At 70.5% G+C, this 56,455-nt stretch carries 53 protein-coding genes, 2 pseudogenes and 1 CRISPR repeat array (2 of these 56 running past the window's edge); of the genes and pseudogenes, 20 read left to right on the forward strand and 35 right to left on the reverse strand.

What is annotated here, in order from left to right:
* The 6 genes from AB0M67_RS08985 to AB0M67_RS09010 form a co-directional block, all read left to right on the forward strand.
* Positions 1-460: the 3' portion of a response regulator transcription factor gene (locus AB0M67_RS08985; RefSeq protein ID WP_030349942.1), read on the forward strand. The gene continues 296 nt to the left of window position 1, outside the view; only the last 460 of its 756 coding nucleotides appear in the window; the start codon falls outside the window, past its left edge; the stop codon is at positions 458-460.
* The gene (locus AB0M67_RS08990) at positions 457-2,349 is read left to right on the forward strand and encodes a HAMP domain-containing sensor histidine kinase (protein ID WP_365744165.1); all 1,893 of its coding nucleotides are present in this window, start codon (positions 457-459) and stop codon (positions 2,347-2,349) included. The genes AB0M67_RS08985 and AB0M67_RS08990 overlap by 4 nt, the downstream gene beginning before the upstream one ends.
* A gap of 25 nt (positions 2,350-2,374) precedes the next feature.
* Positions 2,375-3,748, forward strand: a complete 1,374-nt coding sequence (locus AB0M67_RS08995; RefSeq protein WP_365744167.1) for a bifunctional glycosyltransferase family 2/GtrA family protein — start codon at positions 2,375-2,377, stop codon at positions 3,746-3,748.
* Between the two features lie 32 nt (positions 3,749-3,780).
* The gene (locus AB0M67_RS09000; protein ID WP_365744477.1) at positions 3,781-5,967 is read left to right on the forward strand and encodes a glycosyltransferase family 39 protein; all 2,187 of its coding nucleotides are present in this window, start codon (positions 3,781-3,783) and stop codon (positions 5,965-5,967) included.
* A gap of 139 nt (positions 5,968-6,106) precedes the next feature.
* A complete protein-coding gene (locus tag AB0M67_RS09005) occupies positions 6,107-7,741 on the forward strand; it encodes an MFS transporter (RefSeq protein ID WP_365744169.1) in 1,635 nt (544 codons plus the stop codon).
* A 178-nt stretch (positions 7,742-7,919) separates the two neighbouring features.
* Positions 7,920-8,795 carry a TetR/AcrR family transcriptional regulator C-terminal domain-containing protein gene (locus AB0M67_RS09010; RefSeq protein WP_365744171.1) on the forward strand — a complete coding sequence of 292 codons (876 nt, stop codon included), beginning with the start codon at positions 7,920-7,922 and terminating at the stop codon, positions 8,793-8,795.
* A gap of 90 nt (positions 8,796-8,885) precedes the next feature.
* Here the strand turns inward: AB0M67_RS09010 and AB0M67_RS09015 are convergent, their stop codons facing one another.
* The 4 genes from AB0M67_RS09015 to AB0M67_RS09030 all read right to left on the reverse strand — a co-directional run bounded on the left by AB0M67_RS09015 (position 8,886) and on the right by AB0M67_RS09030 (position 13,594).
* Positions 8,886-9,350, reverse strand: a complete 465-nt coding sequence (locus AB0M67_RS09015) for a PPOX class F420-dependent oxidoreductase (protein WP_249951578.1) — start codon at positions 9,348-9,350, stop codon at positions 8,886-8,888.
* A gap of 108 nt (positions 9,351-9,458) precedes the next feature.
* Positions 9,459-10,367 (reverse strand): YceI family protein, encoded by a 909-nt coding sequence (locus AB0M67_RS09020; RefSeq protein WP_365744173.1) that lies wholly within the window; start codon positions 10,365-10,367, stop codon positions 9,459-9,461.
* Between the two features lie 154 nt (positions 10,368-10,521).
* Positions 10,522-13,095: an MFS transporter gene (locus tag AB0M67_RS09025; RefSeq protein ID WP_365744175.1), complete on the reverse strand. Its 2,574-nt coding sequence runs from the start codon at positions 13,093-13,095 to the stop codon at positions 10,522-10,524.
* Between the two features lie 13 nt (positions 13,096-13,108).
* On the reverse strand, positions 13,109-13,594 hold the full coding sequence (locus AB0M67_RS09030; RefSeq protein ID WP_365744177.1) for a MarR family transcriptional regulator: 486 nt from the start codon (positions 13,592-13,594) through the stop codon (positions 13,109-13,111).
* Between the two features lie 295 nt (positions 13,595-13,889).
* On the opposite strand from AB0M67_RS09030, the gene AB0M67_RS09035 reads away from it, so the two are divergent.
* The gene (locus tag AB0M67_RS09035; RefSeq protein WP_129767389.1) at positions 13,890-14,099 is read left to right on the forward strand and encodes a hypothetical protein; all 210 of its coding nucleotides are present in this window, start codon (positions 13,890-13,892) and stop codon (positions 14,097-14,099) included.
* A 128-nt stretch (positions 14,100-14,227) separates the two neighbouring features.
* Here the strand turns inward: AB0M67_RS09035 and AB0M67_RS09040 are convergent, their stop codons facing one another.
* From AB0M67_RS09040 to AB0M67_RS09065, 6 genes are all read right to left on the reverse strand, one after another.
* Positions 14,228-15,094 (reverse strand): RNA polymerase sigma factor SigF, encoded by an 867-nt coding sequence (locus AB0M67_RS09040; protein ID WP_030349953.1) that lies wholly within the window; start codon positions 15,092-15,094, stop codon positions 14,228-14,230.
* A 234-nt stretch (positions 15,095-15,328) separates the two neighbouring features.
* On the reverse strand, positions 15,329-16,159 hold the full coding sequence (locus AB0M67_RS09045) for an RNA polymerase sigma factor SigF (RefSeq protein ID WP_249951583.1): 831 nt from the start codon (positions 16,157-16,159) through the stop codon (positions 15,329-15,331).
* Between the two features lie 175 nt (positions 16,160-16,334).
* On the reverse strand, positions 16,335-16,628 hold the full coding sequence (locus AB0M67_RS09050) for a Dabb family protein (RefSeq protein WP_365744180.1): 294 nt from the start codon (positions 16,626-16,628) through the stop codon (positions 16,335-16,337).
* Between the two features lie 91 nt (positions 16,629-16,719).
* Positions 16,720-16,884, reverse strand: coding sequence for a hypothetical protein (locus AB0M67_RS09055; protein ID WP_365744182.1), 165 nt, complete (start codon positions 16,882-16,884; stop codon positions 16,720-16,722).
* Between the two features lie 250 nt (positions 16,885-17,134).
* Positions 17,135-17,365 carry a hypothetical protein gene (locus AB0M67_RS09060; protein WP_365744184.1) on the reverse strand — a complete coding sequence of 77 codons (231 nt, stop codon included), beginning with the start codon at positions 17,363-17,365 and terminating at the stop codon, positions 17,135-17,137.
* Positions 17,366-17,472: 107 nt separating this feature from the next.
* The gene (locus AB0M67_RS09065) at positions 17,473-17,781 is read right to left on the reverse strand and encodes a hypothetical protein (protein ID WP_365744186.1); all 309 of its coding nucleotides are present in this window, start codon (positions 17,779-17,781) and stop codon (positions 17,473-17,475) included.
* A 259-nt stretch (positions 17,782-18,040) separates the two neighbouring features.
* On the opposite strand from AB0M67_RS09065, the gene AB0M67_RS09070 reads away from it, so the two are divergent.
* Complete coding sequence (locus AB0M67_RS09070; protein WP_365744188.1) at positions 18,041-18,844, forward strand: ABC transporter permease; 804 nt, start codon at positions 18,041-18,043, stop codon at positions 18,842-18,844.
* A 2-nt stretch (positions 18,845-18,846) separates the two neighbouring features.
* A complete protein-coding gene (locus AB0M67_RS09075) occupies positions 18,847-19,572 on the forward strand; it encodes an ATP-binding cassette domain-containing protein (RefSeq protein WP_249951589.1) in 726 nt (241 codons plus the stop codon).
* 123 nt (positions 19,573-19,695) lie between these two features.
* Here the strand turns inward: AB0M67_RS09075 and AB0M67_RS09080 are convergent, their stop codons facing one another.
* From AB0M67_RS09080 to AB0M67_RS09110, 7 genes are all read right to left on the reverse strand, one after another.
* Complete coding sequence (locus tag AB0M67_RS09080) at positions 19,696-20,301, reverse strand: hypothetical protein (protein WP_365744190.1); 606 nt, start codon at positions 20,299-20,301, stop codon at positions 19,696-19,698.
* A 233-nt stretch (positions 20,302-20,534) separates the two neighbouring features.
* Entirely contained in the window at positions 20,535-20,933 is a 399-nt protein-coding gene (locus tag AB0M67_RS09085; RefSeq protein WP_365744192.1) for a DUF2511 domain-containing protein, read from the reverse strand.
* Positions 20,930-21,847, reverse strand: a complete 918-nt coding sequence (locus tag AB0M67_RS09090) for an ATP-binding cassette domain-containing protein (protein ID WP_365744194.1) — start codon at positions 21,845-21,847, stop codon at positions 20,930-20,932. Before AB0M67_RS09090 ends, AB0M67_RS09085 begins: the two co-directional genes overlap by 4 nt.
* Entirely contained in the window at positions 21,844-22,641 is a 798-nt protein-coding gene (locus tag AB0M67_RS09095) for a hypothetical protein (protein WP_365744196.1), read from the reverse strand. Before AB0M67_RS09095 ends, AB0M67_RS09090 begins: the two co-directional genes overlap by 4 nt.
* Positions 22,638-23,279 carry a hypothetical protein gene (locus AB0M67_RS09100; RefSeq protein ID WP_365744198.1) on the reverse strand — a complete coding sequence of 214 codons (642 nt, stop codon included), beginning with the start codon at positions 23,277-23,279 and terminating at the stop codon, positions 22,638-22,640. Before AB0M67_RS09100 ends, AB0M67_RS09095 begins: the two co-directional genes overlap by 4 nt.
* 256 nt (positions 23,280-23,535) lie before the next feature.
* Positions 23,536-24,483 carry a hypothetical protein gene (locus AB0M67_RS09105; protein WP_365744200.1) on the reverse strand — a complete coding sequence of 316 codons (948 nt, stop codon included), beginning with the start codon at positions 24,481-24,483 and terminating at the stop codon, positions 23,536-23,538.
* On the reverse strand, positions 24,480-25,037 hold the full coding sequence (locus AB0M67_RS09110; RefSeq protein WP_365744202.1) for a sigma-70 family RNA polymerase sigma factor: 558 nt from the start codon (positions 25,035-25,037) through the stop codon (positions 24,480-24,482). The genes AB0M67_RS09105 and AB0M67_RS09110 overlap by 4 nt, the downstream gene beginning before the upstream one ends.
* Positions 25,038-25,304: 267 nt before the next feature.
* On the opposite strand from AB0M67_RS09110, the gene AB0M67_RS09115 reads away from it, so the two are divergent.
* The 6 genes from AB0M67_RS09115 (at position 25,305) to AB0M67_RS09140 (ending at position 33,479) form a co-directional block, all read left to right on the forward strand.
* On the forward strand, positions 25,305-25,478 hold the full coding sequence (locus tag AB0M67_RS09115; RefSeq protein ID WP_365744204.1) for a gallidermin/nisin family lantibiotic: 174 nt from the start codon (positions 25,305-25,307) through the stop codon (positions 25,476-25,478).
* A gap of 124 nt (positions 25,479-25,602) precedes the next feature.
* Positions 25,603-28,815 carry a lantibiotic dehydratase gene (locus tag AB0M67_RS09120; protein WP_365744206.1) on the forward strand — a complete coding sequence of 1,071 codons (3,213 nt, stop codon included), beginning with the start codon at positions 25,603-25,605 and terminating at the stop codon, positions 28,813-28,815.
* On the forward strand, positions 28,812-30,167 hold the full coding sequence (locus AB0M67_RS09125) for a lanthionine synthetase C family protein (RefSeq protein ID WP_365744208.1): 1,356 nt from the start codon (positions 28,812-28,814) through the stop codon (positions 30,165-30,167). Before AB0M67_RS09120 ends, AB0M67_RS09125 begins: the two co-directional genes overlap by 4 nt.
* Positions 30,168-30,208: 41 nt before the next feature.
* Positions 30,209-31,393: an ABC transporter ATP-binding protein gene (locus AB0M67_RS09130; protein WP_365744209.1), complete on the forward strand. Its 1,185-nt coding sequence runs from the start codon at positions 30,209-30,211 to the stop codon at positions 31,391-31,393.
* Complete coding sequence (locus AB0M67_RS09135; RefSeq protein WP_365744211.1) at positions 31,390-32,241, forward strand: ABC transporter permease; 852 nt, start codon at positions 31,390-31,392, stop codon at positions 32,239-32,241. Before AB0M67_RS09130 ends, AB0M67_RS09135 begins: the two co-directional genes overlap by 4 nt.
* The gene (locus tag AB0M67_RS09140) at positions 32,238-33,479 is read left to right on the forward strand and encodes a hypothetical protein (RefSeq protein ID WP_365744213.1); all 1,242 of its coding nucleotides are present in this window, start codon (positions 32,238-32,240) and stop codon (positions 33,477-33,479) included. Before AB0M67_RS09135 ends, AB0M67_RS09140 begins: the two co-directional genes overlap by 4 nt.
* 356 nt (positions 33,480-33,835) lie before the next feature.
* Positions 33,836-35,576: direct repeats of the CRISPR family, unit length 29 nt; unit sequence GGGACCAACCCCGCACGCGCGGGGACCAC.
* Between the two features lie 147 nt (positions 35,577-35,723).
* Here the strand turns inward: AB0M67_RS09140 and cas2e are convergent.
* The 7 genes and pseudogenes from cas2e to AB0M67_RS09175 all read right to left on the reverse strand — a co-directional run bounded on the left by cas2e (position 35,724) and on the right by AB0M67_RS09175 (position 39,502).
* Complete coding sequence (cas2e, locus tag AB0M67_RS09145; protein WP_365744215.1) at positions 35,724-36,086, reverse strand: type I-E CRISPR-associated endoribonuclease Cas2e; 363 nt, start codon at positions 36,084-36,086, stop codon at positions 35,724-35,726.
* Positions 36,083-37,059: pseudogene (gene cas1e, locus AB0M67_RS09150) on the reverse strand (type I-E CRISPR-associated endonuclease Cas1e). Before cas1e ends, cas2e begins: the two are co-directional and overlap by 4 nt.
* 3 nt (positions 37,060-37,062) lie before the next feature.
* Complete coding sequence (cas6e, locus tag AB0M67_RS09155) at positions 37,063-37,707, reverse strand: type I-E CRISPR-associated protein Cas6/Cse3/CasE (RefSeq protein ID WP_365744217.1); 645 nt, start codon at positions 37,705-37,707, stop codon at positions 37,063-37,065.
* Positions 37,692-37,850 carry a hypothetical protein gene (locus AB0M67_RS09160; RefSeq protein ID WP_365744218.1) on the reverse strand — a complete coding sequence of 53 codons (159 nt, stop codon included), beginning with the start codon at positions 37,848-37,850 and terminating at the stop codon, positions 37,692-37,694. Before AB0M67_RS09160 ends, cas6e begins: the two co-directional genes overlap by 16 nt.
* Positions 37,850-38,611 (reverse strand): type I-E CRISPR-associated protein Cas5/CasD, encoded by a 762-nt coding sequence (gene cas5e / locus AB0M67_RS09165; protein WP_365744220.1) that lies wholly within the window; start codon positions 38,609-38,611, stop codon positions 37,850-37,852. Before cas5e ends, AB0M67_RS09160 begins: the two co-directional genes overlap by 1 nt.
* Entirely contained in the window at positions 38,608-38,928 is a 321-nt protein-coding gene (locus tag AB0M67_RS09170) for a type I-E CRISPR-associated protein Cas7/Cse4/CasC (RefSeq protein WP_365744479.1), read from the reverse strand. The genes cas5e and AB0M67_RS09170 overlap by 4 nt, the downstream gene beginning before the upstream one ends.
* 46 nt (positions 38,929-38,974) lie before the next feature.
* On the reverse strand, positions 38,975-39,502 hold the full coding sequence (locus tag AB0M67_RS09175) for a DapH/DapD/GlmU-related protein (RefSeq protein ID WP_365744481.1): 528 nt from the start codon (positions 39,500-39,502) through the stop codon (positions 38,975-38,977).
* A gap of 114 nt (positions 39,503-39,616) precedes the next feature.
* On the opposite strand from AB0M67_RS09175, the gene AB0M67_RS09180 reads away from it, so the two are divergent.
* The 4 genes from AB0M67_RS09180 to AB0M67_RS09195 all read left to right on the forward strand — a co-directional run bounded on the left by AB0M67_RS09180 (position 39,617) and on the right by AB0M67_RS09195 (position 43,354).
* Positions 39,617-40,546, forward strand: coding sequence for a LysR family transcriptional regulator (locus tag AB0M67_RS09180; protein ID WP_365744222.1), 930 nt, complete (start codon positions 39,617-39,619; stop codon positions 40,544-40,546).
* A 565-nt stretch (positions 40,547-41,111) separates the two neighbouring features.
* Positions 41,112-42,323: a helix-turn-helix transcriptional regulator gene (locus tag AB0M67_RS09185; protein WP_365744224.1), complete on the forward strand. Its 1,212-nt coding sequence runs from the start codon at positions 41,112-41,114 to the stop codon at positions 42,321-42,323.
* Between the two features lie 150 nt (positions 42,324-42,473).
* Positions 42,474-42,956: a hypothetical protein gene (locus tag AB0M67_RS09190; protein ID WP_365744225.1), complete on the forward strand. Its 483-nt coding sequence runs from the start codon at positions 42,474-42,476 to the stop codon at positions 42,954-42,956.
* The gene (locus tag AB0M67_RS09195; RefSeq protein ID WP_365744227.1) at positions 42,953-43,354 is read left to right on the forward strand and encodes a DUF6415 family natural product biosynthesis protein; all 402 of its coding nucleotides are present in this window, start codon (positions 42,953-42,955) and stop codon (positions 43,352-43,354) included. The genes AB0M67_RS09190 and AB0M67_RS09195 overlap by 4 nt, the downstream gene beginning before the upstream one ends.
* Positions 43,355-43,811: 457 nt before the next feature.
* On the opposite strand, the gene AB0M67_RS09200 is transcribed toward AB0M67_RS09195, so the two are convergent.
* From AB0M67_RS09200 to AB0M67_RS09220, 5 genes are all read right to left on the reverse strand, one after another.
* A complete protein-coding gene (locus AB0M67_RS09200; protein ID WP_365744229.1) occupies positions 43,812-45,089 on the reverse strand; it encodes a metallophosphoesterase in 1,278 nt (425 codons plus the stop codon).
* Positions 45,086-45,739 carry a response regulator transcription factor gene (locus AB0M67_RS09205; protein ID WP_365744231.1) on the reverse strand — a complete coding sequence of 218 codons (654 nt, stop codon included), beginning with the start codon at positions 45,737-45,739 and terminating at the stop codon, positions 45,086-45,088. Before AB0M67_RS09205 ends, AB0M67_RS09200 begins: the two co-directional genes overlap by 4 nt.
* Positions 45,736-46,218 carry an ATP-binding protein gene (locus AB0M67_RS09210; RefSeq protein ID WP_365744233.1) on the reverse strand — a complete coding sequence of 161 codons (483 nt, stop codon included), beginning with the start codon at positions 46,216-46,218 and terminating at the stop codon, positions 45,736-45,738. Before AB0M67_RS09210 ends, AB0M67_RS09205 begins: the two co-directional genes overlap by 4 nt.
* Positions 46,219-46,442: 224 nt before the next feature.
* A complete protein-coding gene (locus tag AB0M67_RS09215; RefSeq protein ID WP_365744235.1) occupies positions 46,443-48,677 on the reverse strand; it encodes an MMPL family transporter in 2,235 nt (744 codons plus the stop codon).
* Between the two features lie 249 nt (positions 48,678-48,926).
* Complete coding sequence (locus AB0M67_RS09220) at positions 48,927-49,793, reverse strand: SDR family NAD(P)-dependent oxidoreductase (protein ID WP_365744237.1); 867 nt, start codon at positions 49,791-49,793, stop codon at positions 48,927-48,929.
* Between the two features lie 102 nt (positions 49,794-49,895).
* Between AB0M67_RS09220 and AB0M67_RS09225 the strand changes: the two genes are divergently transcribed.
* On the forward strand, positions 49,896-50,315 hold the full coding sequence (locus tag AB0M67_RS09225; RefSeq protein WP_365744239.1) for a MarR family winged helix-turn-helix transcriptional regulator: 420 nt from the start codon (positions 49,896-49,898) through the stop codon (positions 50,313-50,315).
* Between the two features lie 515 nt (positions 50,316-50,830).
* Here the strand turns inward: AB0M67_RS09225 and AB0M67_RS09230 are convergent.
* The 6 genes and pseudogenes from AB0M67_RS09230 to AB0M67_RS09255 all read right to left on the reverse strand — a co-directional run.
* A complete protein-coding gene (locus AB0M67_RS09230; protein WP_365744483.1) occupies positions 50,831-51,145 on the reverse strand; it encodes a Rieske 2Fe-2S domain-containing protein in 315 nt (104 codons plus the stop codon).
* 18 nt (positions 51,146-51,163) lie between these two features.
* Entirely contained in the window at positions 51,164-52,303 is a 1,140-nt protein-coding gene (gene ispG, locus AB0M67_RS09235; protein ID WP_365744241.1) for a flavodoxin-dependent (E)-4-hydroxy-3-methylbut-2-enyl-diphosphate synthase, read from the reverse strand.
* A gap of 656 nt (positions 52,304-52,959) precedes the next feature.
* Positions 52,960-54,447 (reverse strand): AarF/UbiB family protein, encoded by a 1,488-nt coding sequence (locus AB0M67_RS09240; protein ID WP_365744243.1) that lies wholly within the window; start codon positions 54,445-54,447, stop codon positions 52,960-52,962.
* Between the two features lie 125 nt (positions 54,448-54,572).
* On the reverse strand, positions 54,573-54,878 hold the full coding sequence (locus AB0M67_RS09245; RefSeq protein ID WP_365744245.1) for a polyhydroxyalkanoate synthesis regulator DNA-binding domain-containing protein: 306 nt from the start codon (positions 54,876-54,878) through the stop codon (positions 54,573-54,575).
* Positions 54,879-54,965: 87 nt separating this feature from the next.
* A complete protein-coding gene (locus AB0M67_RS09250; RefSeq protein ID WP_365744247.1) occupies positions 54,966-56,042 on the reverse strand; it encodes a polyprenyl synthetase family protein in 1,077 nt (358 codons plus the stop codon).
* A gap of 115 nt (positions 56,043-56,157) precedes the next feature.
* A pseudogene (locus AB0M67_RS09255) lies at positions 56,158-56,455 on the reverse strand (1-deoxy-D-xylulose-5-phosphate synthase N-terminal domain-containing protein); its annotated part runs 182 nt beyond the window's last position; the annotation flags it as partial.

The following is a 56,455-nucleotide window of genomic DNA, read 5'->3' on the forward strand; positions in this document are numbered from 1 at the left end:
GAAGGACTCCGTGGAGGACCGGATCGCCGGACTGACCGCTGGCGGCGACGACTATGTCACCAAGCCGTTCAGCCTGGAGGAGGTCGTGGCGCGGCTGCGCGGGCTGATCCGGCGGTCCGGCGCGGCGGCCGTGCGCAGCGAGTCGTTGCTGGTCGTCGGGGATCTGACGCTCGACGAGGACAGCCATGACGTCACCCGCGACGGGCAGTCCATCCATCTGACCGCGACCGAGTTCGAGCTGCTGCGCTATCTGATGCGTAATCCGCGCCGGGTGCTGAGCAAGGCGCAGATCCTGGACCGGGTGTGGTCGTACGACTTCGGCGGCCAGGCCAATGTCGTCGAGCTGTATATCTCCTATCTGCGGCGGAAGATCGACGCCGGACGTCCGCCGATGATCCACACCCGGCGCGGGGCCGGCTATCTGATCAAGCCCGGTGAGCCGGGCGACGCCCCGCGATGAAGGGTCGTCGGCGCGGCGGGACGAAGCGGCGCTGGTCCTTGCGGACCCGGCTCGTGGTGTCGGCGGTCGCGCTGATCGCGATCGTCGGGGCGGTGATCGGGGCGGTCACGACGATCGCCTACCGCTCGTACCTGTACGACCAGTTGGACACGCAGGTGCAGGCCATCGCCAAGCGGGCCGCGGGGCCGCCGCCGGGAAGGGCGGCGAAAAGCGGCCAGACCGGGCCGACTGAGGGCGCGGGGAGCGGGACGGAGGACGGCGCGGGGAGCGGCACCGGAAACGGCACCGGAAACGGCACCGGAAACGGCACCGGCGACAGTGACCGGCCGCCCGACGCCACCCCTGAGGGCAAGGACAAGGACCCGCTGAAGATCGTTACGGGCGGCGGCGCGCCCGTGGGTACGGTCGGTGTCGAGCTGGCGGCCGACGGCTCCGTCGGCCGGGGGCTGATCAGCGCCCTGCAGAAGAACGAGAGCATGTGGCCACCGATCGCGGAAACGCCGCTCAGCGAGGCGCAGAAGGCGGCGATCGCGGCCGTACCGCGCGACGACGCGGCCCACACCGTCACGCTGCCCGACGGCGCCGACTACCGGATCCAGTACGTCGACGGCGTCAACGGCGCCTACCTCGTCGGTATACCGGCCGCCCAAGTGCAGGACAGTCTCAACACCCTCGTGCTCGTCGAGGTCTGTGTCACCGTCGCCGGGCTGATCGCCGCCGGTATCGCGGGCAGCGCCCTCGTCGGCGTCGCGCTGCGACCGCTCAGGCGCGTGGCCACGACCGCCACCCGGGTCTCCGAACTGCCGCTGCACAGCGGTGAGGTGGCCCCGCTCGTACGGGTCCCCGCCGCCGAGGCCGATCCACGCACCGAGGTCGGACAGGTCGGTGCGGCCCTCAACCGCATGCTGGGGCATGTCGGATCCGCGCTCGCGGCCAGACAGGAGAGCGAGACGCGCGTACGGCAGTTCGTCGCCGACGCCGGCCATGAACTCCGTACGCCCCTCGCCTCGATCCGGGGATACGCCGAGCTGACCCGGCGCGGGCGCGAGGAGACCGGCCCCGACACCCGGCGCGCACTCGGACGTATCGAGGCCGAGGCGGAACGGATGACCGGCCTGGTCGAGGATCTGCTGCTGCTGGCGCGGCTCGACGCCGGACGCCCGCTCTCGTACGAGAGCACTGATCTCTCCCCTCTGGTCGTTGACGCGGTGAGCGACGCCCATGCCGCCGGACAGGACCACCACTGGCGCCTTGAACTGCCCGAGCCGGACGAGCCCTCCGCCACGGTGTACGGCGACGCCTCCCGCCTCCATCAAGTGCTCGTCAATCTCCTCGCCAACGCCCGTACCCACACCCCGCCCGGCACCACCGTCACCGCACGCGTCCGCAGGAGCGACGGCGGGTACTGGGGCGGCGGACCGTGGGATGTGTGGTCGTCGGGCGTCTGGTCCTCCGTCGATGGATTCCCGGTCGAGGGCTTCCCGGACGGCGGAGCGTTGTCGGGCGGTAGTGCGTTGTCGGGCGGTGGAGCGTTGTCGGACGGCGGCCCCTCCGTCGTCCTCGAAGTGCAGGACGACGGCCCCGGCATCCCTCCCGAGCTGCTTCCGCATGTCTTCGAACGCTTCGCGCGCGGTGACGCGTCACGCTCCCGTGCGGCCGGCTCCACGGGCCTCGGCCTGGCGATCGTCCAAGCGGTCGTCACCGCGCACGGCGGGACCGTCACCGTACAGAGCGCCCCCGGCCGGACCGTGTTCGCCGTACGTCTGCCCTGCCCGCCCAGGCAGGGGCAGCCCCATCCCTCACACGGGCAGCAGCATCAGCCCCAGCGGCCCCTGTGGGGGACCGGCCGCGACTCACAGACGGGGCACAGCCTCACCACACAGCCGTGACAGCGCGCCTCGCGAATGTCGAGCCATGCGAACCGACACTTCATGGGGCACGCTCCCGGCGCGGGAGCATCTCCCGGTCGAGGTGACCGATGCCCCCGTACTTGACGTGACGATCCCCGTCTACAACGAGGAGCAGGACCTCGAACCATGTGTGCGGCGTCTGCACGAACACCTCGCCCGCACCTTCCCGTACAGCTTTCGCATCACGATCGCCGACAACGCCAGTACCGACCGGACCCCCCAGGTCGCGGCCCGGCTCGACACGGAGATTCCGGAGGTACGCGCGTACCGCCTGGAGCAGAAGGGCCGCGGCAGGGCGCTCCGTACCGTGTGGTCGCACTCCGACGCACCCGTACTCGCCTATATGGACGTGGACCTGTCCACGGATCTCAACGCACTCCTCCCACTCGTGGCGCCGCTGATCTCGGGCCACTCGGATCTGGCGATCGGGTCGCGGCTGTCCCGTTCGTCACGGGTCGTACGCGGTCCCAAGCGCGAGTTCATCTCGCGCGCCTACAACCTCATCCTCAAGTCCTCTCTTTCCGCACGCTTCAGCGACGCGCAGTGTGGGTTCAAGGCCATACGGCGTGACGTCGCCCAGTGGCTGCTGCCGATGGTCGAGGACACCGGGTGGTTCTTCGACACAGAGATGCTCGTACTCGCCGAACGCGCCGGACTGCGTATCCACGAAGTCCCGGTGGACTGGATCGACGACCCCGACAGCACGGTGCATATCGTCAAGACCGCGGCCGAGGATCTCAAGGGCGTCTGGCGGGTGGGGCGGGCACTGGCGGTGGGCGCGCTGCCTCTGGACCGGCTGGCCAGGCCATTCGGGGATGACCCGAGAGACCGCCGGATCGGTGGGGTGCCCGGCGGACTCGCCCGGCAACTGGTCGGCTTCTGCTTCGTGGGCGCCCTGTCCACGCTCTTCTATCTTCTGCTGTACTCCGGCTTCCGATCAATGGCGAGTCCACAACTCGCCAACGCGGCGGCTCTGCTGGTCTCCGCGATCGCCAACACGGCCGCCAACCGGAGGCTCACCTTCGGGGTACGGGGCCGTGAGCGCGCCGTACGTCACCAGGCCCAGGGGCTGGTCGTCTTCGCCATCGGACTCGCCCTGACCAGCGGTTCACTGGCGGCCCTGGACGCGGCCACGGGCACCCCCTCCCACTCCACGGAGCTGGCCGTGCTGATCGCCGCCAACCTCGCCGCGACGGTGCTGCGCTTCCTGCTCCTGCGGGCCTGGGTCTTCCCCGAGCGCCGTACGGACGACTTCCCCGCCCGCGACACCGCTACGGCCTCTGCCACAGCCACAGCCACGGCCACCGTCCCCGCACCCGAACCCGCTCCTGCTTCCGCCTCCGACACTGCCGACCTCGACCCAAGGACCGCACGATGACCACGACCCTTCAGCCCGACGGCCCTCCGGCGATGGCGAACCACCAACGCCATCGCGCCTCCGGCGGCGCCATCCGCCTCTGGCGGGGCAGGGCCGAGGACGCCGCCTGGGTACGCCCGGCCCTGCTCGCCGTCCTGCTGGTCGCGGGGCTGCTCCAGTTGTGGAATCTGAGCGCTTCCGGCTACGCCAACTCCTTCTACTCCGCCGCCGTCCAGGCGGGCAGCGAGAGCTGGAAGGCCTTCTTCTTCGGTTCCTCCGACGCGGCGAACTCCATCACCGTCGACAAGCCCCCGGCCGCGCTCTGGCCGATGGCCCTGTCCGTAAGGCTCTTCGGGCTCGGGTCATGGCAGATCCTGGTGCCCGAGGTGCTGATGGGGCTCGGCACGGTAGCGGTGCTGTACGCCGCCGTACGCCGCCGCTTCAGCGCCGTCGCCGGGCTGACCGCGGCCGTGGTGCTGGCGCTGACGCCCGTCGCCGTGATGATGTTCCGCTTCAACAACCCGGACGCGCTGCTCGCGCTGCTGATGACCACCAGCGTCTACTGCGTGCTGCGCGCGCTGGAGGCCGGAAGGACCAAGTGGCTGGTGTGGGCGGGTATCGCGATCGGCTTCGCGTTCCTGACCAAGACGCTCCAGGGCTTTCTGATCCTGCCGGCGCTGGCGCTGGTGTACGCGGTGTGCGCGCCCACGTCCGTACGGCGTCGCCTCGGCCAGCTCGCCCTGGCCGGTCTCGCGCTCGTCGTCTCCGGCGGCTGGTGGGTCGCGATCGTGGAGCTGTGGCCCGCTTCCTCGCGCCCGTACGTGGGCGGCTCCCAGACCAACTCCTTCCTTGAACTGACCTTCGGTTACAACGGTCTCGGCCGGATCAACGGCGAGGAGACCGGAAGCGTCGGCGGCGGAGGCGGCGGCCGGGGCGGGCGCGGCGGAGAGACCGGAATCGGCCGGATGTTCAGCGAGTCCATCGGCGGTCAGATCTCCTGGCTGCTCCCCGCCGCTCTGCTGCTGCTCGTCGTCGGACTCGTCGTGACCCGGCGGAGCGCGCGTACGGACACGGCCCGTGCCGCGTTCCTGGTGTGGGGCGGCTCGCTGCTGGTGACCCTCACGGTCTTCAGCTTCATGGCCGGCATCTTCCACGAGTACTACACGGTGGCACTGGCGCCGTACATCGCGGCCGTCATCGGCATGGGCGTGACCGTCCTGTGGGAGGAGCGCGCCGGGATCCTGGCGTCGGCGACGCTGGGGATCGCGGCGGCGGGGACGGCGGTGTGGGCGTACGTACTGCTCGGCCGGACCCCGGACTATGTGCCGTGGCTGCGCTGGGCGGTCTTGATCGGGGGTCTGGTGGCCGCCGTTGGGCTGCTCGTCGTGAGCAGGCTCGGCCGGCCGCTCGCGCTCACGGCGGCGGGGCTCGCGATCGCGGCCTCGCTGGCCGGGCCGCTCGCGTACACGCTGACCACGGTCAACACCGCGTACCGGGGCTCGATCATCACGGCGGGACCGGCCTCGGCGCGGGGTGGCCCCGGCGGATTCGGCGGCGGCGGCGGTGGGGCCAGGGCCGCCGGTGGCGCGGCCGAGGCCGGGATGGTGCTCCCCGGCCAGCGGGCAGCGGGCCAGGCTCAAGGGCAAGGTCAGGGCCAAGGCCAGGGACAGGCACAGCGACAGGGGCAGGGTCAGGGACAGGGACAGGGGCAGGGTCAGGGACAAGCCCCGGCCGCCGGCGGTGGCCGGCCCCAACTGCCGCCGAACGGCGCGCTGCCCGAGGGCGCCGGAGGCGGTATGGGCGGCGGAGGCGGCATGGGCGGGCTCCTCAACGGCCAGACCGTCAGCTCCGAAGCCGAGGCCGCGCTCAAGAAAGACGCCTCCGACTACACCTGGGTCGCGGCGACCATCGGCTCCCAGAACGCGGCCAGCTACCAACTCGCCACCGAGAAGCCCGTCATGGCGATCGGCGGCTTCAACGGCAGCGATCCTTCCCCGACCCTCGACCAGTTCAAGCAGTACGTCGCGGACGGAAAGATCCACTACTTCCTGGCGGGCGGCGACGACGAGCGTGAGGCCGGCGGTGGCGGTGGCGGTGGCGGTGGTGCAGGCGGTGGCGGTGGCGGCCGGGGCGGTGGCCTCGGGGGCTCGAACTCCGGGATCTCCACATGGGTGGAATCCACCTTCAAGAAGGTCACCGTGGGCGGCGCGACCCTCTACGACCTGACTCAGGAGGCCTGAACCACAGGGGCCTGAGACTCACGGCAGGGCCCGACTCACGGCGGGATCCGACTGGCGAGAAACAGGCGCTATACGGCGTAAGGGAGACCCTTGTACGGTGTACGGCGACGGTTCCCGTACACCGTACAAGGAGTTCTCCATGACGGCGACAGCCGCCGAGCACCACACCGCCCCCGCACGTCATCCGCAGCGCTGGCTGATCCTCGGTGTCATCTGTCTCGCCCAGCTCACCGTGCTGCTCGACAACACCGTCCTCAGCGTCGCGATCCCGTCCCTCACCCGCGAACTGGACGCCTCCACCGCCGACATCCAGTGGATGATCAACGCCTACTCCCTGGTCCAGTCGGGCCTGCTGCTCACCGCGGGCAACGCCGCCGACCGGTACGGCCGCAAGAAGCTGCTGATCGTGGGCCTCGTACTGTTCGGGATCGGCTCGCTGGCCGCCGGACTCGCCCAGACCAGCGGTCAGTTGATCGCCGCCCGCGCCGGAATGGGCGTCGGGGGCGCGCTGCTGATCACCACGACCCTCGCTGTCGTGGTCCAGATGTTCGACGACACCGAGCGCGTCAAGGCGATCGGCATCTGGTCGATCGTCAACTCCCTCGGCTTCGCCGCCGGTCCGCTGATCGGCGGGGCCATGCTCAACCACTTCTGGTGGGGCGCGATCTTCTTGATCAACATCCCGGTCGCGGTGCTCGGAGTGATCGCCGTCGCCGCGCTCGTACCGGAGTCGAAGAGCAAGGAGGGCGACCGCCCCGATCTGCTCGGCGCGCTGCTCTCCACCATCGGTATGACGGCCGTCGTGTACGCGATCATCTCCGGGCCCGACCACGGCTGGCTCTCCGGACAGGTGCTGCTCCCGGCCTCCGTCGGCCTGGTCGTTCTCGGCCTGTTCGTCCTCTGGGAGCTGCGCATCCCGTATCCGATGCTCGACATGCACTTCTTCCGTGACCAGCGCTTCATCGGGGCGGTGGCGGGAGCCATCCTGGTCGCCTTCGGGATGACCGGTTCGCTCTTCCTGCTGACCCAGCATCTCCAGTTCGTCCTGGGCTACGGGCCGTTGGACGCCGGTCTGCGTACGGCCCCGCTCGCGGTCAGCGTCATCGTCCTGAATCTCGCGGGCGTCGGCGCGCTGGCCGTACGGAAGCTCGGCACGCCGGGCACCATCGCGCTCGGTATGGTCCTGGTGTCCGCCGGGCTCGCCGCGATCGCGGTACTCGGCGCCCATGGTTACGGCGGGATGCTGCTCGGCCTGATCGTGATGGGCGCGGGTGTCGCCCTCTCCATGCCGGCCATGGCGAACGCCATCATGAGCGCGATCCCGCCGGAGAAGGCGGGGGTCGGCGCGGGTATCAACGGCACGCTCGCCGAGTTCGGCAACGGTCTCGGCGTCGCCGTCCTGGGCGCCGTGCTCAACTCCCGCTTCGCCGCGCTCGTCCCGGCGGTGGTGGGGGCCGCCTCACTGCCCGCCGCGCTCGCTGCCGCGGACGGGGAAGCGGAGCGGCTGAGCATCTCCGAGGCGTTCGCGTCGAGTCTGGAGACCAGCCAGCTGGTCGGGGCCGTGGCCGTACTGGCGGGCGGTCTGCTGGCCGCGCTGCTGCTGCGCAGGGCCGAGCGCGCGGACCCCTCGCAGGGATCTCCAGGATCTCCGGGCTCCCCGGGCTCGCCATCAGCCGCGCCATCAGCCGCGTCACCAGCCTCGTCACGAGCCGCGTCGGCCTCGTCGGCCTCGTCGTCCGGCTCCCCGTCGGACTCTGTGTCAGGGGCGGCATAGCATCGGAAGAGCGGCAGGCGTCCGGGCTCCGGATCATCGGATCACCCGATCGTCGCCTCGGTCGTCGCCCCGGTCCCCGGAGACGGACGGCGGAGGCCTGCGCCGGCCGGGGCCTGAGCCGGGCAGAGAAGTGGAGTCCGGCCGAAGCCCGGCCGGTGGGAACCGAGGAGGCTCAACCATGGTGCCGGAAGCCGATCGTGCCAAGCGGCGAACCCGTACCAGCGTTTGGCTGGAGGGGAAACCCGCGGGCCGCGGTCGCAGAAGCGAGAACTCGGACCATCCCGCCGGCCTGGACCGCGACCGCATCACGGCGGTCTCGGTACGGCTGCTCGACTCGGAGGGCCCGGCGAAGTTCTCCATGCGACGGCTGGCCGCCGAGCTGGGGGTGACCGCCATGTCCCTCTACTGGTACGTCGACACCAAGGACGACCTCCTGGAACTCGCCCTGGACTCCGTCTTCGGCGAGGTCAAGGTCCCCGATATGACGGACGAGGACGCCGACTGGCGCGACCAGCTGCGCGAACTGGCCACCAGCTACCGGACGGTGCTGGTCAGGCACCACTGGGTCTCGCCGCTCGTCGGCCGGTATCTGAACATCGGCCCGCACTCGCTGGCCTTCTCGACGGCCGTCCAGACCGTCATGGACCGTACGGGCCTGGCGCCGCACGGCCGGATGGGCGGGCTGGCGGCGGTCTTCCAGTTCGTGTACGGATTCGGCACGATCGAGGGCCACTTCGTACAGCGCTGCGCCGACGCCGGGGTGAGCCAGGACGAGTACTTCCAGCAGGCGATGGGCGCCATCAACGAACAGCCGCGGTTCCAGGAGTCGTTCGAGGGCGCGGACGAGCTGATTGAGGCGCGTGGCGGCGATACGGTGGCGGAGATGCGCCAACGCGACTTCACGTTCGCGATCGAACTCCTCATCGCGGGCATCGAGACGATGCGGGCGCGCGACTGGTCCCCCGCGGGGCCCCGCGCCGGGACGCAGGACGGGCCCCGCGCCGGTTCGCAGGACGGGCCCCGTGAGCCAAGCGGGGGCGGGCCCCGCGACTGAGCCGTGGACGGGCCGGCCGGCCCGCCCCAGCCGACGGGCCGGCCGACCCGCTCCTACCGATTCACCGGCCGGCCAACCCGCCCCGACCGGTTACGAGACGAGACGGGCCGGGAAGCCGCCGGTGGCAAGCGGACTCCAGCGCTCCGGGGTGATCCGGATAATGGACTTCCCCTGCTTCACCATCGCCTCCCGGTACTCGTCCCAGTCGGGGTGCTCGCCCGCGATGTTCCGGTAGTACTCGACCAGTGGCTCGACCGACTCCGGGGAGTCGATCACTTCGGCCGTACCGTCGACCTGGACCCACGGACCGTTCCAGTCGTCCGACAGGACGATCACGCTCACCCGCTCGTCCCGCTTGGCGTTGCGCGTCTTGGCGCGCTCGGGGTACGTGGAGACGACGATCCGGCCCGAGTCGTCGACCCCGCAGGCGAGCGGCGAACCCTGCGGCCGGCCGTCGGAACGGGTGGTCAGCAGGATCGCGCGGTGCCTGGGGCGTACGAACTCCAGCAGCCCGGCGAGGTCAACGGCCTTGTTCGTTGCGATATTCGGTGCCATGCCGCGCAGCCTACGACCTCGGAGCCCGCCCGCCGGGAACCACACCCCTCGCCGGAGCCACACCGTCCCCAGGAGTCACCTGGGCGTCACATGAGAGCCGCACAGGTATCACGCGCCCGGCAGGCTCTCGCCCTGTACCGCCTGGATGTCCAGCTCCACCCGCAGCGTCGTCCCGATCATCGAGATCCCCGCCTGCACCACCTGGTTGTAGTTCATGGCGAAGTCCTCCCGGTGCAGCTCCGTGGTCGCGCGGAAGGCGGCCCGTACCCCGCCCCACGGATCCGGCCCGGTGCCCAGGTAGCTCAGGTCCAGGTCCACCTCGCGTACGACGCCGTGCAGCGACAGCAGTCCGTTCACCGTCCAGCGGTCGGGGCCCGCCGGGGTCAGCCCCGTACTGCTGTACGTGATCTCAGGGAAGCGCTCCACGTCAAGGAAGTCGGGCGACTTGAGGTGCTTGTCCCGCAGCGCGTTGCCGGTGTCGATGCTCGCCGCGCTGATGACCGCGTCGACGCGCGACGCCTCCACCCTGTACGCGCCTCCCGCGCCCCCGATGGTCCCCGCGCCCCCCGTGGTCCCCGCGCCCTCCGTGGTCCCCGCGCCCTCCGTGGTCCCCGCGCCCTCCGAGATCTCGATCCGGCCTCCGAACTCCGTGAACCTCCCGCGCACGCTGGAGATCCCCAGATGCTGCGCCACCGCGCTCACCGCCGAGTGCGCCGGATCCAGGCTCCAGGTGCCCGGTGGCGGCAGTTCGACCCCGCCATGCCTGGCCAGGACCACCGTGCCGACCTCGGCCCGCCCGCTCGCCGTGACCAGCGCCGTGGAGGCGACGGGCGCGTAGCCGACGGCCGTCACGACCACGGTGTACGGACCCGGTGCCAGCTCCGCGTCGGTCCGTACGGCGCCGTTCTCGTCGGCGCTCTCCCGCAGCACCTGCGTACCGCTCATATTGGTCATGGTCACGACCGCGTGCCGCACGGCCCAGCCGTCCCGCGTCCGTACCTGTCCGCGAAGTCCCATCCCGTTTCTCTCTCCCTCGGTCTCATAAAGAGCCGGGCCCCGGCCGGGGGCGGTCAGGCCGTCCCCTGCCCGCCGCCCCCGCCACCGGAGCCCGTTTCCGCACCCGACCGACGCGCCGCCCGCTACAAGCGACACGCGACCCGGGGGGTTTCCATTACTCGCCGGGGTGAGCGAGTTCGATGTCGTGGCCGTCGACCCCGCGGCCGGTGACCGTCAGCGAGCCGGCCACCGGCGGGTAGCCGGTCGCGATGACCGTGTACTCGCCCGAGTCCAGGTCGGCGAAGGCGTACGCCCCGTCCTCCCCGGTCGTGGCCGTCGCGACCACGTTCCCGGCCGCGTCGACCAGCGTCACCCGGGCGTCGTGCGCCGGGCGGCGGGCCGCGCCCGCCCTGACCGTGCCCTGGACCAGGGCGCCGGAGAGGAGGACGGCCTCGACACGTGTGACACCCTGGCCGGCTATCTCCACCGGCAGGGCCAGCGGACGGTAGCCCGCGGCGTTCACCGCGACGGTCACATATCCGGGGACCAGCTCACTGAAGCCGAACTCGCCCTGCTCGGACGACTTCCCGGTGGCCAGCACATCGCCGCGCACATCGGTCACGATCACCATCGCGCCCTCGATCGGATAGCCGCCGTCCGCGGCGCGCACGGCCCCGGTGAGGCCGCTCGTACCGGAGAGCAGGATGTCGTACGAGACCGGTCCGTCCCCGACGACCACCGTGGACGCCTGCGGCTGGAAGCCGTCGGCTGAGGCGATCAGTACGTACGAGCCGGCGCCCGGCGCGTCCAGGAGATAGCCGCCGTCGGACTGGGCGACCGAGCGGGCCAGCTGCCGGCCCCCCAGGGAGATCAGGGTGACGGCGGCGCGGGGCACCGGCGTGCCCTCGGAACCGAGCACCACACCCTGTACGGCGGTGCCGGGCGCGGGTGCCGCCGCGTACGACGATTCAGCCGATCCAGCGGATCCAGCCGATCCTGCTGTCATGGTCCCTCCAGAAGCCGATGCCGCCACGGGTACCGCCGCCAGGGACGGCGTCGTTCCGGAGGGCCCCGGTATCGCGCCGCTCGTCGCGCTCGTCGCACTCGTCGCCGTCGGAGCGTTCGTCACGGCGGGAGCCGTGGCCTCCGCCGTCTCGCCGCCGGCCCGCGACTTCAGCGCGACCTCCTTGATGAACAGCGTCAGCAGCAGCGCGACCAGCGCGGCCGGTGCCGAGTAGAGGAAGACATCGCCGACGCCATGGCCGTACGCCACCTCCATGACCGTCCGCATCGGGGCGGGCAGCGTGTCCAGGTTCGGGATGGCGCCGCCACCGGTGCCCCCGTGACCCAGGGCCGCGCCCTGCGGGCCGAGGTCCGCCAGCCCCTCCTTGACGTACTGCGTGACCCGGTTTCCGAGCACCGCGCCCAGCGCCGAGACACCGACCGCGCCGCCCAGTGAGCGGAAGAAGGTGACGGTGGAGCTGGCGGCGCCGAGGTCCTCCGGGGAGACCTGGTTCTGTGTGCACAGGACCAGGTTCTGCATCATCATGCCGACGCCGAGACCCATCAGCGCCATGTAGATCGCCATGTGCCAGTACGGGGTGTCGTACCGGATGGTGCCCAGCAGCCCGAGCCCGGCCGTCACCAGCACACCACCGCTGACCAGCCAGATCTTCCAGCGTCCGGTCTTGGTGATGATCATGCCGGAGACGGTGGAGGAGATGAACAGACCACCGATCATCGGGATGGTCATGACCCCGGACATCGTCGGCGACTTGTCGCGGGCCAGCTGGAAGTACTGGCTGAAGAAGACCGTGCCGGCGAACATCGCGATACCGACGAAGAGCGAGGCCAGCGAGGCCAGGGTGATCGTGCGGTTACGGAAGAGCCGCAGCGGGATGATCGGCTCGCGCGCCTTGGACTCGACGAGGATGAACGCGGCGCCGAGCAGCACCGATCCGCCGACCATCGCGTAGGTCTGCCAGGAGATCCAGTCGTACTTGTTGCCCGCGAAGGTGACCCAGACCAGCAGCAGTGAGACGGCCGCGCTGATGAAGAAGGCTCCGAACCAGTCGACCTTGACGCCTTCGCGCTTGACGACCGGGAGCTTCAGGGTCTTCTGGAGCACGATCAGCGCGATGACGGCGAAGGGGACGCCGACGTAGAAGCACCAGCGCCAGCCCAGCCACGCGGTGTCGGTGATGACGCCGCCGAGCAGCGGGCCGCCGACGGTGGCGACGGCGAAGGTCGCGCCGAGGTAGCCGCTGTACCGGCCGCGCTCGCGCGGCGCGATCATCGCGGCCATGACTATCTGGGCGAGGGCGGAGAGACCGCCGACGCCGATGCCCTGGACCACCCGGCAGGCGATCAGCATCCCGGCGCTCTGCGAGAGACCGGCCACGATCGAGCCCGAGACATAGATGATCAGGGCTATCTGAACCAGGAGCTTCTTGCTGAAGAGGTCGGAGAGCTTGCCCCACAGCGGGGTGGTCGCCGTCATCGCCAGCAGCGACGCGGTCACCACCCAGGTGTAGGCGCTCTGTCCGCCGCCCAGGTCGGAGATGATCTCCGGCAGGGCGTTGGAGACGATCGTCGACGAGAGGATCGCGACGAACATGCCCAGAAGCAGCCCGGAGAGCGCCTCCATTATCTGACGGTGTGACATCGGCGCGCCGGTCGCGGGGGCGGCGGCGCCGCCCCCGTGCTTGGCGTGGACGCCCCGCACACCCGTTGGTGTGGTCGTTGCCATTGAATTCCTTGTCTTACGTCTCTTGCCGCATGGGTGTACGGGTGTACGAGTCTTGGTAGCGCCAGTCCCGGCAGTCGCCGAAGCTGTTGCGCAGCCGCTCCAACATCGCAGCCAGCTGCCCGACCTCGTCGTCGGTCCAGTCGTCGAGCGTCCGCGCGAACATCTCGGTCGTCCGCCGGGCGAGCTCGTTGATCAGCTCCAGGCCCGCCGGGGTGAGCCGCAGGATGCGGGAGCGCTTGTCCGCGGGGTCCGGGGACCGCTCGATCCAGCCACGCTCGGCGGCGTGGGCGACATGTCTGCTGGTTACCGACATATCGACAGCGAGCAGCTCGGCGAGGCGGCTCATCCGCATCTCGCCGTGCCGGTCGAGCAGGGTCAGCACGGCGGCGGTGCCGGCCGGGCACTCGGCGGGGAGGACGCGTGCCAGCCCCCGTTTGACGGTGCCGATGGCACTGAGCTGTCGGGCCAGTTCCGCGTACTGGCTCTGTGCTGCGGCCATGGGCCCTCCCGACATCTTGTTGCTTGGGGCAACCATAGAACCATAGAAGCTGTTGGTTGCTGCAGGCAAACGAAAACGGGCTGAGTGGAGTAAAGGAACCCAAAAGGCTTCGCATGGTCGAGGTCAATGCCCGGCGCGGGAGCTGTCGGGGAGTCGTCGAGGAGTCGTCGAGGAGGGGTGAGCGGCCGTCGCGGGGCTGTCGCGGGAGTTGTTCCGGGAGGGCGTACGGGGGCGTATCAGTCAGCGGCGGGCCCGGCGTCGGACGCGATTCGCACGTTCGCTAGGGTCCTGGCGTATGGCACACAACCCCCATGCCCCGCAGGGCCCCGAGGGCAATCCCGACCCCGCGGGCAGCACCCAGATGTTCCGTGCGTTCGTCGACGACGGCGAGCCGCAGCGTCGGCAGGCGCCGCCCCAGCAGAGCGGGCCGAAGGTCGGAGTGATCGTCGGCGTTGTCGCGGCCGTCGTGGTCCTGGCCGTGGTGGCCTGGCTGGCTTTCGCCTGACCCGGTCCCCCGACTCGGTGATGTAACCCCGTTCCGTAACCCGGTCCTCCGACCTGGTCCGGTCCGGTCGTTCCGAACCCCGCCCGCGACATCGCCCGAGAACGGGCGAGGGGCGGGGTCCGCGGGCCTCAGTCCGAGATCAGCCCTTCCCGCAGCTGCGCGAGCGTACGGGTCAGCAGCCGCGAGACATGCATCTGGGAGATGCCCACCTCTTCGCCGATCTGCGACTGGGTCATGTTCGCGAAGAACCGGAGCATGATGATCTGGCGCTCGCGGGGCGGCAGTTTGGCCAGGAGCGGCTTGAGCGACTCGCGGTACTCGACGCCTTCGAGCGCCATGTCCTCGTAGCCGAGCCGGTCCGCGAGCGAGCCCTCCCCGCCGTCGTCCTCCGGTGAGGGCGAGTCCAGCGAGGAAGCGGTGTACGCGTTCCCGACCGCGAGGCCGTCGACCACGTCCTCCTCCGACACGCCCAGTACGGCGGCGAGTTCGGGAACGGTCGGCGAGCGGTCCAGCTTCTGCGCCAGCTCGTCGCTCGCCTTCGTCAGCGCGAGCCGCAACTCCTGGAGCCGGCGCGGCACCCGCACCGACCATGAGGTGTCCCGGAAGAACCGTTTGATCTCGCCGACGACGGTCGGCATCGCGAACGTCGGGAATTCCACGCCGCGTTCGCAGTCGAACCGGTCGATCGCCTTGATCAGGCCGATCGTGCCGACCTGGACGATGTCCTCCATCGGCTCGTTGCGGCTGCGGAACCGGGCCGCCGCGTAACGCACCAGCGGGAGATTCAGCTCGATGAGGGTGTCACGTACGTAGGTGCGCTCCGGGCTGTCCTGATCGAGTACGGCGAGCCGCAGGAACAGGGAGCGGGACAGAGTGCGGGTGTCGATGGCTTCCGGCTGGGACACACGCGGCTGGACCACGTGGTCGAGAGCATCGGGCGCGGGAGCGCTCTTTGTGAGCGTGAGCACCTTCGAGCTGCCCTGTTCTACGGACATGCCACCCCCTTGAGGTCGCGGACGGTCGCGTCGGCCGCTCCCGTCGGTGGAACGCAGCCTCCACCTGAATACCGGAGCCGGGAGTGCGGCAAACGCGGTTCCAGCAGAATGTCACATGTCGGCAACACGCTGTAGTGACATGTCGACAAGTTAGTGCTGAATCCGCCCTGGAAAGAGGGGGTGTGGGGCTTTTCGGGCCGCGAAAGGGAGTCGAAGTGGGTCTACCCCTGTGGGTTACGACTCGATCCGATTTGCGGATCGAAGTCGGGCAAAACTTCTGGCCAGAAGTCTTGACACATGCATCTGGGAAACTCCCAATTCCTGACTGATCTGGGACTGTGTCAGGTTGTTGTAGTACCGCAGCATCAGGATCCGCTGTTCCCTCTCGGGCAGTTGTACGAGCAGATGCCGCACCAGATCGCGATGCTCGACCCCGGCCAGCGCCGGGTCCTCGTAACCGAGCCTGTCCAGCAGGCCCGGCAGTCCGTCACCTTCCTGGGCGGCCTCCAGTGAGGTCGCGTGGTACGAGCGCCCCGCCTCGATGCAGGCCAGTACCTCGTCCTCGGAGATCTTCAGCCGCTCGGCGATCTCGGCGGTCGTGGGGGACCGGCCGTGCGCCGTCGTCAGGTCCTCGGTCGCGCCGGTGACCTGTACCCACAGCTCGTGCAGCCGACGCGGAACATGAACCGTGCGCACATTGTCCCGAAAGTAACGTTTGATCTCGCCGACGACGGTCGGCATCGCGAACGTGGGGAACTGCACCCCGCGGTCCGGGTCGAATCGGTCGATGGCGTTGATCAGACCGATCGTGCCGACCTGGACGACATCCTCCATGGGCTCGTTGCGGCTGCGGAACCGGGCCGCCGCATAGCGCACCAGCGGCAGATTCGCCTCGATGAGCGCTCCACGCACCCGGGTGTGTTCCTCGCTGCCCGGCTCAAGCCCCTTCAGCTCGGCGAAGAGGACCTGGGTCAGCGCTCTGGTGTCCGCACCCCGGCTCTGCGACGTGGGGCGGGGCTCGGTCTCGATCTGGGGCAGCAGTTGAGGCGTAGTACTGGCCGGCACGGTGACGCCACCCCTTTGCGGTCGACTACGTCAACTCATCCGTCAAAAGCGGTCATAGCATCACAAGACATGTCCACTGTGTGCAAGCACCTGAAAAAACCGTGTTGACGGCAAGATGGAGCAATAAACCCAAAAGCCCCACACCGAATGGGTGTGGGGCGAGGAGGCGGGAGGCTCAGAACTCGTAGTCGGCGATCACCCAGGTGGCGAATTCACGCCACTGTGCGACGCCCGCCTGGTGCGCCGGGTGCTCCAGATAGCGCTGGAGTGCCTCGTGATCGGCGACGGCCGCGTTGATGGCGAAGTCATAGGCGATCGGGCGGTCGCTGATGTTCCAGGCGGACTCCCAGACCTCCAGCTCGGGCACCTGCCCGCCGAGATCCTTGAAGGCCTTCACCCCCGCGACGACACGCGGCTCGTCGCGCGAGACACCCTCATTGAGCTTGAAGAGGACCAGGTGGCGGATCACGGGCACTCCTTGGAGGACGCGGAGAAGAGGGAGGGGACGCGGACCGGGGGAGTGGAGCGCCGGCGCGGATCGGTCCGTAACCGAGCGTCGGTCAGTTGATGAGCTCGGACATGAACTCGCCCACACCCTGAGCGGCGCCGGAGATGCCCTCGAACCCTACCTGGACAAGATCGGCGGCCCGGGCAGGCGACGTGATGATCGTGTACAGCACGAAGACGGCGACCGCGTACAGCACTATCTTTCTCGCTTGCCCCATCCGCCGCTTCCTCCCCTGTCTTCCCAGTGCGGTCGCGCGTGAGTCTAACCGTATGAACGCCTCTGCCCAGAGGCCGCTCTCACGCACGACTCACCCCGGGAGCGGGGGCCCCTCGGCCTGTACATGCTGATGCCCCGAGCGGGGACTACCGGTGTCCTGGGGGCGAGCCTTGGCGGTCGGCAAGGCAAACCCTCGCGTGCGCGGGGCCGCGGGAAATGACCTGGGAGGTTATGCGGGCCGGCGCCTGTTCCTACTCACCCGGCTGCTCGATCCTCGCCTGCTCCACCAGCTCCGGATACGGGTCCTCCTCGTCCAGGTCCGACTCATGCAGCGTCATGACCGACCACGGGACCGGACAGGGCGGGGCGTGGTCGGGGTCCGGGCAGAGGATTCTGGTGATCTGCTCCTTGATCTCGTCGGCCTGCTGCCGCGTGGCGTAGACGCCCAGCCGCACTTCCCAGATGCTTCGCTCTTCGGACATCGCCGGCCTTCCTGCTGGCACCCATCGAAGTGAATAAAGAAAGTGGACAAAAAGGGGCGGGGGCGAATCGGACGCCTCCCGCCCTTTTCGGACGACCTTTTTGGACGCTACCAGACGCGCTTCGCGTCGCAGTGGCGCTTGTAGTGGTTGGGCGGAACGGGGACGTTGCGCTTGGCGTCGTTGATCGCGGCCTGCTTGGAATTGCCGCTGCCGTCCGCGCGGTCGTAGCCGACGACGTTGTTGTCACTGATACGAACGATCTGGCACTGGACCGTCGCGTGCCAGGTGCGCTGGATCGAGATGCCGCCCCGCGGAGCGGCGTCGGGGAAGGTCGTGGCGGTCGCGGCGGGCGCGATGAGGCCGCCGAGCGCGAGGGTCATCGCCCCCACGGTCAGCGCGGTACGGAACTTCTTCACGGGGTCCTCCTGGGTTCGGTGAAGCACGGGACGTGCGTTCTTCGCAGCCGCGGCGCCTCCGACCCTCGCACCCGCGCCCGCCGAACGCAGTGGCTGACAGCCCGGTTGGCAGCGTGTCGGCAGGTGGCAGCCGCAGGACTGCCACACCGGCGGACCTGCCACGGACTGCCAACGACGTACGGTCCGCACCGAGCTCTGAACCGACGCGGCCTCCACCGCTACGTACTGGTCGTAGCGACCACGACCCCGGAGGAGACCCATGGTGTACGACACGGCCCACCGGCCCCTGGCGGGGCGGCGCGACAACCCCTCGCTGGTGACCGTGGTGGGCACGGAACTGGCCCGCAACAAGCGGGGGTTCGTGCCCTGGTACCACCTGCTCGCGCCGATCGTCATCACCGTCCCGCTGTTCCTCGGGGCGCTCGGCTCCTCCGAGGCGAAGGCCGGGCAGACCTTCGAGGTGTTCCGCAATGTGACGCTGGAGTTCTGGGGCGTGCTGGTGCCGATGACGGCGGGGCTCGCCGCGGCGCTGACGGTCCGCGCCGACCAGGACGCCTGGCGGCTGCTGCTGTCGTACGGCGTACCGCGCCGCCGGTACTTCATGGGCAAGGTGGCCGCCCTCGGCGTGCTCGGTCTCGTGTCCTCCACGGTGCTGCTGGTGATGCTGTCGCTGGGCGCGATGATCAGTGGAAAGTTCCCCGGGGCGATGGGGACGGTGGTCGCGGCGGTCTATCTGCCCTGGCTGGTGGGGCTGTCGATGACGGCCCTGGCCGTGCTGGTGGCGGTGATGTGGGGCACGGGCCCGAGTATTGGGGTGGGTGTCGCGGGGCTGCTGTGCGGGGCGCTCGTCTCGGACAAGGACTTCTGGTACGCCGTTCCGTTCGCCTGGCCCATGCGGGTGGTGCTGCCGCTGGCCGGGATCGGGCCCAACGGGGTGCCGTTGCCCGACGGCAGTCCTGTGACCGCCATGTCGGCGATCCCGCTCGCCGTCGTCCTCGCCCTCGTGCTGACCGCGATCCTGCTGGTCGTCGGCAGCGCGCACATGAGCCGTAAGGAGATCTGACCATGACGACGACGGCTGCCCCCGCGCTGTCCATCCGGCGGCTGCACAAGCACTACGGCACCCACCGTGCCCTCGACGGCGTGGACCTCACGGTGTCGCAGGGAGAGGTCTACGGCCTGCTCGGGCCGAACGGCGCAGGCAAGACGACCCTGATGAAGACGGTGCTGGGTCTGCAGCGGCCCACGTCGGGCGGTATCGAGCTGTTCGGCGGGCCGGTCGGGCGAGAGGCGCTGGCGCGGGTCGGCGCGCTGATCGAGGTGCCCGGTCTGTGGCCGACGCTGACGGGCGACGAGACGCTGCGGCTGCACGCCTCGCTGCGCTGTGTCCCGAAGGAGTGGATCGAGCCGGCCCTCACTCTGGTGGGGATGACCGGGGCGCGTGACCGCAAGGTCGGCGCGTACTCCCTCGGGATGCGATGGCGGCTGGGCATCGCCGTGGCGCTGCTGGCGCGACCGCGGCTGATCATCCTCGACGAGCCGACCAACGGGCTCGATCCCGTGGGCATCCGGGAGATGCGCGGGATCATCCGGTCGCTGGCCGGTGAGGGCGTGGCGGTACTGATCGCCAGCCACCAGCTGGCGGAGGTGGCACAGGTGTGTGACCGGGTGCAGGTCCTGGTGGCGGGGCGGACACAGTACGAGGGTCCGCTGGCCGGGCTTGCCGACGACGGTGACCTGGAGGCCGGGTTCTTCCGGCTGCTGGAGACAGCGGATGCGGGCGTGCGCTGAACGGCCCCCCGGGGACGCCTCCGGCCCCCGGGACGCCTCCGGCCCCGGGGACATCCCGGGGCCGGAGACGGCGTCAGGGCCGGAGGGCATGTCTCGGCGGGTCCCGCCGTGGCGGCGGGCCGCTCAGCCGGCCTGCGACCTGACGCGGTCGCCGGTATCGGCCGGTGCCGAGACGACGGACATCAGTTCGGCACGGCCCCGGACGCCGAGTTCGTCGTAGAGCCTGCGGATGCGGCGGTACATGGACCGCTCGGAACAGTAGTGACGGCGTGCTATCTCCGACACCGTCATGGACGTGCGGAGCTGGCGGACCAGCTCCCGGTCGGCCCGGTGCAGATCCGGGGCCGTCGAAGCTCCCGCCGCTTGCAGTCCCGGGAGGGCCACGGGACGCGTGACCCTCCTGTCGGTGACGTGTACGGGGGCCCGCCTGGCGTCGGCGGGGACGGTGGCCGGGACGTCGGCGTGGGTGATGGCATGGGCCCGCAGTTGCGCGCGGACCATGCCGATCTGGCTCTCGCCCGAGATGGCCACGTTGAACACGAAGTTCGCGCCGGAGCGGATGGCGTAGTAGGTGTGGTGGCCCGAGAGGTCGTTCGTGACGGCGATGAGCAGAGACAGCGGGTGCCGTACCCGCAGAGTGCGCAGTTCCTCGGCCTGGAACTCGCTGTTGACCGGCAACAGCACCGGCAGGCTGAGCCCACCTGGAGCGTTCAGTTCCCCTTCGTCCACGAAGTCGACGTGGTCGAGGCTGCGGCGGAGCGTTTCGAACGGTGAGTCCGCCGAACCCGGCGAGTCGAAGTGACTCCTGAGGCCGGCATGGACCAATACATGAAAAGGCTGGGACTCGTGCACTGCGTTCTTCCCCCGTGTGTTGTGGATCCCTCTTGTTCGTCGCGGTCGTCGGTCTGTCGGTGCGGTGGTCTTGTCGTCGCGGTGGTCTTGTCCGAGTGCCGGTCGGCTGGTCAGGCGGGCCGGCAGAGTTTCATGGTTCGGCTGAGCAGGACACCGATACTCACCTTGCCGCCTCCGTCGCCGGAGGCGCGCACCGGATCGATGTCCGCGTACCCCGCTTCTCGGGCACGGTCGTTGAGCGCGTAGGTGGTGCCGTCGGGGACGGTGAAGACAGCCTGGCCGTTGTCGCGGCACTCGGCGGTGCCGTGATCGACGTTCAGCGGCCACATGTAGCCGAGGTTCTTCTCGCTCATCGCCTGCTTCGTGGTGGTCGGGCTGGGCAGCGGCACCGGATCCCCGGTGGCCGGGTCGCTGCGACCGGAGCCCGAGCAGGCGGTGAGCGCCAGCAGGATCAGGCCGGTGAGTGCGGATGCGGTGACGGTGGTGCGGCTTCGGGCTTTCGCGATCATGTGTCGGTCATTTCTCCTCGGAGCGTGCGGTTGTCTCGGGTCGTGCTGTCGGCGGCGAGCAGTGCGGCGTAGCCGTCCTCCAGGGACGGCTCGACCGGGCGGGCGCCGGGCGCCGGCGCGGCGGTGACGATGCGGTACTCGGCCTCCCCGGCCGTGTTGACCGCGCTGACCACCTGTGCGCCGGGGGGCGGCCCGCCCCCCGGGCCGCCCGCCCGGACGATGTACGTGTGGCCCGCGGCCTGGCTGACCAGCGCGGCGGTGGTGTCGTGGAAGACCAGCCGGCCGGTGGCGAGTACGGCCACCTCCGAGCAGGTCTGGGCCACGTCGTCGAGGATGTGGGTGGAGAGCAGGACGGTGCGACCGCCGCCGAGTCCGGCGAGCAGGGTGCGGAAGCGCATCCGTTCGTGCGGGTCGAGTCCGGTGGTCGGCTCGTCCACGATCAGTACGGACGGGTTGCCCAGCAGGGCCTGCGCGATGCCGATACGCCGTCTCATGCCGCCGGAGTGTCCGGCGAGCCGCTCGGACGCCCGGTCCTCCAGGCCGACTTCGGCGAGCCGCTCCGCTACCTGGCGGCGGCGTTCCCGCTTGTCGTGGATGCCTTTGAGTACCGCGATGTAGTCGAGGAACTCGCGTGCCGTCAGATCGGGGTAGAGGGACAGCTCCTGCGGCAGGTAGCCCAGGGCGCGTTTGGCGGCGGTGAGGCCGGCGGTCGTCGACAGGTCGTGGCCGGCGACCGTGACCCGGCCGGAGGTGGGCCGCAGGACGCCGGTGAGGATGCGTAACAGGGTTGTCTTTCCGGCCCCGTTGGCGCCCAGCAGGCCGACGGTACCGCTGTCGACGTGCAGGTCGACAGCGTTCAGCGCACGGCGCCCGCCACGGTAGACCTTGGTCAGCTTTTCCGTGGTGATGTTCATGATGCTCCGTGTCGTCGGATACGGGCGACGAGATGGCCGAGCGCGTGGCAGGCCAGGGCCGTCGCGAGGACGAGGGCGAGGTTCAGCAGCGCGGTGCTGTCGCTCACGGCGGGGCGGAGGGCTCCGCTGCCCTCCCGCGTCGCCCATACGGTCGGGGCATGCGCCCAGGCGACGAGCGGATAGCCGCCGAGCGGTGACAGGACGGTGCCGGTGACCGTGGGCACCGGTGAGAACGACGGCGGGAAGTGGCAGGCCCACAGCCAGATCACGACCAGGACGGCCCGTGCGACGGCCACCGGCATCAGCAGGCCGAGCAGCCCGCCGAGCGCCGTGGCGAGTGCCGCCGCCGGGAGGACGGCGGTCAGGAGCGCGAGGACCGCCGAGCCGAGCGGCGCGGGGGAGCCGTCGGTGGCCGCGACCGCTCCCGCGTACAGCAGGAACAGCGCGGCGACCGGGGCCAGCGCGGTCAGCAGCGGACCGGCGAGGGTCCCGGCGGTGCGGGCCGTCGCCGCGGCCGGGGTGGCGGTGAGCAGTTCGGGCAAGCCGCTCGTCTCCAGGGCCCGGCGCAGCCGGTCGGCGAGCGCGATGCCCACGCCGAGCGTGCAGAGGGTGTTGACGAGCACCGCGGCGGCGCCGGTTCTCGCGGTCGCGTCGGCGTGCCCGATGATGGCGGGCGAGGACACGGCCAGCAGCAGGCTCAGCAGGGCGAGGGGCACCACGGCGCCCCAGACGACCTTGCGGCGGGCGGCCATCAGCGCCTCGTACCGCAGGGTCCACAGCAGTGCGCCCATCATGTCTCCCCGTCGGAGCTGTACGGGGCGGTGCCCCGGTCGAGTCGGGTGCCTGCCCGCCCGGGTTCGAGGGCCCTGAGGGCCCGTACGGTGAGCAGGGCGCCGGCCGGCAGGGCGAGCAGGGCCTGTGCGGTCCCGTCCGGCACGATCCGGTCGACCAGCAGCAGCTTGGCCAGGACGGCTGCCACGACCAGGCCGGTGGCGGGCGCGGCGGACCCGAACCGGACCGTGGCCCAGACCGCGCCACCGCTGAGCAGGACCGTCAGTCCGGCCAGTTCCAGCAGGACGGCCGCCGGGTCGAATCCCCGGGGCCCGGTGAGGGCCAGCAGCGTCACCAGCACCCCCGCCGAGAGGGCCGCGACGGTGATGGGCCAGGACAGGCGGCGGGCCACGGCGAGCGGGTAGCGGGTGGGCAACGACAGGTGCAGCTCAAGCAGTTGCTCGCGTGCCACCACGGCCGCGCAGGCCAGTGCCGTGGCAGCGGGCAGGGCGCAGCTCAGCGTGGCGCGGCCCAGCAGCATGCCGGCGCCGGAACCGGTCGTACTGGTGAGGTAGGCGAGGAGTGCCGCCAGTACCGGGAGAAGGAATGCCTGTCTCCCGCAGCGGCGTGCCTCGTGTGTCCACCGCGTCGCAGCGGTCATGTCACGGCTCCACCATCTTCCCGACCCCGTTTTCCTTTCTCGTTGTTGTGTCCCTGGCTGTTGTGTCTCTGGCGGGCTTCCCGCGCGCTGCTCCCTTCCGGTGGTCAGGCCCGCGATGGCACACGGGGGGGGGTACCGCCGTTCGCGGTCGGCTACGGGGGCGCCGGCCACTGGCGGCGGTACACCCTGTACGTAGCGGCGGAGCGCCCCGAGGTTCACGGCACAGGCGGTGGACGCGGGGTGCGCATCCGGCCGGCTACCGCGAGGTGGTGTCCGGAAAGGTCCGCATGGCGCCGACGGCCCAGCCCAGGAGGGCCACGGCCAGGGCCGGTGTCCAGGGAGTCGTGGACAGCAGGGGGCCGAGGAGGGCGTCGAGCGGGGTGGGGAAGATCCCCTGGGGTCCGCTCACCACGCCCAGCAGCCATATCGTCCCGCCCGCCGCCGCCCCGGCCGCCGGGCTGAACCTGACCGAGACCGCGAGGGCGCAGGACGCGGCCAGCAGGGACTGCCCGAGCCAGGCCGAGACCACCCGCGACCAGCCGGGCGGCCCGTCCACCAGGGTGGAGCAGAGCAGGGCCAGCGCCACGTCGACGCAGAGCACCACCGTCAGCCGGGCCAGGAACACGGCCGTGGGCGGGATCGGGAGGGTGAGGAGCAGTTCGCGTCGCGGGTCCCAGCGGGGCGAGGCCGTCATCAGCGCACCGAGCATCACCAGCAGTACCGCCACCGCGGCGAACAGCCGCAGCCCGAACCGCTCGTGCACCTGCACCGACGCCAGCAGCGCCGCCCCCACGAAGGCAGCCGCGCTGAGCGGCGCCCAGCTCTTCGGCATCAACACGGCCTGCCGGACGACCAGTTGCCAGGTCGTCCGCAAGGAGTCGCCGAGGTGAGGGGTGGGGGGTGCGGTGGCCGTACGGCTTCCCGGCGCGACAGCCGGAAGGTTTCCGGCGTTGGCGTCGTCCGGTCCCGCGGCGGTCCGTGCCTCCGCCCCCGCCAGCACACCCCCCAACAGCACCTCGAACGAGGGCGGGGACACGGTGCGCTCCGCCGCCTCCGCCCGTACCGCCGCGCCGATGTCCCGCCACGCCGCCATCCGGCTACGGCAGTCGGCGCATCCGGCCAGGTGCCCTGGGGAAAGCGGGTCGCGCGGTGCCGTGTGCGCCAGGCGGGCCAGGGCGTCGTCCGTGAGGTGTTCTGTCGTCATCGTCGTTCCGCTCCTTCCAGCCGCCTGGCGGCGAGCATGCGGCCCAGCCGCTGTCGCGCCTGGGACATTCTGCTCTTGACGGTGCCCACCGGGATCGCGAGCACGGTGGCCACTTCCGGATAGGGGAGATCCTCGACCAGGACCAGCGTGAGCACCTCGCGCAGATGCTCCGGCAGTGCCGCCACGGCAGTCATCAGCTCGGCGTGCTCGGCGTCCCGCATGATCTGGTCCTCCACGCCCGGTGCCGGATCCGGCACGTCCCTGGCCTCGGCCAGATCGGTCAACAGCGGCCGGGCGCGACGCAGTTGGTTGTGAGCCTGTCGTCTGGCCACGCCCATCACCCACCCCTTGACCGAGGACTCGCCGCGGAACGCGGTCGCCGAGCGCCACACCGCGAGCCAGGTCTCCTGCAGGATCTCCTCCGCCACGCCCTGGTCGGAGGTGAGTCTGCGGATGAGACGGAGCACGGCGGTGGCATGCCTCTCGTAGAGGACACGCAGGGCGGTTTGGTCGCCGGCGGCAACGGCGGCGAGCAGGGCTTCGTCCGGACACACACCCCATACGTATCCAAAAGCGCCGGGTCGGTTCGCGGTTTGTGCCGTTCCTGACGATTCTGGCTGGAACTCGTCCGGCGCCCGCCCACCCTCAAGCGCGCCTCTCAAGCGCGCCCTTCAGCGCCCCTCAGAGACACCCCTGCCACAGGACTGCCATCGCTGCCATTCCGGTCCAGAGCTGTTGTCCGGCCACGAACGCCCATGGTTCGGTGATGTCCGGATCGCGATTCACACACATTCGTCCGATTCTTGCGAAGGAGTATCCGCATGGGCAGCATCAACGCACCCGTCCTGTCCGCCAAGGACACGGACCTGTTCGACCTCGACCTGGAGATCGGTGTCGAGAAGTCGGTCGCGGGTCCGGCCATCACCAGCGTCTCGTGGTGCACCCCTGGCTGCACCAGCGAGGGCGGCGGCTCCGGCTGCAGCCACTGCTGCTGACGGCAGACGACACGACAGGAGCCATGGGGCGGGGGCCGCCCCGCCCCATGGGCCATTCCCGGCACGGGACCGGAACGGCAGGACGACAGGACCGGAACGGCACGACGACAAGGAGGAGCACACCGTGGGGGCATCGTCATCGGCATCGTCACCGGAGCACCGGAGCCGGCCGGAGAACCTGTTCGAGGCCAGGGACATCTTCCTGTACCGGGCGCCCATGGCACCGCACGGCCCCGGCCTGCCCCTGCCCACGGAGGGTCCCCGGGACCTGGACGCCTGCGCCGCCCTGCTCGGCTCGGTCCACGCCGACCCCGCCTTGAGCGAGGCGCTCGACCTGGCCTCGCCCAGCCTCAGCGCCATGATCCGCCGCGTCACGGAGCGTGGCCCGCGCGGGATCAGGGCGGGCCAGCTGCGCCGGGCCGCCCTCGCGGTGCTGCGCTACGACATCCGGATGCGGACCCGGCCCACCCCCTTCGGCCTCTTCGCCGGCGTGGCCACCGGCCAGTTCGACTCCACCGCCAAGCTTCAGCGCGGCACGGAACACCGCACCCGCACCCACGCCGACATGCAGTGGCTCACCCGGCTCGTACACCGCCTCGAACAGGACCCGGCCGTCCTGTCCACGCTCACCGTCCAGGCCCACCAGGCCCTGGCCGTACGCGGGAACCGGCTGGTCCTCACCTCTTCCTCCGCACAGGGCGTCCGCCTCACCGAGGGCGGCGAGACACGGTCCACGGTCTCCGTATGCCACACGCCCGTCGTCGAGCGGGCCGTGACCGAGGCCGCGGCGCCACTGCCGTACGGCGAACTGGCCGGGCGCCTCGCGGACGCCTTCCCGGGCGCCCCCGTCGAGAAGATCCGGGCGCTGATCGGCGAGCTGGTGCGGCAGGAGATCCTCATCACCGGGCTACGTCCGCCCCTGGACGGCGGCGACCCACTGCGGCACGTACTGGACCTGCTCGCACCCGTGGCGGAGGTGTCCGAGGAGACCCGCCGCCTCCACACCGCGCTGCTGGCGGTGGACCGCGAGCGGCAGGCGTACGACGCGGTGGGCGTCGGTGCCGGGCGCGAGCGGCTCGGCCGGCTGCTGGAGACGGCGCGCTCGGCGGAGCCGGACGACACCCCCCTGCACATCGACACCCGCCTCGACAGCGCCCTGCATCTGCCCTATGCGGTAAGGGAGGTGATCGAGCGTGCCACGGACGTGATGTGGCGGCTGTCCCGCCCCAAGCTGGGGCTGTTCGCACTGCGGGACTACCACCGCCGGTTCCTCGACGTGTACGGCGCCGACCGCCTCGTACCGGTCCTGGATCTCCTGGACGAGTCCACGGGCCTCGGCGCCCCGGCCGGTTACGGCTGGCCCAACGGCGACACGCCGCCCGGCGCCGCGCCCGACACCCCGCGGACGGCACGCCGGGACCGGGCCATGGCCCGGCTGGTGGCCGCGGCACAGCGGGCCGGGCGGCGCGAGGTCGTCCTCGGTGACGCGGACCTCGACGAGCTGTGCCACGACAGCGCCGATCCGGCGGAGCTGCCCAACTCCGCGGAGGTGACCGTACAGGTCGCCGCGGACTCGGTGGAGGCCCTGGACGACGGGGACTTCCGGGTCTTCCTCTCGCCCTCGCCCGGGTCGCACCGTGCCGGGTCGACCTTCGCCCGGTTCGCCGATCTGCACCCCGCCTGGCGTAGCGAGTTCGCCGCGCTGCACCGGGACAACCCGGTGCATGTGGCGGACGCCGTCGCCGTCGACCTCGCCTTCCGCACCCGCTCGGGGAGGGCCGCCAACCTGGCCCACACCACTCCGGCCACCGGCCGCCGCATCGGCGTCGGCGTGCCCGACGTGCCCGGCACGGAGGAACTGCGCCTGTCGGACATCGGCGTCGGCGCCACCCTCGACCGGCTCACCGCCGTCCATCTGCCCACCGGCCGCGAGATCGTGCCCGTGCTCGGCAACATGGTCAGCGCGCCCGCCCAGGCCCCCAACGCCGTACGGCTGTTGTGGGAGATCGGCCTGGAGGGGCAACGGCTGTGGGAGCCATGGAACTGGGGGCCGCTCGCCGACGCGCCCTTCGTCCCCCGGGTCCGGTACGGCGCCTTCGTACTGGCCTGCGCCGTATGGCGGCTGGACGAACCCCGCGCATGTGCCGCGGACGCGCGGGGCGCCGACTGGGACCGCGCGGTCGCGGACTGGCGTGCCGCCTGGGACGTACCGCGCCGGGTCCTCGCCGTCACCGCCGACCAGCGCCTGCTGCTCGACCTCGGCGACGCCTGGCACCGTGAGCTGCTGCGCGACCAGGTGCTGCGCCACCCCGACCTGATCGCCCAGGAGGTCCCCGGCGAGTACGAGGGCTGGCTGGAGAGCCCGCTCGCCGGGCACACCGTCGAACTGGTCGTCCCGCTGACCCGCCGCGAGAGGGGCCTGCCCCGACGGCGGCCGTACGCCGGACGCCATCAGCCCGCCCGTACCGTGCACGGCCTGGGCGGTGAGTGGCTGTACGTCAAACTGCACGGCTCCGCCCGCGCCCAGGACGACCTGCTGCGCCGCCACGTCCCCGAACTGGTGGCGCTGGCCGCCGAGAAGGGCGCCGACGGCTGGTTCTTCATCCGCTACACCGACGAGGCCGGCCACCACCTGCGCCTGCGCCTGCACGGCTCCCGGCCCGAGGTCCTGTGGGGCTCGGTAGCGCCCCCGCTCGGCGCCCTGCTGGAGCGCTGGCGCCAACAGGGCCTGCTGCGCGGCCACACCGTCGCCCAGTACGACCCGGAGACGGAGCGTTACGGCGGCCCGGGCGCCCAGCGGCTCGCCGAACAGGTCTTCCAGTACGACAGCGAGGCCGCCCTCGACCTGCTCCGCCTGGCCAAGGACCCGGCGAACGCCCACACGGTCGATGACCTCGCCGCCCTCTCCTGCGCCGCGCTGGCCCACGCCTTCGGACCGCCCTCGCCCCACCACCCCCTGCTCACCGAGGACTTCGGCGACGACGCGGCGGCGGCCTGGCTGTCCATGACCGGCTCGCGCCGGGACCTGCCCGCCGCCTTCCGCACCCGGGCCGCCCACTGGCGCCGGGCCCTCGACCCCTACGGCGGCTGGCCCTGCCTGGACCCCGCCGGCGCCGCCGCCGTGGCGGCCCTGCGCGCCCGGGACGCGGCGGTCCGTCAACTCGCCGACACCGTGAGGGACTCAGGAGGCACGCCCGAGGGCCGCGTCGTCGGTAGTTTGCTGCATATGGTCTGCAACCGCCTCTTCGGTGGGCAGAGCGCCCGCGAGCTCACTGTCCTCGGCATCGCCCGGGGCGCCGTCCAGGACAATTTCCAGCGCCGGAGCCATACCTCATGAACACCGCCACGCTCGGGGCCCAGGAGGCGGTGGCCCTGGTCGCCGACCGGCTCGCCGATCCCGCACAGGTCGCCGCCGTAGCCTCCCGCGACGACAACCGCGACCCGATCTACGACTCCGTCATGTGGGGGCCGCTGACCCTCGCCAACGGCCTGCCGGGCACCGCGCTCCTCTACGCGGAACTGGCCCGCACCGACGAGGCCTGGCGGCAGGTGGCCCACCGGTACATCGCCGCCGCCGGACGGGCGATGAACTCCGCGCCGAGCCGCGGACTGTTCTCCGGCCCCGCCGCACTGCTCGCCGCCGCCCAGAGCTGCGCGGGTCCGGCCGGCCACTACGGCTCACTGCGCCGGAAACTGGCCACCTGGGTCGCCGAGGAACAGCGGGAGCGGCTGCGTGTCTTCCGCGAGCGAGCCGCGAACGGCGGCACCGGTGTCGACTGGGCCGCGTACGACCTGATCAACGGAGTCTCGGGCGTCACCCGCCTGCTCCTGGACTCGGCGGCCGACCCGGCCGAGACCGGCCCCGACGTCGAGTCCGCCCTGGCCGACTCCCTCCGCCACCTCGTGCGCCTCACCGAACCCGTCCGGGTCGACGGCCATGAGGTCCCAGGCTGGTGGGTACCGGCCGCACTCCAGCTCGGCGAACGCGACCGGCACACCTATCCCCGCGGCGACTTCAACCTGGGCCTGGCCCACGGCATCGCCGGACCGCTCACGGTGCTCGGCTCCGCCCACGCCGCCGGGCACCGGGTGCCAGGACTGCGCGACGCCGCGCACCGGATCGCCGACTGGCTGCTGGGCTGGACGCTGTACGACGAGGCGGGACCGTACTGGCCGGCCCGGGCGAGCTGGGACGACGAACTGGCCGTCGACCGGCCGCGCGAGCTGTTCACCCGAACCGCCTGGTGCTACGGCGCCCCGGGCGTCGCCGCCGCACTCTTCCACGCCGGGACCGCCTTCGACCGGCCGGCCTGGCGCACCGCCGCCGTCGACGCCCTGCGCGCGGCGCTGCGGCGGGACGAGTCCAAGTGGGCGATCGAGGGCGCCACCGTCTGCCACGGCCACGCCGGACTGCTGCGCGTCGTGGCCAGGGTCGCGCACGCGACCGGCGACCCCGGACTGCGGGCAGGTCGCGTCTGGTTGACCGCCAAGGTCCTCGACTGTGCCGACGAGGACGCCCCCTTCGGCTTCCGCCACCTGATGCGCTTCCCGGCCGCCGCGCGCTCACCGGTGCCGCACCGGGCCGTGAACACGGCGGGGCTGCTGGAGGGCGCGGCGGGAGTCGCGCTGTCCCTGCTGCCGGTCGATGAGGGGCCGCTGCCGTGGGACCGCACGCTGGGGCTGGTCTGAGCCTGCGGATTCCGGACACCGAGCGAATCGAGGAAAACGACGTGTCGACCGACCTGTCCACCGACCTGTCCACCGATGTGTCCAACGACCGGTCCTCCGGGCTGTCTTCCGACCGGGGTTCCGACTTGTCCTCCGGCCTGTCTTCTGACCGGGGTTCCGCCCTGTCTTCTGACCGGTCCTCCGGCCTGTCTTCCGATGCACCGGCGGCCTTCGAGCTGAGGGGCCTCGTCGTGCGCTACGGCAAGGTGCGTGCCGTCGACGGCGTCTCGGTCAGCTCTCCCCCGGGACGTATCACCGCGCTCCTCGGCCCCAACGGCGCCGGGAAATCCAGCCTGCTGGGCGTGTTGTCGACGGCCTCCCGGCCGCACTCCGGCACGGTCCGTGTCTTCGGGCACGACGTATTGAAGGCCCCGATGGCGGCCCGCCGCCGGCTCGGCCTCGTCTTCCAGGAGCGCACCCTCGACAAGGAACTCTCCGTGGAACGCAACCTGTGGTTCCACGCCCGGCTGTTCGGCATGAAACGGGCCGACGCCCGCGCCCGCATCGACCTCATGCTGGACCTGTTCGAACTGACCGACCGGCGTCGCCAGTCGATCGAGGAGCTGTCCGGCGGACTGGCCCGGCGGGTGGAGATCGCCCGCGCCCTGCTCCACCGCCCCGGCCTGATCGTCCTCGACGAGCCCACCAACGGTCTCGACCCCTCCGCACGGGCCACCGTGTGGGCCGATCTCCTGCGTCTGCGCGACCGGCTGGGTGTCACTGTCCTGTACTCGACGCACTACATGGACGAGGCCGAGTACGCAGACGAGATCGTCATCCTGCGGCAGGGACGGGTGGTCCGGCAGGGCAGTCTGGAACGGCTCAAGAGCAGCCTGGACTCCTCCCGCATCGTGGTGTCCTGCGCCGACGACGAGGCCGCCGCCCGTCAGTTGCGCGCCGCGGGCTTCGCTCCGCTGCACGAACCCGGCGGAGTCGCCGTGCACTGCGCCGATCCCGAGGCGCGGATCGCGGAGGTGGTGCGTGCCCTCGACGTGCCCGGTCTGACCGTCGCCGTCCACCACCCGTCCATGAACGATGTCTACTTGGCGGCCGCGGCCGCGGCCGTACGGGAGGGCGACGACCGGCCGGAGGGCGACGACCGGCCGGAGAGCGGCCGACAGGAGAGCGGCCGACAGGAGAGCGGCCGACAGGAACGTGGCCGACAGGAAGGTGGGAGCACGCCGTGACCACGACCACCGCCCCCGGCCTCGCCCAAGGGTCCGGCGCCCAGGAGTCCGGCGCCCAGGAAGTCGGCTCCCATGAGTCCGGCTCCGAGGACGGCCGCCTGACCGTGGCACTGCGCGCCATCGGCGTCATCGCCCACCGCGATCTGCTCCGGCAGGTCAAACGCCCGGGCATGCTCGTCAGCCAGGGCGTGCAGATCCTCTTCTTCGTCCTCGTCTACGCCGTCGGCTTCAACGGCATGATCGGCTCGGTCGGTTCCGTGTCGTTCAGCGCGTACGTCTTCCCCGGCATCATCGCCATCCAGGTCGTGTCGATCGGTGTCGCCTCCGGCCAGACGTACGCGTGGGACCGCGAGTACGGCGTCCTGCGCGAACTTCTCGTCGCCCCCGTCCCCCGGATCTGTCTGCCCCTGGGCAAGGTGGTCGCCGGGGCGGGCATGGTGACGGCGCAGAGCGTCGTGATGCTCGCCTTCGCCCCGCTGACCGGGGTCGAGCTGACGCCGGGCCGGTTCACCGCCGCGGTCGGCGCCTATGCGCTCGCCGCGGTCGTGTTCAGCGTCATCGGGCTGTGCCTGGCCACCGTCATCAAGCGGGTGCAGACGCTCCAGGCGGCCGTCCAACTGGCCATGTTCCCGATGCTGTTCCTCTCCGGGTCGGTCTTCAGTGCCCAGGAAGCCCCCGACTGGCTGGCCTGGATCATGCACCTCAACCCCATGACGTACGCCGTTGACCTGGCCCGCCAGACCCTGCTGGGAGACGGTGGCCTGCTGCCGTGGTGGGCGGACCTCGGCGCCCTCGCCGGAATCCTGGTCGCGGTTCTGGCCGTGCTGCGCGTCCGGAGCGCGCGATGAGCGGCGCCCGGCCGGCTCCGTCACTCACCGAGGACGAGGCGGCCGACCAGGTTCTGGCGGGCGCCCTGAGCTGGATCGAGGACCGGCTGGAGTGGTTCGCGCCCGAGCGGTGGGAGGAGTTCCTGCCCCGCCGCCCCTTCCGCCCCGGCCCGCTCCTCGAACTCCTCGGCCTGGTCCGGGTCCTGGCCCGCGCGGGTGTCCTCGCCAAGGATGCCGCGCTCGCGACAGCCGCCCTCGACCTCGCCGAACGGGCCGTCTCGGACGCGTCCTTCACGCGCGGACTGCGCGCCGGCGACGCCTTCTTCCCGTACCACCTCAATCTGATCGCCCTGCTGGAGCTGCTGGGACGCCCCCGCGCCGAGTCCCGCGCGGCATGCCAGGCACTGCTCGCGGCGGACGCGGGCGCCCACGCCCAGCCGTACAAGCCGGTGCTCAACCGGATCGAACTCCGTTACTTCGTGGACCGCGGCGGATTCACCGCCCCGGCGTGCCTGCCCGAGGCCCGCGCGCTCCATCGCGAGAGCATCGCCGCACTGGACCCGGACGTTCTCCAGCTGAGCGAGAGCGAGACCTACGCCCTGACCCATGTCGTCTTCTACGCGACGGACTTCGGCCACCGCCCCCTCGATCTCGGCGGGCCGGAGCCGATGGCCCGCCTCCGCGAGACCGTACGCGTCCTGCTCGGCGTGCACCTGGCCCGCGGCAGCCTGGACCTCCTGGCCGAGATGCTGCTGTGCGAGGCGGCCCTGGGCGAAGGGCCCGTCGTGGACCCGCTGCCGGGTGAGGGCTGGAACGCGCTGGCCCGCGCGGCCCGGCCGGACGGTGCCGTGCCCGGCCCCGTGCACCGCCCCGAGATCCTGGCCGGTCTCCAGGGCGACAAGGCCACCGCGTACCTCTTCGGTACCTGCTACCACACGACGACCGCGGCGGCCCTGGCGGCCACGGTACGAAGAGACCGGAGGCGTCCCGCACAGAGCCCCGGCGGCCCCCTGATGCCGTCCGCGGATCCCGCCCGCGTGCGCGCCTGGGCCCGCGAGGTCTCCACGACCGCCGCCACCGCCCCCGCCGCGCTCCGGGCGGCCTGGGCCGATCGGCTCGACCCGCTGCTGGTGCTCGGAGTCCAGGCCCACGACCCGGCCGTCCTCGCGGAAGTCCTGCGAGCCGCCGAACAGCTCGGCCGCTTCGACCACCCCATCCCCCGAAGGGCGGCGGCACTGCTGGCCGCGTGGACGGGCTGACAGCCCTTGACCGAGGCGGGGCCCCCGGCCCAGATCCCGCCGCCGGGGAGGTGGGCGCCGGGCACGTCGGGGAGAGCCCCGCCGATCCCGCAGGCCGGGCACGGTGCCCGGCCGCAGGTGCACTGCGTGATCTGGCGGGGGATGAACCCTGTGGCGATCTCGACAGGCCATGGTTCCTCACCCTCCCGGCGGCGGACGAACCGCTCAGGGGTGGTGGAGTGCGGTTCGTGCGTGTTCGCCGGCGCTTCTTCCTCCAACTCCCGAGCCGGCGCGACTGTGGTAGCGATCTGAGAGGCCAGGCTTGGGTGCCGGTCGTCGCCGGGGCGTACGTGTGTCGCTCGGGGAGCCGTCGAGGCATCGCCAACCCCGCACGCGCGGGGACCACGACCTTGACGTGAGCGCGTCCGCGTTCGGCCCGGGACCAACCTCGCATGCGCGGGGACCACCGACGCCCCCGTTTCGGCACTGCTGGACGTCAGCAAGGGACCAACCCCGCACGCGCGGGGACCACGAGGGCTGACCTACCGGTAGTAGGCGGACCAGGGGACCAACCCCGCAGGCGCGGGGACCACACCCGCACGTCCTGCGCCGAGGTGGCGAACCGGGGACCAACCCCGCAGGCGCGGGGACCACGCGGACGACGTGGACGAGACGGGCCGCGGCCTGGGACCAACCCCGCGGACGCGGGGACCACAGCGTCGCCCACCGGGAGAAGCCCACCCGGCCGGGGATCAACCCCGCACGCGCGGGGACCGCGCCCATTCGGTCGTTGGATACCGGTCGTAGGAGGGACCAACCCCGCACGCGCGGGGACCACCGCTGGCGCAGCTGTTGCGCGATACGGCGCTCGGGACCAACCCTGCGGGCGCGGGGACCACGTTGTGTTCCACTCCGACGCGCTGAACAGCCCGGGACCAACCCCGCACGCGCGGGGACCACCTGCTCCATCGCGGACTTGGGGTCCGCAGCAGGGGACCAACCCCGCAGGCGCGGGAACCACCCGCTCCTTGAGGGCATGGTCACTCTGATGTGGGGACCAACCCCGCGGGCGCGGGGGCCACGTGGAGTCCCGGAAACCGGGTGTTGAGCTGGAGGGACCAACCCCGCGGGCGCGGGGACCACGTCATGCCGCACGGGCACTTGGTCTCGTGCCAGGGACCAACCCCGCAAGGGCGGGGACCACAGCATGGGCGATTACCAGGGGCGGGGTGTCCAGGGACCAACCCCGCACGCGCGGGGACCACGAACGGTTCTGGCTCGGTCTGCCCGGCCACACGGGACCAACCCCGCACGCGCGGGGACCACCTCGTGTACGGCTACACCGAGACCATCGACCAGGGACCAACCCCGCACGCGCGGGGACCACGGCTACATCCACATGGACAACAACACCGCCCAGGGACCAACCCCGCACGCGCGGGGACCACCCCCGAATCTCAACGTATTGCAATCCCGCAACGGGACCAACCCCGCACGCGCGGGGACCACGACCAGATGCTCAAGATGCCCGACAAGACGGTGGGACCAACCCCGCACGCGCGGGGACCACACCAGCATCCCCAGCATGATCTACAAGGCGCTGGGACCAACCCCGCACGCGCGGGGACCACGGCACCGCGTAGCGGGAGGACCCAGTCACCTGGGGACCAACCCCGCACGCGCGGGGACCACGTGATGAAGCCGCGGGACCGCACGGTCAAGAAGGGACCAACCCCGCACGCGCGGGGACCACGTGATGAAGCCGCGGGACCGCACGGTCAAGAAGGGACCAACCCCGCACGCGCGGGGACCACACTTCATCCAGGTGGCGGGAGGCTGACGTGGCGGGACCAACCCCGCACGCGCGGGGACCACCATGCTGCTGTACGTGCCTTCAACGCCGGGCAGGACCAACCCCGCACGCGCGGGGACCACGCGCCGAGCGGGCGGGTGAAGGGGAGTGGCCGGGGACCAACCCCGCACGCGCGGGGACCACGGCAGGACGCGGGCCTCGTCGTGCTCGCATGGGGGACCAACCCCGCACGCGCGGGGACCACCGCTCGTGCATCCAGGCCGCGGATGTGCACGAGGGACCAACCCCGCACGCGCGGGGACCACAGCAGCTGACCTGGGAGTTTATGCGGGCAGGTGCCTGTTTTTGCTTACTTCTTCAGTTTCCGACATAGCGCCCCTTCTTCTCCTATGGGAATCTCTCTGAAACTCTTCCCGGCCCGTCATGCGCGGTGCTCTCTCCCCTCCGGCCGGCTACCTGCCGCCGAACCTCCTCCGCTTAGACGCCTTGCTCCAGCCCTGCCGTGGGACTTCCGTAGACCGTGGCGAAGCGCGTGGCGCGTCGGGGTTGGGGCGGTGGATGAGGGTGAGGCCCTCGTGGTTCGTCGGGTGCCAGGCGTGGTCGTGGGTTTCGAATGTGTAGCCCTGCTCGTTGTTCGTCTGATAGGCGAGCAGGGCGCGGCCCTGGCCCGCGTATTGCCGTACCTCGTTCCACAGGGCTTCGCGTACGCGGGTGGAGGGGGCGCCGAGGAATACGCCCGGGGAGATTTCGAGGAGCCAGCGGGTGAGGAAACCCCTCAGGCCGACCGGACAGTTGGTGAGGACGATGACGGTCACCAGATGACCTCGTCGCCGTGGTTTCGGCCGCTTTCGACATGGACGTCGCCGTCGGACTGGAGGGTGACACGGTCCTGAGGCGTGTCTGCCGTGTCAGCCGTGTCAGCCGTGTCGGCCGTGTCACGTGTGCCGTCGTAGCCGAGCAGGTTCTTGATGTCCCGGACGCAGCGGTCGAGCAGGCCCGTCTCGTTGATGCGGTCCCGGAGCAGCCTGCGGGTTCGCGCCGCGACGTCCTCTTCGCCCTCGGCCGCCGCGTCGAAGGCCGCTGGGATGGCCACATCGGTCTTGTAGAAGTCCGCCACGTCCAGGACGAACGACCTTTCGTGGCCGGAGTGGACGAAGCCCAGGCCCGGGGAGCAGCCCAGAGCCGCTACGACGGCGTGGGCGATGCCGTACATGCACTGGGCCGCCGCGGTGACGCCCTGGTTGGGGGCGTCACCGGCCGAGAAGTCGTCGCGGTGATAGCCGCGGCGGCGCCAGGGGACGCCCGTGCGGGCGGACTCGCGTTTGTAGCAGTCCTTGAGGCGGCGGCCTTCCATGCTGAGCAGTTCCTGCCGGGTACGGCCGGCGGGGTCCTCGTCCGGGAAGCGCAGCCGGTACATCGCGCGGGCCACTTCCAGCCGGGTGCGGCGGTTCGCCCAGGCGGTGGCCTGGGCCTCGACCAGGCCCGAGGAGCGGGTCAAGGCCCGCCCGCCCGCGTAGTAGCGCACTCCGTGCTCACCGACCCAGGCGACGCCCGCGCCGGAATCACCGAGGACGGCCATGGCCTGGTGAGTGATGCGCGTACCCGGGCCGAGCAGGAGAGTGCCGATGGTGGCGGATGGAATGTGCGTCACTCCGTCCGCGTCCTCGGCGGTGATCGCGTTGGAGTCCCGGTGCACGGTGCACCGCTCCAGGTACACGAACGAGAGACGGTCGCCGATCCGGTGAGTTCACGGGGAGATGAAGCGCCCCGGCGGCTGACAGTGCTCATCGGTCACCGCACCGGGGCGAGTGTCATCAGACCGCAGCCGTACGCCTTGGCCTTGCCCAGACCATGGGTGAGCGTCCGGCGGAAGACCTCCGGGTCGGTGACGCGCAACCGCCCGTCGAAGGTGACCTTGGTGAAGCGGACGTCCTCGCGGCCGCTCTTCGCCGGCGGCCTGCGGAACTGCAACGGGCGCTGGTCACGGACGATCAGCTCGTGTTCGTCGCCGCGCTCCAGGAGCTGTCGTTCCACCGGTTTCCGAACAATCTCGAACCCCGCCTGCTCCTGCCGTTGCAGCAGCCAGCGCGTCTGGTGGAACGGGGTCTGGTGCGCGGCACGCTTGGTGGGTTCGCCCTCCTTCGCATGCTTGTGGTGGATGTGGTGAACCGGGTTCGCCGTGAGTCTGAATCCCCAGGTGTCCCCCTCGGCGAGCGCGGTGAGGAACCGGTCGTACGCGAAGGTCGTCCAGCCGGGGCCGTCCGCCGCCGGCCAGCCCGCCTGGTCGACCAGATGGGTCAGATCGGGTCGGGTGGGGCTCACGATGAACAGCAGCGTTTCGGCGGGTGCGTCGCGGTCGACGCGCCACAGAACGCGGGGGCCCGAACCGTCCCGGGTCGGGAGCGCGGGAAAGGACATGTTCACCGCACCATGCAATGCAATGCAATGCGATGCAATGCGATGCGATGCGATGCGACGCGATGCGATGCGACGCGATGCGATGCGATGCGATGCGGTGAGCTGAGCAGCCGCTGGGCGTCGGATCGCCCGGTGTTGACGCGAAAGCGGGTGAGGTACATCAGGTTGTCCTCGATGTGACGGGCGTGAGCAGGGTGGTCGGGTCGTGGGGCGGGGGCGGGGGCGGTGGCGGGGGTGTCGGTGCGGTGGGTACCGGGATCTGGGCGCCACGGACGCCGCGCAGCCCGTACCGCCTGTCGCGCGGGTCGTAACTCAGCGGAAGGTCGCGCAGCGTGATGTCCGGAGCCTCGTCGGCCGCGCAGTCGAGCAGGATCTCCAGCCGCTCCTGGCCGGGCCGGGAATCGGGCCCGTGGCGGGTAGCTCGGACGCGTTGATTCCGGTACCACTCGGATGCCTGCCAGGGGGCTTCTCGCAGAGCCTCTTCCAGGCCGGTGTCCAGGGGCTCCGCCATCGTGATCGGCTGTGAGGGAGGACACGAGCGCCGTCCGAGATACGGCAGGAACACCGGATCCAGCAGCGCCTCGTACAGTGCGTTGAGGAACCTCGGCGTGCCCTCCACCCCCGCCACGAACACCGCGTCCGCGAGGTAGAAGCGCTCCGACAGCGGCATGGCCTTGCCCGAGTCCGCGTGGTGCGCGGTCTGGAAATCGCGAAGCCGGCTACCCGGCTGGTCGATCCGTACGCCGAACGTCAGTGCGGAAAGGTCGGCGAGGTCGGCGTCCCGGGCACGGCCCTGAGCCGCGGCGAGCAGGCCGAGGACGCCACTCTTCGTTGGAGCGTTCTCCGTCGTGCGGCGGGTGAAACGGGCCGCGGACCCCCACGCCTGAAGGGGGCCCGCGAGCCGCAGCAGCAGCACGCTCATGCTTCGGGCTCCGACGTGGAGTCGGCGGACTTGAGCTCCAACCTGGCGGCCACGGCGTCCCCCACGGCCGTTACCAGCGCGGGCAGCGCCATCTCGGTGCCCAGGCCGGAGAGCGCCGTCGTTTCCGTACCCACCCGAAGCACCCAGCTCTGCCCGTGCCCGGCGTCGGTCAGCCCGTACTGGCTCTCCAGCTCAGGCACGTACGTCGCGAGCCGCTCGCAGCTCTGTTGGAGGAAGCCGCCCTCCTCCCCCACCGTGACCGGCTTCTCGAACGCGGCTACGAAGCTGATCGGGCGCCGGGAGCGGAGCTTGCGGATTCAGGAGCGGGCTCGCTTCCGTCGCTTTCGCCGTCCTTGGCCGGGCTCAGTCGATCATCTTGATCACCCGGGCGGGTACTCCCGCGACCACGGTGCCGGCTGGGACATCACGAGTGACCACCGCACCGGCAGCGACCACCGCACCGGCACCGATGGTCACCCCCTGCGTGATCACGGCAGCCGTCCCGATCCAGACGTCGTCCTCGATGACGATCGGGGCGAAGGAGAGGTACTCGCGGCGCTCGGCAAGGGGCAGTGGATGGCCTCCGGTGATGAGGCTGACCTTTGGGGCGATCATGACGCCGTTGCCGATACGGATGCCTCCCTTGTCCATGAAGGTGCATCCCTGGTTGACGAAGACGTTCTCCCCGAACATCGTGTTGAGCCCGCACTCGGTAAAGAACGGCGGGTAGATCATCACCGACTCCGGCAGCGGACGACCGAACACAACAGAAAGTAGTTTCGCGCGACCTTCGCTGTCGCTGAACGGAAGCACGTTCAGTCGAGACGTCGCATCGGTCACCTCCACGATCCGCTCCGCATGACGCGCGAACTCAGGTGTCTTGACATACATGACCTGCTCTGTGCGGGTAGACATGCGCTTATCCCACCACCGCGCAGGACACTCGATCAAACAACCCTGCACCACACCAGACACAACCAATGGTTGTGGAAGTAGAGTGGAAGCGTGGATATTGAAGCGCTGCGGACGTTCGTGGCCGTCGCCGAGACCGGCCAGTTCCAGGCTGCTGCCGACAAGCTGGGGATCAGTCAGCAGGCGGTCTCCAAGCGGATCGCGGCCCTGGAGAGGCACATCGAGGTCACGCTCCTGGTGCGGACCTCCCGAGGCTCCCGGCCGAGCCTGGACGGGCAGGTCTTCCTGCCGCACGCCAAGAAGGTCCTGGCGGCCATCGAGCAGGCCGAGCACGCCGTGCGCCCCGGCAGCCGTCCCTTGCGCGTCGATGTCCTCAATCGGCGCATTTCCCCGGCCCAGGCCGTCTACCGGTTCTACCGCTCCCACCCCGAGACGGACCTGGACACGGTCACGCTGAGCGAGGAGAACGCCGCCCAGGCCGCCCAGGCGGTGCTCGAAGGGACCGTCGACGCGTCTTTCCGTGCCCTGCCGGCAGACCAGGTCCCGGCCGGGATCAGCGCCGAACGACTCCTGGACGCACCCCTGGAGCTCCTGGTCGGACCCCGCCACCCGCTGGCTGACGCGCCCTGGATCAGTCCTGCGGACCTGGCTGGCCACCGTATCTGGATCCCCGGGATCAGGCCGGGCACGGAGTGGGCGGCGTTCTACCAGGCGCTGTCCAAGGCCTTCGGCCTGAGCATCGACGCGCTCGGCCCCAACTTCGGCGACGAGGCCCTGATGGACGCGCTGGCCGACTCGGCCTCGCTGGCCACCCTCGTCGGCAGCGGGGACCGGTACCTGTGGCCCCAGACCCACGACCTACGGCGCATCCCGTTGCACGACCCGACCCCGGTCTACCCGCACGTGCTGCTGTTCCGCAGCGGAGACCAGCACCCCGTGCTGACCGCGCTACGCGTCCATCTGCGCACCGCAGGCCCGCGAACGCCGCACGACGTGTGGGCGCCGGACTGGGTAGACCGCTGACCGGACGACCGAATTGACAGACACGCCCTGGAAGCCGCGCTGAGCTGTCGAACCACCCCCGCAGGCGCGGGGACCACATGCACTTGTACCCGCGCTGGGGGCCAACCCCGCGTGCGCGGGGACCACTCGGCGAGCTGGGTGAGGGCCGCGATCAGCCCGGGACCAACCCCGCGTGCGCGGGGATCATGCGGCCGGCCACGGGTCCTTGCCGTCGCCGAGGGGGCCAACCCCGCGTGTGCGGGGACCACTCGGACGTGTACTCGTTCACGGTGATCCAGGAGGGGCCAACCCCGCGTGTGCGAGGAACACCTCGCGCGGTCCTGACGGTAAAGCTACCTCCGGCGGGACCGAGGGCCCGGGGCCGGGGGTCACCGAGACCGTACGGGACCTGGCCAGAACGGTCGGTTGACCGTACCGAGCTGAAACTCGATGAGGTCCTCGCTGCTGTCGCTGCCGTGGCCTTCACGGGCTGGACAGCGGGCGTCTCTCCGTATCCAGTACGACAAACCGCATCGGGTCACCGTCCGCAGTAGCGTGGATGCACAACTCTCCCGCGGGGGTATCCATGAACGCACCCAAATCCAGTCTGGGTGACCGGATCGCGGAACTGCGGCTGCGGCGGAATATGACGCAAGAACAGCTGTCCGCGAGTTCCGATCTGTCCGTTGATGTGATTCGTAAACTGGAGCAGGGCAGGCGCAATACGGCACGCCTCACCAGTATTAACGCCCTGGCCCGGGCCCTTGACACCGAGCCGAGTTATCTCGTTGGGCAGCCAACCACCTTCGAGATCGGCGAGACGGAGGACAGCCTGCCTTCCGTGCTCGCTCTGCGACAGGCCGTCTCCCCCGTGGCGGACATCCTCGGCGGTGACCTTGACCCCGAGGACCCGCCAAGCATCACAGGGCTCCGAGACTCTCTGCTGTCGACCGAAGTCATTCGCCGTGAGGGCCGGATGGGCGAGATCGGGGCACTGCTTCCGCAACTTATCCGTGACGCCCGACTGGCGGTCCACGCCTACACGGGCGCCGATGCCGCAGCGGCGAACTCCGTTCTCGCTGTGGCCTACCAAGTTGCCGCGACCACGCTGACGGCGCTCGGCAAGGAGGATGCCGCTTTCACTGCCATGGAACGCTCCTTGGTTGCGATCCGCCAGTGCGACGACCCGAACTTGGAGACCCTGTCCGCCTCGACTCTGTCGTGGGTATTCACCAAACAGGGGCGGCTGGCTGACGCTGAGCAGATCGCGCTCGCACGCGCGCAGCAGATTGAGCCCGGATTCCGTTCCAGCCCTGAGGACCTCGCTCTGTGGGGCGTACTGCTGCTTCGCGCAGCCACCGCCGCCGTTCGGCAGGAGAAGCACGACGCAGTGAAGCAGCTGCTGAGGATGGCGAAGGGGGCCGCCGAGAGCATGGGCGAGGACCTCGACGTCTACGCGACACCGTTCGGGCCGACGAACGCGGGCATCGCGCAGGTCAATTTCCTGGTGGAGATGGAACGGAGCGACGAGGCGGTCCGGGCCGCCCGCAGCATTCCGAACCTCGCAAGTTTGCCGCCTACCTGGCGTGCGCGGTTCCACGTTGATCGCGCCTTGGCGTACAGCGATCTCGGCAAGGACCGTGCTTCCGAGAGTGCGCTTCTGCTGGCGGAGGGGGACGCACCTGAGTGGATGCGCTACCACTCCACGTCTCGCCGGTTGGTCGAAGAGCTGCGGGGGCGGGCCTCTCGGCGGGATGCTGTTCTGGGGCTGGCCGATCGGCTCGGCCTGGTCGGGTAGGGCGTAGCGTCCTACCTGATCCAGAAAGTGGGACAGCCCGTCACTGGGATCCGATCGCGCGGCTACCTAGCGTGATCTGCATGAGGCGGCGCCATCCGTCCCCCGCCAGGACCGGCCGGTGCTGCACCGCATGCAGCCCAGGAGCCGACCATGCCCACACCGACCGCCATCGAAAGCGCGATTATCCGATGGCTGACGTCTTCCAGCCAGGCCCCCGCTGTCGCCCACGAAGCGTGGCAGGACGGCCGACCGGCGATGCTGCGCACCGGCAACCCCTACGATGCGGTACGGATGCCGCTGACGCTGGTCCACGCGGCGGCCGGGAGCCGCGCCCCGGACGTCGTGGCCGGCGTCCTGGCCGAGGTTCTTGACGGGCCGGTGATCTGCCAACCGGGCACCTGGTACTACGCGTTAGTACCACCCGGGACGTGCGAGACCTGGCGCTCGGCGACTGCCCTGGTCCGCGGCCCGGGTGCCTGGCTCGGGATCCCCCGGCCGGACCGCACGGAACCGGCACCGGTCACCCCGTACTGGGCCGTCCCCGTGGAGCAGGCGGGAAAGCTGTGTTCCGCTGCGGCCGTGGCCGAGCTGCTCCGAGTCGGGCGGACGAGGCTGGAAGGTACAGTCCGGTGACCGCTGACGAGAACACCCGCCAGACCCCCAACCTCAGCGCTGTGCGGGCAACCATCGACCAAGCCGACGCTGTCGGCCGTAGCGTCGGCACCCTCGCCGATCTCACGGATATCGCCGACCAACTCCAGGCCCACATCGAAGCGCTGCTGCCTGCGGCCCGCGCGCACGCCGAGCAGATGTGGCGCGGCGACACTCCCTGGTACAGCCTCACGGCGCGGCTCGACAGAATCCAGAACCAGATCGGCGAGGGCCTTGGGGCGGGGGTGCTCGGCGCGCACGTCCAAGTCCGGCTGCTCGCGATCGACTGCGCCTGGCTCCTGGAGCGCTACGGCAGGAACCATGCCGGATCGGAGTCGGCACGATGCTGTACGTGTGCGGGCCCTGTGAGGGGCAACTGACTCTGCTGCTCGCCGCCGCCCTGCGGAGCCCGGTCCGGCCGTACGTGGGCGCCGGGCACCCCCATGTCTCCCTGCCTGCCGCACCCCGTTGGCGGGCAGCGTTGAGGGGCCCTGGCGACTGGGCGTCAGCCCGGGGGCCCTCTTGGGACCAACCCCGCGTGCGCAGGGACCACGGCGTCGACCACTCGCGGCGCATCGTGTCGACGGGACCAACCCCGCGTGCGCGGGGAGCGGTGTTCTGTAGACATACGCCGTGTTGCCTCATGTCGTGTTGCGGCTGAGGGAGTGAAGTGGCTTACGAGCGGCGGCTGTTCCGGGTCGGTGATGGCGGAACGCCCACCGCTCACCGGCCGGTGGCGGGGTGGGAGGACTTGGAAGCGCGTGAGCACGCGCCGGAGTTGCGTGAGCGGCAGCCGATCCTCGTCCCGCCCGAGGGCCGCCTCCAGCATTCGGCCCCTCACACCCTGCGTAGTTCGATCACCGTGATGTCGGGTGGCGCTCCGACCCTGATGGGCGGGAGGGAAGCTCCGACGCCGCGGGAGACGTAGAGCTGTGTGCGGTCGATGGTGGCTAGTCCCGCGGTGACGGGCTGGGTCAGCGGGACGATCAGGTTGCCGGGGAAGAAGGCGCCGCCGTGTGTGTGGCCGGACAGTTGGAGATCGACGTTGTGCCGGGCTGCTTCATGCACCTGGACCGGCTGGTGTGCGAGCAGGACGACAGGGTGAGAGGGGTCGCGATCGCCGAGGGCGGTGTCGTAGTCCGGTGCGTCGTGATGCTGTTTGCCCTCGATGTCGGTGACGCCCGCGAGATCGAGGGTTCCGCCGCGGTGCTTGATCAGTGAGCGGGTGTTGCGCAGGGTGGTGACGCGGAAGTCGGCGAGCGTGTCGATCCAGGTGTCGATGTCGTGGCGGTAGTCGTGGTTGCCTGTGACGAAGAAGGTGCCATGGGTCGAGGTCAGGCGGGTCAACGGTTCCGCGTGCGCGGCCAGGTCTTCGGCACTGCCGTCGGAGAGATCTCCCACGATGGCGACGAGGTCGGGAACCGTGTCGTTGATCATGCGCACCATGCGTGTGGTGTGGGTGCGTCCGAAGAACGGCCCGAGGTGGAGGTCGCTGGCCATGGTGATACGCATGCCGTCGAGTGAGGGGTGGAGTTGGCGCAGCGCCACCGGCACGGTCTTCACGTCTGGTGCTCCCAGCCCGCGGCGGAAGCCATAGCTGGTGGTGGCCACGGCGGTACCGGTGGCGAGCAGCGCGACCGAGCGGGTCAGAACGAGACGACGGTCCACCATCCGCATTGTGTCCTCGACAGGCTGAGGACAGGTACGGTCCGGGCCGGGAGCGCCGGCGGACCGCGCTTGGTGGATGACCGGTGTTCGAGGGGCCCGCGAAGGGGCTGCGGGGCCGGACCCGGTGCGCCGCCGCAGCGCACGCGACGAGAGGCGTACCGGAATCTCCAGGACGACGAGGATCATCATGAGGTAGGCGGCGACGGCGACCCAGACGAACGTCGGCCAGGCCAGCCAGGCGAGGTGCGCCGGGTTGGTGTTCTGGGCGGCGAGAACCCCTGTGGGGACCAGGACGGTGAGAGCCGCCGCCGCGGCCTGTCCGGCACGGCGCAGCCGGGTGGATGCCGTGACGTTTTTGACGAGCCGCAGGTAGAGGTAGCGGTGTCCGGCGGCCGAGACGACGATGCTCGTCGCGGCGACGGTGGCTTCCTGTGCGAGGGTGCTCATGCCACTGCCTTCTTCGTCGGTAGGAGCGAACTGTGGGCGAACCGTCTGCCGCGGCTGGTGGGGGCGGTGATTCGGGGCATGGCCGCGAGGGCAGTGAGGACTTCGCCTTCCCGGTCGGTCAGGTCGGCCAGTTGACGTAGCCGCTCCCGGCTGCCCGAGGGGGAGCCGAACCTGTGCGGGGAGTGCGAGGTGGTGAAGACGTCGATGAGTCCGCGGGGCAGGCTCGGTGAGGTGACGCGGTCTCCGGCCGCCACCGCCCGGATGCCGACGACGAGTTCCTCAGGTCGCGCGTCTTTCAGGAAGAAGCCGTCAGCGCCGGCTCGCAGGGCTTCGTAGGCGTACTCGTCGAGGTCGAAGGTGGCCAGGACCAGGACCAAGACCAGGACCAGGACCAGGACCAAGACCAGGACCCGGGAACGGTCGCCTGCCGCGACGATGCGCCGAGTGGCCTCGATGCCGTCGATGCCGTCGAGGCCGGGCATCCGGACATCCATCAGGACGACGTCGGGGCGGAGCCCGGCGGTCAGCCGGACCGCCTCCTGTCCGTGGGCGGCTCCGCCGACCACGGACATGTCCGGCTGCGCTTTGAGCAGCATGCGCAAGCCCAGGTGCTGCAAGGTTTGGTCGTCGACGATGAGAACGGTGGTCATATGTGGTGCTTCTCCGTGACGACGGTGGAAAGAGTGGATGAGGTGCTGAGGACGGTGTGGACCTGCCGGCCACCCGCGGTGGTCGGGCCGCCATTGATATGGCCCCGGTAGAGGGCGGCGCGCCGGCGCATCCCGATCAGGCCCTGCCCGCCACGCCGTTCACTGCCGGCCGCGCGCGGCGGGCCGGCGTCTCGCACCGTGACATGGACCGCCTCCCCGTCCCGGTGCAGGTTGACGAAGACCGTGGTGTCCGCCGCCGCGTGCTTGAGGGTGTTGGTCAGGGTCTCCCGCACGATCTGCACGATGCGGTAGACGGCGAGCCGGAGGCCCGAACTGAGCGGAGCCAGGTCCCCGTCAGTACGCAGATCGGCGGTCGGGCCGGCGGCCCGTACGCGAGGGAGCACCGCGGGCAGGTCCTGAAGTGTTGGCTGCGGGGACAACGGGGTGGTGCGGCTCTGCGTCGCGGGAGCATCGATCACCGTGAGAAGGCGGAGTAGTTCGGCAAGGGCCTCGCGGTCGCTGTCGCCGATGAGGCCGAGCGTTTCGGCTGGTCCCGCTCGGTCTCCTGGTTCCGCTCGGTCTCCAGGTTCCGCTCGGTCTCCAGGGCCACGACGTAAGCCTTCGACAGGTGCCCGGTGAGGGCCAGGCCCGCGCAGGTGGTCACGGCGGGCCGGCGGGCGGGGTCGAGGTGTACCGGGCGTGCCTATCCCAGGGGAGCGGGTGCCGTCGGCTCCCGGTCGGACGGCGTGGGAACGGAGACCTGACGGTCGCGTTCGGCCAGGGCGTGACGCAGTTTCTCGCCCTCGACGTCCACGTTGGGCAGCAGGCGGTCGAGCCGGCGGGGAAGTGCCCAGGCCCGCTTGCCGAGCAGGGTCATCACCGCGGGCACGAGGGTCATGCGGACGACGAAGGCGTCGAAGAGGACCGCGGTCGCCAGGCCCATGCCGATGGACTTCACCAGGGCGACGTCGTCGAGGAGGAAGCCGGCGAAGACCGAGATCATGATGACGGCGGCGGCGGTGACCACGCGGGCGCCGTGCCGGAAGCCGGTGACGATCGCCTCGGTGGGGCCGGCGCCGTGGACGTGGGCTTCGCGCATCCCCGAGACGAGAAATACCTCGTAGTCCATGGCCAGGCCAAAGACGACACCGATCAGCAGGATCGGCAACAGACTGACGATAGGCGCGGTCTCATCCACGCCGAAGACGTCCTTCAGCCAGCCCCACTGGAACACCGCCACCAGCACGCCGAGGGTGGCGACCACGCTGAGCAGAAAGCCCGCTGCGGCCTTCAGCGGGACCAGCACCGACCGGAACACCAGCAGCAGCAGGACCAGTGCCAGACCGACGACGATGGCCAGATAGGGCGCCATCGCCTCGCCCAGCTTGGCGGAGACATCGATGTTGACGGCGGTCGTGCCGGTCACCATGAGGCGCGCGCCGCTGTCCTCCTCCACCGTGGCACCGCGGTCACGTATGTCGGCGACCAGGTCGACCGTTTCCTGACTGGTGGGCGAGCTGCGTGGCACCGCGGTGAGCAGGGCCACGTCACCGGCCTCGTTGAACACGGCAGGCCGCACGGTGACGATGTCCTCAAGACCGTCCAGCATGGCGGCGGTCTCCGTTGCCGCCGTCTTCGCGTCGGCACCGCCGCGCGCGTCGACGACGACGGTCAGCGGGCCGTTGAAGCCCGGCCCGAAGCCCTTGCTCAGGGTGTCGGAGGCCACTCGCTGTGTACTGCCGGGAGCCGCCATGCTGTCGTCCGGCAGCGTCAGCCGCAGCGACAGCGCGGGTATGGCCAGCACACCCAGACCGACGACGGAGGCCAGCAGCATCTTCCAGGGGTGCCGGGTGACGAAGCGGCCCCAGCGCACGCCCATCGTGACGCGCCTGCCGCGCTGCGCGGCGCGCATGCGCCGCGTGGTCAGGCGCCCGTCGGCCACGCGGGTGCCGGTGAAGCCCAGCGTGGCCGGCAGCAGGGTGAGCGCGACCAGCACGGCGACGGTGATCGCGAAGGCTGCGGCCAGACCCATGGTGGTGAGCATCGCGATCCCGATGACGCTCAACCCCGCCAGCGCGATGATGACGGTCAGGCCCGCGAACACCACGGCTGAGCCCGCGGTGCCCAGGGCACGGCCGGCGGCTTCCTCGGGGGGATGCCCCGCCTGAAGCTCCGTGCGGTAGCGGGAGACGATGAACAAGGCATAGTCGATCGCCACCGCCAGGCCCAGCATGAGCGCGAGGATCGGCGCGTTGGAGGCCATGTCGACGAACGACGACGCGACGGTGATGGCACACAGGGCCACCCCGACGCCGACGATCGCGGACAGCAGCGGCAGCCCGGCCGCGACCGGCGAACCGAAAGTGATCACCAGGACGAAGGCGGCGACCAGCAAACCGATCAGCTCCGCGGCATTGCTCTGCTCCTCCGCCAGCACCGCGTTGCCGCCCAGGCTGACGTTCAAGCCCGCCTTCCCGCCCCGGTCCACCACGTCATGCAGGGCGTCCGACGCGGCAGGAATGATGTCGGCCTGGGGAACGGTGTAGGTCACCTGGGCGTAGGCGATGCCGCCCGAGGAGCTGACCAGGCCGGCAGTGAAGGGATCAGTGACGCTCGCCACCTGCGGCGCCTTCCGCAGGTCGGCGATCAGGGACTCCACCTGCGGCCTGTGCGCGGCGGAGGCCACCTTCTGCCCGTCCGCGGCCTCGATGACCACACGGGCCGTGGCACCGGAGGCCGATGCCTGGGGGAACTCCTTCTCCAACAGATCGATGGCCTGCTGTGACTGGGTGCCAGGAAGGGTGAAGTCGTCCGTCGTCGTGCCGGACACACTGCTGACGCCGATGCCCGCGGCGACGAGCACCGCGATCCACGCCAGCAGCACCAGTCGGCGCCGCCGGAAGGCGAACCGGCCGAGCCGGTAGAGAAAAGTGGCCACGAAAGCTACTCCCGCAGGAAGGAAGGAGGGAAGGAAGGATGTGCAGAAAGGATGTAAGGGGCAGGCCGGACAGGCACTGCGGACAGACGTAGGAGCCGGGTGCGGCTGAAATGAGCTGCGCGAGGACGAATGTGCGCCCGGGGCGGTACTCCGGTACCGGTCGTCCGGTACCGGTCGCCGCCCTTCTTCCGACGGACGACTCAGGTCTCACGACGGACGGCTCAGGTCTCACGACGGACGGCTCAGGTCTCAGTCGACCGCGTGGTCAGCGAGGAGCGCCATGGTCTCCTCCCACAGCTCGTTCTGCACGAGCGGGGCCCGGCCGGGTTCGGGACACTCCAGCGGGCGGGCATCACGCACGGAGAGGTAGCCGCCGCTCGTCCCGGCGAGCGCCGGGTCGGTGGCGAGCCGCACGATGATGCCGGCGCCCTTGCTCGGATCACCGATCTTCAGAGCGTTCAGCACACGCTGCAGGACAGCGGAGCCGGGCAGGTCCCGGCCCAGACCGGTGGCATTGAAGCCGGGATCGCAGCAGTTGACCGTGATGTTGTTCGGATCCAGGCGTCGGGCGAGCTCCTGCGTCCACATGATCGTCATCAGCTTCGTGCGCCCGTACAGAGGCATCGACTCCCGGCGGGTGTAGGCGTCCGTACGACGCAGGTCCGCCGCCGGCGCGATGGTCTTCGCCTGCCGGGCGGCCTCGGAGGCGACGTTGACGACCCGGGCCGGCGCCGAAGCGCCGAGCTTGCCCTTCAGCGCTTCGGTGAGCACGAACGGGCCCAGGTAGTTCACGGCGGTCATCTCCGCGAAACCTTCGGCGGTGATGCGCTGCGCGAAGGCGTGCAGGCCGGCGTTGTTGACCAGGACGTCCAAGCGCGGATAGTGCGCGGCGATCTCCTCGCCCAGGCGGCGCGCGTCGGAGATCAGGCCGAGATCTCCATGGAAGACATCGACGGGCCCGTCGGTCACGGCCCTGAGCTCGTTGACGAGGGCTTCCGCCTTGCTGCGGGAGCGAGCCACAGTGCCGATGCGGTAGCCCAGCCGGGCCAGCTCGAAGGCGGCGATGCGGCCCAGTCCGGAGGTGGCTCCGGTGATCAGGGCAATGGGGCGGTCCATCCCGCGACTCTTTTCGTGAGGTACCTCATGATTGCGTTATGGGAGAATACCTGAACCATGGAGCAGCACAGAGCAACAGGTACAGCCAGTACGCCGGAGCAGGTGGGACTGTCCTTCCTCACTCTCGCCCACACCCTGCGTGAACAGGTCGACCAGCACATGACGGCGACCGCGGGACTGTCTCTGTCCCGCGCCAAGGTCCTCCAGGCACTGGCCGGCCGCGGCGCGCTGCACCAGGCCGAACTCGCCGCCGTCCTCGGGCAGGCACCGCGCTCCGTAACCCAGATTCTGGAGAGCCTGGAACGCCTCGACCTGGTCAGCCGGACCGGCCACCCTGAGGACCGCCGCCGCAAAACCGTCGAGCTGACCACTACGGGGCGCACGACCCTGGCGGCCGCGGAAGAGGCGGGAACTCGCGTGCTTCGTCAGCTCTTCGGCTCGCTGACACCGCAGCAGCTGGCATGCTTCGACGCGCTGCTCACGCATGTGGGGGCCACCCTGGCAGGCGACGAGGCCGACTGACGCGTCATGCGGTGCCCCGTGCCGCGCATCCTTACGCCGCGTACTCGGGCCGCAGCTCGACCGCATACCGCCGGACATCAACCCGCCCTCGCGGACGTGGCGAAGGGGACCAACCCCGCGTGCGCGGGGATCACAGGCGGCGACCTGGGGTTTCGCCTGTCTCAGTGCCTGGTTTTACTTACTTTCGTGGATTCCGGCATTAGGCACTTCTTCGCTTTAAGAGGGTGTCTGGGATGGGTGTCTTCGTTGGTTGCCACCGTACTTTCCGCGTCGCCTGATGGCATAGCGCACGCGGGGGTCGTGACGGTGTGGTCGGTTGATCAGCGTCAGCGTCAGCGGCGGATATAGGTCACCCGCCCCGCTACGGCCCGGAGATCGTTTCCCACGCCTTGATCTTGTCCCCGCCGAGGCTTTCGGACCCTGGCGGACCGACCGGTTGACCTCGCGTGACGCCCGGAGGTTCAGGGAAGCCCGAGGCGGGTTCGACCCATCGCCAGTTCGGACACATTTCCCTGTCAAAATTCGTAAGCGAAGTGGTGGAAGGGGCAGACGATATTCTCGCCGTCCACCAAACCTCCGAAGCCGAGATGGGCTCCCAAGTGCGGGCAATACGGGTCCACCACTCGCACGATGCCCTCACGCGTACGGTAGGCAACCAGATCCTCGCCCATGAACTGCCGTCGGACGACCTTTCCACTGGTTGCCCGCGTCGGATCGTGTTCGTGCCGTCCGAGTGGGCGAGTTCGCCGGGATGCCGGGATGCCGGGATGCCCGGACAGGCCCTGGTCGGCCGGAAAGCGCAGGCAGCGCGGACAGCGCGGACAGCGCAGGCACCACGGACAGCGTGGTCACGGCGCTGTCTTCTCGGCGATGCCCGGTCCTTCGGTCAGGCGCAGGGCTTCTTCGAGCAGGGCGTCGACGATCCGGTGTTCGGGGACGGTGCGGATGACTTCGCCTTGCACGAAGATCTGGCCCTTGCCGTTGCCGCAGGAGACGCCGAGGTCGGCTTCGCGGGCTTCCCCCGGCCCGTTGACGACGCAGCCCATGACGGCGACGCGGATGGGATGGGGGAAGCCGTCGAACGCTGCCTCGACCCGCTGGGCGAGGTGGTGGATGTCGACTTGGAGACGGCCGCAGCCGGGGCAGGAGACGATCTCCAGCTTGCGGGGGCGCAGGCCGAGGGACTGCAGGATGTGTGCTCCGGCCTTGACCTGTTCGACCGGGGGCGCGGAGAGGGAGACGCGGATGGTGTCGCCGATGCCCTCGGTGAGGAGGACGCCGAAGGCGACGGCGGACTTGACGGAGCCCTGGAGGCTGGTGCCGGCTTCGGTGACACCGAGGTGGAGGGGGTAGTCGCAGGCCGCGGCGAGCAGGCGGTTGGCGGCGATGACGGTGAGCGGGTCGTGGTGCTTCACGGCGATCTTGATGTCCTCAAAGCCGTGTTCCTCGAAGAGCGAGCATTCCCACAAGGCTGATTCCACGAGCGCCTCGGGGGTGGCGGAGCCGTGTTTGGCGAGCAGACGCGGGTCGAGGGAGCCGGCGTTGACGCCGATGCGGATCGGCACCCGGGCCGCGCCCGCGGCCTGGGCGATCTCGCGGACCTTGTCGTCGAATTTCCTGATGTTGCCGGGGTTGACGCGAACGGCGGCGCAGCCGGCGTCGATGGCGGCGAAGACGTAGCGAGGCTGGAAGTGGATGTCGGCGATGACGGGCAGGCTCGACTTGGCGACGATGGCGGGCAGGGCGTCGGCGTCGTCCTGGGAGGGGACGGCGACGCGCACGATGTCGCACCCGGCGGCGGTGATCTCGGCGATCTGCTGGAGGGTTGCGTCGATGTCGGTGGTGAGGGTGGTCGTCATGGTCTGGACGCTGACGGGTGCGTCGCCGCCCACGGGGACGTTGCCGACGTGGATCTTCCGGGAGTGGCGGCGCGGCGGCGTGCGTGTGGGCGGGGGTGGTTGGGGAAGCCCCAGGTCGATGGAGGCCATGGTCGTTCCTCTGGGCTTGCGTGGATCGGGTTCGCTTGGGTCGGGCTCGCGTGGGTCGGGCTCGCGTGGGTCGTGTTGGTCGTTGGCCGAAGGAATCGAGCAGGGCGGTGGCGGCGGGTGGAGCCCGAACCACGGATGTCCCAGAGGCCGGGCGGTGAGGGTACGCGGGGGCCGTCCGGGCTGCGGTGGTCGTGCTCGTACAGGCCCGCCCCCGGGCGCCTCCGTCCGACCGGGGCGTCGGTACGTGTGGCGGATCGACGCGCCGACTGTGGTGCGGTGTTCCCAGGGCCTCGGGGCCCCGAGGCCTCGGGGCGGTATCGGTCGGCCTGAGGCGGAGGCGCGGGGTGTGTCCTTGCGTGCCTGGTTGATCGCTGTGGCGAGTCCGCAGCAGCGGTTCGGCTCGCCGGCTCTCCAACTAGGCCCGACCGGTCTCCAACTGGGCCCGACGGATCATTCCGCTTGTGTCGGCGGTCAATGCGCTGATCTCCATACCAGCAGATCCACGGCCGTTCCGGTACGGCGCGCGGCCGGGAAGTCGAAGCACGGCCTGCTCCGACTCACGCCCCTCGTCGCCGTCCCCGCGCCCGCATCCGCCGCGCTACCGGCCGGTGCGCGGGAGGCGCGCGGTGGGGGCGGCCCTACGCGAAGCGCCTCGGCTACCGTCTGCGGCTGTTCCAGATGACGGCGGCTACCAGGAGCACCATCGCGTAGGTGCGTCGGTCGGTCCCGTGGCTGCCGGGGCTGTTCCCAGCGGTGTTGATGCGGAGGGTGAGGTCGCGGTCGGTGAGGTCGCGCAGGATGTGGCGTGTCTGCTGGAGGCCGGTGGGGGCGGCGATCATGAGTTCGAGGGCGATACGGGCCGCTTGCTGTTCGGAGAGGGTTTCCTTGGCGAGGCCGAAGACGATGGTTTGCAGGATGTCTTCGAAGACCTCGGTGATGGACAGTTCGGGGCAGAGATGGCGGATGGAGCCTTCGAGATTGGCGAAGGATTTCCCCAGGAGGGCGATGACGGGGCTGGTGCTGATGCCCCGGCGAGTGGCGTGGGTGAGGACGGCGGTGAGGGTGACGCCGACATGGAGTTCGTCGAGCGAGGCGGAGAACACCTTGGGGATCAGGGCGCTCAGGTCGCTGCGGAAGCCGGGCAGGTCGGCCCAGGGGGTGGCATGTCCCATCTCGGTCCAGGTTCTCGCCAGGCCGGAGCCGTCGTTGGCGGCGATGTTCAGCAGAGCCAGGACGAGGCTTTTGCTGACGTTGGCCTCGATGCGGCCGGTCATGCCCCAGTCGATGAGGTGAGCGGGGTGGCCGGGGGCGGCGAAGACGTTCCCCGGGTGGGGGTCGGCGTGGAAGAACCGGTCGAGGAAGTATCCCCGGTACATGAAGGCCATGAGGTCCCGGCCGATTCCGGTGCGTTCTTCTTCGGTGAACACGGCGGGATCGGCGTCGCGGACGGAGGTGCCGGGGGCCAGGGACTGGATCAGGACCCGTGGTGTGGGTTCGGACAGGACGCGGGGGACGGTCAGATGGGTGAAGTCCTCGGTGAGGCGGCGGGCGCGGCGCATATTGGCGGCTTCTTTGCGGAAGTCGGTTTCTCCTTCCATGGCGTCGAAGAGGACCGCGAGCATGGCGGGCAGGTCGATGACGGTCGTGAACCGGGGTGCGGCTCTGGCGATCAGACGGGCCGCTCTGGGCAGGACGGCCATGTCCTGGGTCATCAGCGCCGCCACGCCGGGACGCTGGATCTTGACCGCGGCGGGCGTGCCGTCGGCGAGAACGGCTCGGTAGACCTGGGCCAGTGAGGCGGCTCCGAGCGGTGTGCTGGTGTCGATCTCGCGGAACAGGCGGGGCCAGTGGGCTCCGTACTCGCCGGCCAGGACCGGTTCGAAGACGCTGAACGGGGCGGGGGAGACCTGGTCGTGGAGGCTGGTGAACTCTTCGATCATCGCCGGGGGGATGAAGTCGGGGCGGGTGGAGAGCATCTGCCCGATCTTGATGTAGAAGGGGCCCAGCGACTCAAGTGCCTCACGTACCGCCCGCGCGCGCTTGCGCCCGCCGTCGGGCCCCTCGCCCGCGAACCGGTCCGTGCGGCCCGCCTGTTGGGGGCGCCGCAGCTCGTCGGCGAGCAGGCGCCCCAGGACTCCGGACACAAATCGAGCGCGAGACAGCACCCGTCCTCCAAGGGCAGGCCGACCAGTGATACGCGGGAACCGACCGGCTCACGCGCGGAGCCGGGATCGGCCATGGGCGGATACGGAGTGGTACGGCGGGCCTGTCATCGTTCTCGTCCGGTGGTCCCGGTCCCGGTGGTCCCGGTTCCGCTCCCGGTCCCCGTCCCCGTCCCGGGCTCGGCGGGCGTGAGCGCGGTGAGGAGGATCTGGACGAGGACCCGGTAGGTGCAGTCAGTGCCGTGCTCACTGTCGCGGGCCTGGAACCGGTGCCCGCGCCGCACGTCGTCCGCCAGCTCCTCCGGGGTGACGGTCCGGCCGGCGGAAGGATCGAAGAGCAGGCCGTCCCGGGTCCGCAGCACAAGACGTACTCTCCGGTGCCCCGCCGCGGCGGGGCCGTCCGCTCCGGTCACTGGCTCACCGTGCCGGGTTCGGCGGGCAGTGCCGTACGGCCGGCGCCGACCTGCGGGCCGGCCGGTTCGGTCGGCCACCGGGCGGGGTCAGACGGCACGGGTGGTGACGGTGTGGGCGAACTGACGGAGCCAGAACGGTCCGGTGGGTTGCAGATGGGTGGCGGCCAGGGCCTCCAGGGCCTGGTCTCGTTTGTCGATGATGAGCTGTTCGGTGGCGGCCTGGGCGCCGCTGTCGGTGAGGACCGTGCGGAGCTGTTCGGCGTCGGCCTCGTTCAGCCGGGGGTGGCCGAAGCGGTGGCGAAGGCTGCGCTGCTGAGGGACGGTCGCCTGCTCCAGGGCGGTCGCGACCAGCACGGTGTGCTTGCCCTCGCGCAGGTCGTCCAGGGTGGACTTGCCGGTCTGCTCGGGGTCCCCCCAGACGCCGAGGAGGTCGTCGCGCAGCTGGAACGCTTCGCCGAGCGGCAGCGCGTAGGCGGTCAGGCACCGCAGCTGGGCCGCGGTCGCGCCGGCGAGGGTGGCGCCCAGGTGGAGGGGGCGTTCGATGGTGTACTTGGCGGTCTTGTAGCGGATGATCCGCCAGGCGGTGTCGGTATCCGCGGTCGGGTCACCGGTGGCGGTGAGGTCCAGATACTGCCCCACCAGGGTTTCGGTGCGCAGCGCGTTCAACAGCGGCCATACGGCGGCGAGTTCGGCGGGGGTCACGTCGGGGGCGTGCAGGAGTTCGTAGGACCAGCCGAGGGCGAGGTCGCCCAGCAGGATCGCGGCGTTGACGCCGACGCTGTCCGCGTCTGGCCGGGCCTGGTGGTGGGTGGCGAGGGCGCGGTGGGCGGTGGGTCGGCCGCGCCGGGTGTCGGAGTTGTCCATGATGTCGTCGTGGATGAGAGCGAAGGCGTGGAACAGCTCAAGTGAGGCGGCGACCCGCCACACCCCGGGCGGCGGGGTGCGGTCGGTGATGGCGTGCCAGCCGGTGAGGCACAGGATCGGACGGATCCGTTTGCCGCCGGCCCGCAGCATGTCCCTCAAGTTGCCGGTGAACAGGTTGAGTTCGGGGAGTTCGGGGGTGGCACGTTCCTGTTCGTCGAGAAACCCGTACAGCAACTGGTCGACGGCGGTGCGGATCGCGGCGGGGTCCAGGGGCGAGGGGGGTGCGGTGGTGGTGCTCATCCGGTGTTGTCCTTGAGGTCGGGTCCTAGAGGTCGGGGTCGGGTCCTTGGGCGAGAGAGAGTGAGGGCTTCTCCGATGAGGGCTGTGGCGATCGAGTGTTCGGGGACGGTGCGGACGTCAACGCCCCGTCGCCGACCACCGCGACGACCGCGCCCGGATCCCCCGACAACTGGCGGGCCTTGGCCTGGCCATCCGCATAGGACAGGGTCGCGGAAGCGTGCGAGTTCTCCACCCAGTCATGCGGGGACTCGGCCCGCGAGGGGTAACCCGACAGGCCGCCCGTCCGACGAAGCCGCTCGAAACCGGCCCGGCGGCCGGTCAGCAGCTTGTGGACATATGACTGATGCCCGGTGTCGAACAGGACCACATCACCGGCCACCACGTCGAAGGCCCGGTGCAGCGCCAGGGTCAGC

This window comes from Streptomyces sp. NPDC051662 (genome assembly GCF_040681655.1).
Lineage (GTDB): Bacteria > Actinomycetota > Actinomycetes > Streptomycetales > Streptomycetaceae > Streptomyces.

Excerpts from the sequence above, each read along its gene's own strand:
- AB0M67_RS09060 (WP_365744184.1), bottom strand. The coding sequence starts at position 17,365 with ATGTCCGAAGAGCGAAGCATCTGGGAAGTGCGGCTGGGCGTCTACGCC.
- AB0M67_RS09200 (WP_365744229.1), bottom strand. The coding sequence starts at position 45,089 with ATGAGCACCCTCGCACAGGAAGCCACCGTCGCCGCGACGAGCATCGTC.
- AB0M67_RS09205 (WP_365744231.1), bottom strand. The coding sequence starts at position 45,739 with ATGACCACCGTTCTCATCGTCGACGACCAAACCTTGCAGCACCTGGGC.
- AB0M67_RS09025 (WP_365744175.1), bottom strand. The coding sequence starts at position 13,095 with ATGGCAACGACCACACCAACGGGTGTGCGGGGCGTCCACGCCAAGCAC.
- AB0M67_RS08990 (WP_365744165.1), top strand. The coding sequence starts at position 457 with ATGAAGGGTCGTCGGCGCGGCGGGACGAAGCGGCGCTGGTCCTTGCGG.
- AB0M67_RS09015 (WP_249951578.1), bottom strand. The coding sequence starts at position 9,350 with ATGGCACCGAATATCGCAACGAACAAGGCCGTTGACCTCGCCGGGCTG.
- AB0M67_RS09085 (WP_365744192.1), bottom strand. The coding sequence starts at position 20,933 with ATGATCGCGAAAGCCCGAAGCCGCACCACCGTCACCGCATCCGCACTC.
- AB0M67_RS09140 (WP_365744213.1), top strand. The coding sequence starts at position 32,238 with ATGAGCGGCGCCCGGCCGGCTCCGTCACTCACCGAGGACGAGGCGGCC.
- AB0M67_RS08995 (WP_365744167.1), top strand. The coding sequence starts at position 2,375 with ATGCGAACCGACACTTCATGGGGCACGCTCCCGGCGCGGGAGCATCTC.
- cas5e (WP_365744220.1), bottom strand. The coding sequence starts at position 38,611 with ATGAGCGTGCTGCTGCTGCGGCTCGCGGGCCCCCTTCAGGCGTGGGGG.
- AB0M67_RS09020 (WP_365744173.1), bottom strand. The coding sequence starts at position 10,367 with ATGGGACTTCGCGGACAGGTACGGACGCGGGACGGCTGGGCCGTGCGG.
- AB0M67_RS09040 (WP_030349953.1), bottom strand. The coding sequence starts at position 15,094 with ATGTCCGTAGAACAGGGCAGCTCGAAGGTGCTCACGCTCACAAAGAGC.
- AB0M67_RS09220 (WP_365744237.1), bottom strand. The coding sequence starts at position 49,793 with ATGGACCGCCCCATTGCCCTGATCACCGGAGCCACCTCCGGACTGGGC.
- AB0M67_RS09100 (WP_365744198.1), bottom strand. The coding sequence starts at position 23,279 with ATGACCGCTGCGACGCGGTGGACACACGAGGCACGCCGCTGCGGGAGA.
- AB0M67_RS09095 (WP_365744196.1), bottom strand. The coding sequence starts at position 22,641 with ATGATGGGCGCACTGCTGTGGACCCTGCGGTACGAGGCGCTGATGGCC.
- AB0M67_RS09005 (WP_365744169.1), top strand. The coding sequence starts at position 6,107 with ATGACGGCGACAGCCGCCGAGCACCACACCGCCCCCGCACGTCATCCG.
- AB0M67_RS09070 (WP_365744188.1), top strand. The coding sequence starts at position 18,041 with ATGGTGTACGACACGGCCCACCGGCCCCTGGCGGGGCGGCGCGACAAC.
- AB0M67_RS09030 (WP_365744177.1), bottom strand. The coding sequence starts at position 13,594 with ATGGCCGCAGCACAGAGCCAGTACGCGGAACTGGCCCGACAGCTCAGT.
- AB0M67_RS09190 (WP_365744225.1), top strand. The coding sequence starts at position 42,474 with ATGCCCACACCGACCGCCATCGAAAGCGCGATTATCCGATGGCTGACG.
- AB0M67_RS09175 (WP_365744481.1), bottom strand. The coding sequence starts at position 39,502 with ATGTATGTCAAGACACCTGAGTTCGCGCGTCATGCGGAGCGGATCGTG.
- ispG (WP_365744241.1), bottom strand. The coding sequence starts at position 52,303 with ATGGCCTCCATCGACCTGGGGCTTCCCCAACCACCCCCGCCCACACGC.
- AB0M67_RS09105 (WP_365744200.1), bottom strand. The coding sequence starts at position 24,483 with ATGACGACAGAACACCTCACGGACGACGCCCTGGCCCGCCTGGCGCAC.
- AB0M67_RS09160 (WP_365744218.1), bottom strand. The coding sequence starts at position 37,850 with ATGTACCTCACCCGCTTTCGCGTCAACACCGGGCGATCCGACGCCCAG.
- AB0M67_RS09000 (WP_365744477.1), top strand. The coding sequence starts at position 3,781 with ATGGCGAACCACCAACGCCATCGCGCCTCCGGCGGCGCCATCCGCCTC.
- AB0M67_RS09250 (WP_365744247.1), bottom strand. The coding sequence starts at position 56,042 with ATGAGCACCACCACCGCACCCCCCTCGCCCCTGGACCCCGCCGCGATC.
- AB0M67_RS09090 (WP_365744194.1), bottom strand. The coding sequence starts at position 21,847 with ATGAACATCACCACGGAAAAGCTGACCAAGGTCTACCGTGGCGGGCGC.
- AB0M67_RS09010 (WP_365744171.1), top strand. The coding sequence starts at position 7,920 with ATGGTGCCGGAAGCCGATCGTGCCAAGCGGCGAACCCGTACCAGCGTT.
- AB0M67_RS09115 (WP_365744204.1), top strand. The coding sequence starts at position 25,305 with ATGGGCAGCATCAACGCACCCGTCCTGTCCGCCAAGGACACGGACCTG.
- AB0M67_RS09125 (WP_365744208.1), top strand. The coding sequence starts at position 28,812 with ATGAACACCGCCACGCTCGGGGCCCAGGAGGCGGTGGCCCTGGTCGCC.
- AB0M67_RS09055 (WP_365744182.1), bottom strand. The coding sequence starts at position 16,884 with ATGGGGCAAGCGAGAAAGATAGTGCTGTACGCGGTCGCCGTCTTCGTG.
- AB0M67_RS09075 (WP_249951589.1), top strand. The coding sequence starts at position 18,847 with ATGACGACGACGGCTGCCCCCGCGCTGTCCATCCGGCGGCTGCACAAG.
- AB0M67_RS09185 (WP_365744224.1), top strand. The coding sequence starts at position 41,112 with ATGAACGCACCCAAATCCAGTCTGGGTGACCGGATCGCGGAACTGCGG.
- AB0M67_RS09035 (WP_129767389.1), top strand. The coding sequence starts at position 13,890 with ATGGCACACAACCCCCATGCCCCGCAGGGCCCCGAGGGCAATCCCGAC.